The sequence below is a fragment of the Corynebacterium sp. HMSC074C01 genome (assembly GCF_001814605.1).
In the GTDB taxonomy this organism is placed as follows: Bacteria; Actinomycetota; Actinomycetes; order Mycobacteriales; family Mycobacteriaceae; genus Corynebacterium.
Genome location: NZ_KV817254.1, coordinates 68,573 through 117,501, shown reverse-complemented (window position 1 = coordinate 117,501; position 48,929 = coordinate 68,573). Strand labels below are relative to the sequence as shown.

The window sequence follows — 48,929 nt, the reverse complement described above, 5'->3', positions numbered from 1 at the left end:
CTTTTCTTCCTTGGCGGCAGGCTTCTCGGAGGCTGCGGCGGAGCCGTCGCCTACGCGGGCGATGACGGCACCGACGTCGACGGTGTCATCTTCCTCGGCGAGGATTTCAACGAGGGTGCCGGCGACTGGGGACGGGATTTCGGTGTCGACCTTGTCGGTGGAGACCTCGAGGAGTGGTTCGTCGACCTCAACGGTGTCGCCGACGGACTTCAGCCACTGGGTGATGGTGCCTTCGGTGACGGACTCACCGAGTTCCGGCATCTCCACATCGGTGGCGTCACCAGAAGCAGCAGGCTTGTCCTCAGACTTCTCTTCGGCCTTGGGCTCTTCCTTCTTTTCTTCTGCCTTCGGCTCTGCCTTTTCTTCCTTGGCGGCAGGCTTCTCGGAGGCTGCGGCGGAGCCGTCGCCTACGCGGGCGATGACGGCACCGACGTCGACGGTGTCATCTTCCTCGGCGAGGATTTCAACGAGGGTGCCGGCGACTGGGGACGGGATTTCGGTGTCGACCTTGTCGGTGGAGACCTCGAGGAGTGGTTCGTCGACCTCAACGGTGTCGCCGACGGACTTCAGCCACTGGGTGATGGTGCCCTCGGTGACGGACTCACCGAGTTCCGGCATCTCTACGTCGGTGGCGTCACCAGAAGCAGCCGGAGCCTCAGACTCAGCGTCCTCAGCAGGCTTGTCCGGGGTCTCAGCAGCCTTCTCAGAAGAGTCCTCCGACTCCTCGGCAGCTGGTGCGGACTCGCCCTCATCACCGATGATCGCGATGACCTCGCCCACGTCTACGGTGTCATCTTCCTCAGCCTTGATTTCGAGGATGGTGCCGGCGACCGGGGAAGGGATTTCGGTGTCGACCTTGTCGGTGGAGACCTCGAGCAAAGGTTCGTCGACCTCAACGGTGTCACCGACGGACTTCAGCCACTGGGTAATCGTGCCTTCGGTTACAGATTCGCCCAGTTCGGGCATCACAACAGAGTGTGCCATAAGTATTAAGACTCCTCGAAAGTTGGAATTTTTGAAACGCTAGTGATTGATTCTACAGCGTGTTTATAAAAGGCGCGCATGGGTGGGGTTAATTGGGGCATCCTCCGCGTGAAGTGGCTGAAGGTGGCCTCCGGTAGGCTAAAGAGCCATGTTCAACCCCTTCCGCCGCAATAGCTCTAAGTCCCAACTGCGCCCACCCCGCGCACCGGGGGAGACCATTCGCGCTGAAGATGCGCAGGAGCTTCAAGCCTGGGTTCAAGGGCGGGCCTATGTTGAGGCATTTGTGGAGCCGGAGACCGTGGTCAACGAGATGTCGGTCGTTGTGGTTGATGAAAGCGGTGCCTTCATCCGCCGCCGCATCGGCGGGCCTAAGGGGATTGACGCGGTGGCGAAGCTTCTGGGCTGCGATGTCTATGACGTCGAAGAGACTGGTTACCCGCAGCGCATGCGCGAGCGCATCGAGCGAGAGCGCATTCTGCGCAAACGTGAGGAACAGCGCGAGCGCCGCGAACGTTTTGAGCAGCGCCAGCAGCAGAATGAGCGCGACGACAGATAATCAGTTACAACGCCTGGTGCCTAGCCTTGAACGATGGTGGCGCCTGCCTTGGCCAGTTCCTCCAGGGCGGCGGCGCCGCGGGCCTCGTCGACGGGCGCGCAATAGTCTGCCAGAACCCGCACGGTGAAGCCTTCCTTCAGGGCATCGGCAGCCGTCGCGCGCACGCAGTGATCGGTGGCAATGCCAACGATGTCCACGGCGGTGACGTTGTGCTCGCGCAACCAATCCGCCAATGAAACACCATCAGCCGCGCCCTCGAAGCCGGAGTAGGCGGCGGTATATTCGCCCTTCTTGAAATAGGCCTGGGCGGGCCCGATGGCCTCGTGCATCGCGGCGCCGAAAGAATCAGCCACGCAGTGCGTGGGCCAGGTATCAACGAAGTCGGGATTCGCAGAGAAATGTGTGCCCGGGTCGATATGCCAATCCTGTGTCGCTACGACCGTGTCATAGGACGTCTGTAGCGCACCGATGCGCTCAGCAACCTCGTTACCACGTTCAGTGCCGAGGGCTCCGCCGGGGCAAAAATCATGTTGGACATCGACAATGATGAGTGCAGGTGTCATACGCGGCAATTCTATACCCTGGGAAGCGATGAAAACACCGATTCCTTTTTATCTACAGAAGATTCTTGATGGCGTACACGATCACGATTCCGGTGAAGTAGCGGACTACATCCCGGAACTGGCCAGTGCGAACCCAAATCAGTTGGGGGTTGCGCTGTGCTCAGTAACGGGCCACCTTTATAGCGCCGGTGACGCGGAAAGCCGCTTCACCATCCAGTCCATCTCAAAACCATTTGTGTATGCTCTCGCGCTGAGTGAGCTGGGGCTTGACGCGGTGCGTGACGTCGTCGGCCTCGAGCCCTCCGGGCAGGCTTTCAACGAGCTTTCGCTGGCCAAAGACCACCGCCCAGTGAATCCGATGATCAACGCTGGTGCCATTGTGGTCAACCAGCTCATCAACGGCGTGGATTCCACCGTGGAAGATCGCGTGGAAAAGATTCGTTCCTTCATCTCCAAGCTGGCGGGGCGCGAGGTGGACGTCGACAAGCGCCTGTGTGACTCCGAACTGGAGCACGCCGAGCGTAACCTCTCCCTCGCCCACATGCTGCGCTCCTATGGCATCATTCAGGACGATGCCCACGACGCAGTGCTGTCCTATACCTCGCAGTGCGCGCTGTCGGTCGACGTGCGCGACCTCGCCGTCATGACCGCCACCTTGGCCAATGGTGGGCGCCAGCCGGTGACGGGGGAGAAGATTCTGGACGCCGATGTGTGCCGCATGACCTTGGCGGTAATGAGTTCCTGTTGCATGTATGACGGCGCTGGGCGCTGGATGACTGAAGTGGGAATCCCCGCTAAGTCGGGTGTATCCGGCGGTCTCATCGGCACGCTGCCGGGCCAGATCGGTGTGGCGACGTTCTCGCCGCGCCTCGATGAGCAGGGAAATAGCGTGCGCGGCACCGCAATCTTCCGCGAGCTGTCCTCCGATATGGGCCTGCACCTGATGTCCACGGAGAACCGCTTCGGTGTGCACCCCGTGCGCAGCGTTGACGAAGACGATGACACGGCGATCATCCGCCTGCAGGGTCACATCAACTTCACCGCAACAGAAGCCATCCTCCACGAGCTGGAGGAGCGCCAGTTCTCCGGCAAGCGCCTGGCCCTGGACTTCTCCCAGGTCTCTGGGTTGCACAAAGTGGGCCGGCGCATGCTCAAGGAAGGCCTGCGCCGGCTGCGAGAGGGTGGCAACGAGGTGGCGCTTGTCGACGACCACGGGGTCGTCACCGACCGCGCTATGTCCGACGGCACCGTCCTCCCGCTGGCTGACAAGGAGGACTACGTTATCGCCGGCGAAGAGGTGTGAGCGGCCTAAAGCCGCTCACACGAGGGGGCGACTTGAAGACGCTCTGATTTAGGCTTCGGAAATCTCGCGCAGCGCTGCCACCACGGTGCGCACCGGCACACCGGTGGCGCGCTTCGGGGTGTAGCCGCGCGGGGCGGAACCATTCCAGGAGGGGCCGGCGATATCGATGTGGGCCCACTCGATGCCCTCGCCCACGAACTGCTTGAGGTAGGTACCAGCGAACTCCATGCCGCCCTCGCGCTTAGCGTTGATGTTGCGGATATCCGCGGCCTGGGACTTGATCTCCTCGTCGTGCTCTTCCAGCAGCGGCATGGCCCAGGCGTTCTCGCCGACCTCGCGGCCGATTTCGGCGAGGCGATCGCGGAAGACCTCGGAGCCCATGATGCCGGAGGTACGCGAACCCAGTGCCACAATCTGTGCGCCGGTAAGCGTAGCGGTTTCGATGAGGTAATCCGGCTTGTCCTCGCTGGCGCGGGCGATGGCATCCGACAGTACGAGGCGGCCCTCAGCGTCGGTGTTGAGCACCTCGGAGGTCAGCCCGCCGTAGTGGGTAATGACATCGCCCGGGCGGGTGGCACCAGAGCCCGGCATGTTCTCTGCCAACGGCAGGGTAGCGGTGATCTGTACCGGCAGCTTCAACTTGGCAGCAGCGATGATGGTGGCCGCCATAGCAGCCGAGCCACCCATGTCAGAGATCATGTCCCACATGCCATTGCCGGGCTTGAGGGAAATACCGCCGGTATCGAAGGTAATGCCCTTACCCACGAGAGCCACGTGCTTCTTGGCCTTCTTGGGCTTCCAGCTCAGGCGCACCAAGCGCGGTGGGCGGGCCGAGCCCTTGCCCACGGCCAAGATGCCGCCGAAGCCCTGTTTCTTAAGCTGCTTTTCATCGAGGACCTCGACGTCCAATCCAGCTTCCTTCGCCTCACCGGAAAGGAACGCGGCGTAGGACTCCGGGTAAAGCTCGTTCGCCGGGGTGTTCACCAGGTCGCGGGCGATCAAGACAGACTCAGCCACGGTGCGGGCAGCCTCGAATTCTTCGGAAACAGACTTATCAGCCACCACGATGAAGGTGGACGGCTGCTCCTTCTCCGTGAGCTCGGTGGAGCGGATACCGCGGTAGGCATAGCCGCCGAGGATGAGGCCCTCAACAGTGGCCGTAACGCCGAAGTCCGCCAGGGTGGTCACGATGGTGCCCACGCCTGCGGTGGCGCGAGCGGCGCTGCCGGTAGCGCGGCGCAATGCTTCATCATCGAGTTCCTCGACGCCGCCCAAACCCAACGCGATGACCTGCGCAGCACCCGCCTTCTGTGGGGCGGGAACCTTCACGATCTCCCCGGCCTTGCCCGTCGCGCCCACGGCGGCGAGGGCCTCATACGTCGAGCGCAGTGCAGAAGAGCCGAGCAGGGAGATGCCCGGAACCTCGAGTCCCTCTTCGCCGGCAAAGGTTGCGATCAGCAGGGCGTCCGCCTGCTTGGGGGCCTTTTTGGCCAGCTCAACGGTGGGGAAAGAGCCGCGTGCGGGCAGTTCGAACGTGGAAGAAGCCACGGTGTCCTCCTTGAGAAAAATGACAATGGGATACTCCTCACACCCTACCCGTGTCCATGACGTGGAACGCGGAAGGACTATTCATCCATAGGTTGATTGCTTCACAGCTTCTCCCTGAGTGAGTTCGTTGGGGCATTTCTGCACTTCTATAGGTGTCTGGGGAGTACGCTGTGATGCATGTTGAATTACACCGTGACGCGAACTGACAACCCCACCTCCCCAGAGCGCCTGCAGGAGATTCTGGCGAACCCCGGCTTTGGTAAGTACTTCACCGACCACATGGTGACGATTGACTGGACCGAGGACAAGGGTTGGCACGACGCGCAGGTGCGCTCCTACGCGCCGTTCAGCATGGATCCGGCCTCCACTGTCTTCCACTACGGCCAGGCCATCTTCGAGGGCATCAAGGCCTACCGCCAGCCCGACGGCAGCATCGCCACCTTCCGCCCAGAGCAGAACGCGCAGCGTCTGCAGGCTTCTGCTGAGCGCATGGCAATGCCGCAGCTGCCAGAAGAGGAGTTCATCGAATCCCTGCGCCAGCTTGTCGACGTCGACCAGGCCTGGGTCCCCGAAGCCGGCGGCGAGGCAGCTCTGTACTTCCGCCCCTTCATGATCGCTACTGATGTCTCCCTGGGCGTGCACCCGGCGCACTCCTATCGCTATGTTGTTATCGCCTCCCCAGCAGGCGCGTACTTCACCGGCGGCATCAAGCCGGTGTCCGTCTGGCTGTCCACCGACTACGTCCGCGCTGCTCCCGGCGGCACGGGCGCGGCCAAGTTTGCCGGTAACTATGCAGCCTCCCTTCTCGCCCAGGCGCAGGCAGCGGAAAAGGGCTGCGACCAGGTGGTGTGGCTGGACGCCATCGACCGCACTTACATCGAGGAAATGGGAGGCATGAACCTGGCCTTCGTCTATGGCGAAGAGGGCAACCAAACCCTGGTGACCCCAGCGCTGTCGGGTTCTCTGCTGCCGGGCATTACCCGCGCCTCGCTTCTGCAGGTTGCTGAGGACATGGGTCTGAAGGTGGAAGAACGCCGCATCACCTATAAGGAGTGGGAGCAGGACGTTGCCTCCGGCGCGATGGTGGAGGCCTTCGCCTGCGGTACCGCGGCCGTTATTACCCCGGTGGGTCACGTCATGGGCAACGAGACCGACTTCCACATCAACAACGATGAGGCCGGTGCCACGACGATGGCTCTGCGCGAGCGCCTCACCGGCATCCAGCGTGGGTCCGTGGAGGATACCCACGGCTGGCTGCACACGCTGGTTGAAGCGAAATAAGTAAGCTGTCTAGGCGAGCTCGGCGGCCAGCTGCACCAGCGGCAAGGCCGCGAGCGCGCCGAGAGGGAAACCTTCACTCAGGTTTAAATCAAGCAGTGGGCTAAGGCCCAGCTCCTTGAGTGCGAGGGCATAAGCCGGATCGGGGGTCGTACTGCCAGCGCGCAGCCAGCCCTTCACGCCGGGCGCGGTGCGCTCGGCCAAGACGGCAGCGGTGGCGGCCACGGGGCCGTCGATAAGCACCGGCGTACGCCGCGCCGTGGCCTGCGCGATGAAACCCACTAACGCTGCGAGAGCCGGGGAACCGATGGTCTGCACGACCTCCCAGCCCTCTAGGTTGCGGGCGCGGAACATGGAGTCACGCACAACGCTCACGCGGGCCTTCCACTGCGCATCCGTGATACCGCTGGCGAGCGTATTCGTCCCCACGATCGCTACAGGTTCGGTGTGGGTGATCCGGCCCATAACACTGGTGGCAACGGTCTCCGTGCCGATGTCACAAGCGGACGCGATGAGCAGGTCGGCGCCGGAATCGATCTCCCGATCTGCCGTGGTCATGCCTAGGCTTACGAAGGAGTCGCACTCCGCAGGGGACATGGCGGTAGTGCTGCCGCGCGGCTCAGAGTTTTCGGAGCCGCTGCTGGTGCACTCGACGAAGTCGATGCCCGCCCCCGCCCGCTGTGCAGCGCTGAGGAGATTATCGCGCCACTGTTCCTCATCAGCGGGGGAGTGCTGCGTGATACCCACGCCGTCAACAGTGCGTTCAGCGCTGGGGCGGGCGCTTTCAAAGACGACGGCCCGGGGCCGCTCAAGCGCTGTGGCCTGCGAAGAATCCTGCGCTGCCGCCAGCCATGCAGCAATCTCTGCCATGCGGTTTGGTTGTGCTGCGGTTGAAGGGCGCAGCTGGGGAACGGCGGTGAATTCAGGCATGTGTCCTCCGGCCTAGACGGTGGCCCCGCGCTCCACCTGCGGACGCGGCGTGCGCCACTTGCGTGGCTGGGAGGCGCGGGAGTACGCGTAGAACCCTAGACCAAAACCGGCCTCGGTGGTGCCGGGGAACTTCAGGCGCACGGCGTTGTTGCACTTGCGCGCGAGCCAGAAGCCCTCGACAGCGAAGACCACGATGACCGCCATCGCGCCGATCGAGATGATCTGGGACAGACGCGGGTCCCGGGTGCTGACGAACATGAGCACCAGCAGCACGATGGCAAAGGGCATGACCCACTCGTTAATGAAGCGGTGGGAATCTACCCAATCGCGCACGTAGCGGCGGACATCGCCCTTATCGCGGGCGAGGAGGTAGCGCTCGTCGCCCGCGGCCATGCGTTCCTGTGCCACCTTGTTGCGCTCGCGGGACTCTTGGCGCTCCTTGCGCTTGTATTCCTTCCACTCTGCCTTAGACATGGAAGCTTTGAGTTCCTTGCGGTGCTGGTAGCGCTGCGCGTCCGACATTCCTCGGGGATCTCGCTTAACACCGCGGGCGATTTCTTGCGCATCGCGCTTGGGTGTGGGGCGGCCCTTCGGCGGCGTGTAGCCCTTGCGGTGCGGTTTCTCGGCGGCGGGTTGCTCTTCCGGCGCCGGGGTGTGCTCGGCGGGGGAAGAAGTCTTGTCATCTTTTTGCCACGGAAGTTTCACGCTGTTTAGCGTACAAGGTCGCGCGGACATAACGGGAATAGGCCCGCGGGAGATGGCGTTGTGGTGAGGGAACAGGGCGCCAGTGAACCACTAGTGAACTGTGAGGCATCCTTTCTTCCTCTTGTATGAGGGGGTAGGGTGGGCTCCAGAAAAAATTCCGTAAACATAATGAGGAGAAATCATGACCGCTCCCGCGTCTGCAACCGGAGTTATCCTGACCGAGGCCGCTGCGGCTAAGGCAAAGTCCCTGCTTGATCAGGAAGGCCGCGATGATCTGTCACTGCGCATTGCCGTTCAGCCGGGCGGCTGCGCGGGTCTGCGCTACCAGCTCTACTTCGATGACCGCACCCTGGATGGTGACAAGGTAGACACCATTGGTGGAGTCAATCTCGTTGTGGACAAGATGTCCATCCCGTACCTCACCGGTGCCAAGATCGACTTCTCCGACACTATTGAGGCCCAGGGCTTTACCATTGATAACCCCAATGCTGGCGGATCCTGCGCTTGTGGTGACTCCTTCAATTAAAGTCACATAGACGATATACCGAAGCCCTCGCCGTGTGGCGAGGGCTTCGCTTTTTTATTCTTTATCCTTATTAGAGCTTCACGGGGTAGTCGCGCTGCTCAATCTTCGGGTCGATGCGCTCCTCCACGAAGATGCCATGCCAAATCATGAAGGACAGCACCGTCCACAGGCGGCGGGAGTGATCGGAGATTCCGTCACGGTGCTCCTTGAGCATCTCCAGAACTTCCTTCTTGTTGAAGATGTCCTCGGTCTGGGACTCCGTGATCTGATCCTGGGCCCAACCGTAAAGCTCATCGCCGGCCAACCAGTGGCGCATGGGAACCGGGAAGCCCAGTTTCTTGCGGTGCAGTACGTGCGGCGGGACAATCTGCTCCATGGCTTTGCGCAGCGCGTACTTGGTGGTGCCGTGCGAAATCTTGAGGTCATAGGGGATAGTTTCCGCGACCTTGAACACTTCCTTGTCAAGGAAAGGAACGCGCAGCTCTAGGGAGTTGGCCATGTTCATCTTGTCGGCCTTGACCAGAATATCGCCGCGCATCCACGTAAACAGGTCGAGGTGCTGCATGCGGGCTACCGGGTCAAAGTCCTGGGACTGCGCATAAATCGGCGCGGTGACCTCGCGGTGGTCCCACTCCGGCTTAGCCCACGGGAGCACCCGCTGGAGCTGCTCGAAGTTGAAGGAACGAGCGTTGCCGTAATAGCGCTCCTCCATGGTCATGGAGCCGCGGTTGAGCAGGGACTTGCCCTTCATACCTTCGGGGAGGACCTGCGAGAGCTTGCCCAAGCCACGGCGCAGCGGGGAGGGGATCTTCTCGAACGGGGCTAGCGAGAGTGGCTCCTTATAAATGGTGTAGCCGCCAAAGAGCTCGTCCGCACCTTCACCGGAGAGCACTACCTTGACGTGCTTACGGGCTTCCTGGGCCACGAAGTACAGCGGAACGAGGGAGGGATCCGCGACGGGGTTGTCCAGGTACCACATGATCTTCGGTACAGCCTCGGCGTATTCCTCGGGGGAGACGATCTTGACGATGTGCTCTACACCGATGGCTGCGGCGGACTCGGCGGCTACGTCTACCTCGGAGTAGCCTTCGCGTTCGAAGCCAGTGGTGAAGGTGAGGAGGTCCGGGTTATGCCGCTTGGCCAAGGCTGCGATGGCGGTGGAGTCGATGCCGCCCGAGAGAAAGGAGCCGACGGTCACATCGGCACGCATGTGCTTCTCGACGCTATCCTCCAACGCCCGGGCAATCTTATCGAAGAGCTTCTGCTCCTCGCCTTGCTTCACTGGCTGAATGGGGAAGCGGGGCTTGAAGTAGCGCTCAGATACAACTTTTTCGCCAGGGCGAAGCGTAACGGTGCAGCCAGACTCGACGCGGCGAATATTGGCGTGGAGGGACTCCGGCTCAGGCACGTACTGCAAGTCCACGTAGTGCTCGATGGCGCGCCTATCAAGGCTGAGGTCTAGACCCAGCGAATCGGCCATCGAGAGGATGCACTTCATTTCAGAGGCAAAAACGGCGCCGGCGTCGGTGGTGGCGTAGTAGAGGGGCTTGATGCCGAACTGGTCGCGCGCGGCAAACATCGTCCGAGTTTCGGTATCCCAGATGACGAAGCCGAACATGCCGCGCAGGTGCTCGACAACGTCCTTGCCCCAATGGTGGTAGCCGACGACGATGGGCTCGCCATCGCCTTCAGTATTGAAGGTGTAGCCAGCTGCGCTGAGCTCTTTGCGCAGCTCCACGTAGTTATAAATCTCGCCATTGAAGGTGAGGGCATAGCGCTCGGGGTTGTCCTCGGGGCCCCAGCGAAGCGGCTGGTTCGAGTGCTCTAAATCAATAATGGATAGACGGTTAAAGCCGAAGGCTGCATCCTCGTCATGCCAGGTGCCGGCAGCGTCGGGGCCGCGGTGGCGCATGCACTGGAGGGATTGCTCGAGGGCCTCCAGGTGCTGGGTGGCATTGCGATCGGCGCTCAGTAGCGCGCAGAGTCCGCACATAAACTTGCTTCTCCTTATATATCAAGCTTCATCTTTGACACACTTTACGGCCGGATCCGGAGGATCTGCGAACCCCGCGCCGCGCTCCCCGTTAGGGTGCGAACTTTCGGATGATGCACAGCTGTACGCTCTGTGAATTGGGTCATAGCGGGTAGGGGGAGGGTGGGGTAGTCGGTGTGACCTTGTGCAGGTGGGCCGGTAACATCCCGTACGTTCACTATTTATAGAGCGGGGCCAGCGTCTAATCAGTCCAGCGAAAAGGTCTGAAATTCAGGCAGGATCCTCTATCCTGATTGGGTAGGAATGCTCTGTGAGTATTCGAGAAGTTTGTGTGCACAGAAAGGCAGAACACACGTGGGACAGCGTAAGCAACGCAACCTCGGCCGTAAGGCGGGCCTAGCGGGCGTCATCGCTCTGGGCGGTCTAGCTCTGGCAGGTTGTGACGTCGCAGCACCGACGGCCGTTGAGAACCTCCTTGGCATGGGTTGGCCGAAGGGTGTGACCCCTGAGGCGACCTCGATGTACAACTTCTGGATCTGGGTCTGGGTTGCTGCATGGATTATCGGTTTCATTATGTGGGGTCTGTTCCTCACCGCTATCTTCCGCTGGAGTGCGAAGAAGGCTGAGAAGGCTGGCAAGGGCGAGTTCCCGAAGCAGCTGCAGTACAACGTGCCGCTGGAGATGGCTCTGACCATCATTCCGATTCTCATCATCATGGGTCTGTTCTTCTTCACGGTTCAGGCACAGCAGAAGGTGACGGCGTTGGATAAGAACCCTGAAGTTACCGTCGACGTCACGGCTTTCCAGTGGAACTGGAAGTTCGGCTACGCCGAGAACAAGGTTGATGGCGAGAACTACGATGGTGCCGATGCTGAGCGCCAGAAGCTCGCTGAGGAATCTTCCATGGATCCGGAGGGCACTGAGAACCCGAACCCGATCCACGGTAAGTCCATGGGTGACATCTCTTACCTCAACTTCAACAAGATTGAGACCGTCGGTACCACCGAAGAGGTTCCGGTCCTGGTTCTGCCGGTAGACACCCCGATTGAGTTCCGTCTCGCCTCCGGCGATGTTTCCCACTCCTTCTGGGTTCCGGAGTTCCTGTTTAAGCGCGATGCCTACGCACACCCGGAGAACAACTCTCAGGAGCGTCGCTTCCAGGTAGAGAAGATTGAGGAAAAGGGCGCCTTCGTTGGTCGCTGTGCTGAGATGTGCGGTACTTACCACGCCATGATGAACTTTGAGATTCGCGTCGTTGACCGCGCAGACTTCAACGAGTACCTCAAGTTCCGTGAGGAGAACCCGCAGGCAACCAACGCCGAGGCTCTCGAGCACATCGGTGAAGAGCCCTACGCAGTTACCACCGCTCCGTTCAACTCTCTGCGCGACACCCGCGATGCCGACAACTTCGTCGACACCGCTGAGGCGGCATAAGAAAAGGAACTGATAGAAAATGCGTGCAACATCTAAGGTCTTCTATTCCATCGCGACCTACCTCTTCGTGTCGCTCATCGTCTACACCATTGGCGTTAATTACGTCAAGGATGATGGCTACATGTACGGCACCGAGTGGGTTGGCATCGTGGGTATGGTCCTCGCAATGCTTCTCTGCCTCATGTTGGGTGGCTACCTGCACTTCACCGAAAACCGCTCCGACATCGTACCGGAAGATTGGGAAGAGGCGGAGACTGAAGACGCAGCCGGTATCCTCGGCTTCTTCTCTCCGAGCTCCATCTGGCCACTGTGCATGACTGGCTCCATTGCGGTGCTGGGTCTTGGCATCATCTACCTCTACTTCTGGATGATCATCCTGGGCGCAGTCCTGCTCGTCACCTCCGTGACTGGCCTGTCCCTGCAGTATGGCCTTCCGAAGGAAAAGCACTAAAGCTTAACCCTTTCCCCCGCGCTTTCTAGCGTCACGACTTCTCACGCCCCCGCCACGCATCGTGGCGGGGGCGTTGTCGTTGATAAGACTGCGTCGTACAGTGTTGTGGAAAGTTCCCAAAATTGGCGAAAGAATTTCGCTGCGGGTGGAACGCTGGGGGAGTGGGCGACTGTCGAAAGCGTGTAACTGTAGGTCTGTGCCTAGAGTTCCAGCACGTTAACGGCCATTTTTACGGGGGTCAACCGAAAGTTGCAGTCCTGCGCTTTCGCCGGCGGGGGCGGGTGTGATTTATCTCATTAGCGTTGGTCTGCCCGGAATTGAACTGCGGGAAAACGTACCGATTCTTGCCCTGTTGCTGGCTTCGCAACAATCGTTGCCAAGTCTCACTACCTGCAGGGATGGGGCGTCGTAAAGCGTGCTAAAAAGTTCCCGGCTATTTCCTGGAAGACCTATGGTCCGCACCCAGGGTTAAAACTGTGAAGGTCTAGGTCGTAACCTCCAAAAGATCGGGGGGAAATGAGATGACTTATGCGGCTGGACCAGCCATACTGTTATGCGTGACGAGCGTAGTTTCTAACCAAGGTATGGCAGCACCACGTGTTGCCGCGCTGAACCGACCCAACATGGTCAGCGTCGGCACCATCGTGTTCCTGTCTCAGGAATTGATGTTCTTTGCTGGACTGTTCGCGATGTGGTTCACCTCGCGTGCGAACGGCCAGGAGGGTGACTGGGCAGAGCACACGGCGCACATCAACGTGCCCATGGGCTTCCTCATTACGAGTGTCCTGGTTCTTTCCTCCGTGACCTCTCAGTTCGGCGTGTTTGCAGCAGAAAGGGGTGACGTTTACAAGCTCCGACTCTGGTACTCGGTAACCATCGCGTTGGGTGTTGTCTTCTTGGGCATCATGGCGTTCGAGTGGACAGAGTTGATCATGGCTGGTGTCACTGTTCAGTCCAGCGTGTTCGGTTCGGTCTTCTACATCCTGACCGGCTTCCACGCGGCCCACGTGACTGCGGGTCTGATTTCCTTCGGAATCATCTTGGCGCGCATTGCGCGCTCCAAGTTCACGCCTGCACAGGCCACCGCGGCAATGGCAGTGTCTTACTACTGGCACTTCGTTGACGTTGTGTGGATCGGCGTGTTCGTAGTCATCTACCTAGTTCAGTAGGTCGTAGTCGCCGGAGAATATCCGGCCTACAGTCATTCATCTCCATGTACGAGTTATCTAAAGGAAAATGATGGATAACATCCAGCAGCCCGCCGCAGTGGAAGACACCACTGCCGCGGCTAAGAAGACCCGCCGTCGCCGCAAGGCGAAGCGCACGCTTGCTGGCGTCTTTGCACTGAGCATCGGGCTTACCGGCGCAGGTGTCTTGGCTTCCGCCCTGACCCCTGATGCACAGGTGGCCACCGCCGCAAAGGATGACCAGGCACTCGTCCAAGAGGGCAAGGACATCTACGAAGTCGCTTGTATCACCTGCCACGGTGCGAACCTGCAGGGTATCCAGGACCGCGGTCCTTCCCTCGTTGGTATTGGCGCCGGCTCCGTGTACTTCCAGGTTCACTCCGGCCGTATGCCGATGATGTCTAACGACGCTCAGGCGGAGCGCAAGACTCCGCGCTACACCGAGCAGCAGACCCTGGCGCTTGCCGCCTACGTCGCTGCCAACGGTGGCGGTGCCGACATCGTCTACGACGAGGATGGCTCCGTTGCGCAGGAGTCCCTGCGCGGCGCTAACTACAACGGTCAGATCCAGGCAGAGGACGTAGCAAAAGGCTCCGAGCTCTTCCGTATGAACTGCGCCTCCTGCCACAACTTCACCGGTAGGGGAGGCGCCCTTTCCTCTGGTAAGTTCGCTCCGCCGCTAGACCCCGCCAACGAGCAGGAGATCTACCAGGCAATGCTGACCGGTCCGCAGAACATGCCTAAGTTCTCTGACCGTCAGCTGACCGCAGATGAGAAGAAGGACATCATCGCCTACCTCAAGTCTGCGAAGGAAACCCCGTCTCCGGCTGGTTGGTCGCTCGGCGGCCTCGGTCCGGTGGCTGAGGGCCTGGCAATGTGGATTATCGGCATCAGCCTTCTGTGCGTTGCCGCTATGTGGATTGGATCTCGCTCATGAGCAACGTAAAGAAGAATTACTCTCGTAAAGAGCTCGATGCTATGAGCAACGACGAGCTCGCAGCGCTCGGTACCGAGCTGGATGATGTCACCGTTGCCTTCCGCAAGGAGCGCTTCCCAGTCGAGGGAGACCCCGCTGAGAAGCGCGCTGCCGGCAATGTCACCTTCTGGCTTATCATCTCCGTCCTGATGGGTATCGCTTTCCTTGGCGTGTACCTCTTCTGGCCGTGGGAGTACAAGATGCTGGGTGAGGATGGCCTGTGGTGGCATACCCTTTACACCCCGCTGCTTGGCCTGACCTCTGGTCTGTGCATCCTGGGCCTGGGCTTCGCCATTGTCCAGTACGTCAAGAAGATTCTCCCCGAGGAGATTTCCGTTCAGCGTCGCCACGATGGTCCTTCCGAAGAGGTTGACCGTCGCACGCTGACCGCACTCCTCAACGACTCCTGGACCACTTCGACTCTGGGTCGTCGTAAGACCATCATGGGTCTGCTCGGCGGTGCTGGCGTTCTCTTCGGCCTTACCGTCATTGCTCCGCTCGGCGGCGCTATCAACAACCCGTGGAAGAAGCGCCACGACTTGGACTACACCGGTGACGGCACACTGTGGACCTCCGGTTGGACCATGCACGAGAAGGGCGTCAAGCTCTACCTCGCACGCGACACCGGTACCATCGCTGAGAAGCACGAGGGTGAGTCCGGCTCTCACTACACCACGCGCGGTGTTACCCGCCTGGTGCGTGTGCGTCCGGAGGATCTCGCTGCCGGTGGTATGGAGACCGTCTTCCCGTTGGCTGCTGAGGACGTCAACGATGGTGCTGAGTACTCCGAGGATAAGGATGTCTACACCAACCACATGCACTCCATCCATGGCAACCGTAACGCCGTGATGCTCATCCGCCTGCGCAACGATGATGCCAAGAAGGCCATCGAGCGCAAGGGTCAGGAAGACTTCCACTACGGCGATTACTACGCCTACTCCAAGATTTGTACCCACATTGGTTGCCCGACCTCGCTGTACGAGGCTCAGACCAACCGCATTCTTTGCCCGTGCCACCAGTCGCAGTTCGATGCACTGCACTACGGCAAGCCGGTCTTCGGCCCGGCCGCTCGTGCGCTGCCGCAGCTGCCGATTGACGTAGACGAAGAGGGCTACCTCATTGCAAAGGGCAACTTCATCGAGCCCGTCGGACCTGCATTCTGGGAGCGTAAGTCATAATGAGTAACAAACTTGCACAGATGGGTAACAACATGGACGAGCGGTACTCCGCTGCCGGCGTCCTGCGTACCCAGCTCAACAAAGTCTTTCCCACTCACTGGTCCTTCATGCTCGGTGAGATGGCACTGTACAGCTTCATCATCTTGGTGCTGACCGGCATCTACTTGGCGCTGTTCTTCGATCCTTCCATCACGAAGGTCATCTATGACGGCGGCTACACTCCGCTGAACGGCGTCGAGATGTCCCGCGCTTATGCAACGGCGCTGGATATTTCCTTTGAGGTGCGCGGCGGCCTCTTCGTCCGCCAGATGCACCACTGGGCAGCACTCATGTTCATGATGTCCATGATTGCCCACATGCTGCGCATCTTCTTCACCGGTGCGTTCCGCCGCCCGCGTGAGGCTAACTGGATTATCGGTTGCGCTCTGATCCTTCTGGGCATGGTCGAGGGCTTCCTCGGTTACTCCCTCCCGGACGACCTGCTCTCCGGTGTTGGTCTGCGAATCATGTCCGCCATCATCCTGGGTCTGCCGATCATCGGTACCTGGCTGCACTGGGCCATCTTCGGTGGCGACTTCCCGTCCGACCTGATGCTGGACCGCTTCTACATCCTGCACGTGCTGGTTATCCCGGGCATCATCCTGGGCCTCATCGCAGCTCACCTCATCATGGTCTGGTTCCAGAAGCACACCCAGTTCCCTGGACCGGGTCGCGCTGAGAACAACGTTGTCGGTGTTCGCATTATGCCGGTCTTCGCTACGAAGGCCATCGGCATGGGCATGATGGTTGCCGGCGTGCTGGCTCTCATCTCTGGTCTGATGACGATTAACGCCATTTGGAACCTTGGCCCGTACAACCCGTCCCAGGTCTCCGCTGGTTCCCAGCCGGATATTTACATGCTGTGGACTGATGGTGTTGCTCGTGTCATGCCGGCATGGGAGCTCTACATCGGCAATTACACCATTCCGTCTGCCTTCTGGGTTGCACTGCTCTGTGGTCTGATGGTTGTCCTGCTCTTCGCCTACCCCTTCATTGAGAAGAAGCTGACTGGCGACGACGCTCACCACAACCTCCTGCAGCGCCCGCGTGACGTTCCGGTTCGCTCCGCTATCGGTGCGGCTGCCATCGTCTTCTTCCTGCTGGTAACGCTGTCTGGTGGTAACGACCACGTGGCACACTTCTTCCAAATCTCGCTGAATGCGATGACCTGGGTTGGCCGTATCGGTCTGATTGTCCTGCCGCCGATTGCATACTTTATGACCTACCGCATTTGTGTTGGTCTGCAGCGCTCCGACCGTGAGGTGCTGGAGCACGGTATTGAGACCGGCGTCATCAAGCAGCTGCCGAATGGTGCCTTCATCGAGGTTCACCAGCCGCTCGGTCCGGTCGATGATCATGGCCATCCGATTCCGCTCGAGTACGCTGGCGCCCAGGTTCCGAAGCAGCTTAACCAGCTTGGTCTGGCTGATTCCGAGACGCAGGGTATCTTCTCCACCGATGACCCGGCTATCGTGTCCCGCGTCAACGAGATTCGCCACGAGAACCACGCTGAGGAGACGGAGATGTTCCGTCAGCTCAACGAGGCTAACCGTCGCGAGGACGAGGAGAATGGCCGCATTTAGCGCCTTCACTCACTGAAACACGCTCACAGAGCCCGTACCGCCTTCCATGTACTAGGGAGGGGGTACGGGCTTTCAGCGTTTATTTGTATGAGGCGTATTAAGTGAAGTCCCGGTCAGCCTTTGGCTGACCGGTCACGACGGGCTCTTGCGGTCTTCCGCTTGCTTCGCTTCCTAAGCAGTGATCTCCATGGGGTAAGTGGGTAGGGGCCCTTCTGTCCGTGCATGAGCGGCGCGGATAAAGGGCAATCTATATATAGAGCAATGAGTTTCGTCCACTCGATGGACGGGATGCTTTCTCATTTTTTGCCCCTTATGCGGGCCCCTGATGCGTGCTAATAGGGCTAGAGGGTGCTTAAGCCCCTTTCTAATTGAAGATCTGTTCTTTCGGTGAGACCGGTGCGCTAGTTGGAGTTCCCGGCGTTGGTAGGAAGAGATTCAAGGGAAGAGGCGGGGCCTATTACTGAGACAAGCGGTAAGTTCCAGAATTCATGATTCCCTTAGGTTTCGAGCGTCCTTAGTAGTTGAATTCAAGCGGATTGCTCGGTCCCGTGGCCGGAATCGCTGCGATGAGTGTCGTGCGTGATTGAACAGTGCGCTTTTCGAGCTTCTCTCTTTATATGTATGGCTATTGTTGCATCGCCGTTGTTCGCGAGTGCTGAAAGGCGGAATGCGTGCGGTGCTGGGAGAGGGATTTCTTTCAACGGTCCGTGCTGTTTGAGGCTCGGATGGGAGTTGGTAGTGGGTCAAATGGGGCTTTTGTTAAAGCCCATTACGGCGGTGTGACGAAGGTTACATCACTAGTTTTGTGAAGCTTTCCCGTTGACGTATTGTGTCAATGGTCTAGCGATCGTGGCGCGCCCCTGAGGCGCTGATGTCGCTGCTCAGGCCATGCTTCCGACGATAGTTATTGTGCACTGGAGTGAAAAAATTCCACACTATGTCGTTTAGGTTGCCATTTGATAACAGGACGGTAACGGGGTTGGTTTTGCGTTTCTGACTCGACATCGCTTGTGATGGTTTCGTAACCTATTCGAGACATTGAGTTACCGACACGGTGTACACATCACCGGTGCTCAATACGAACTGAAGATTTAAGCGCCGCGTCTGGCCCCTCCTAAAAATTCGGGGGCCGAGTGGAGATGGCTCTACAGGAATGGGTCATCGTCGAACGCTAGGCCCGTCCCTTGGGTCAGAGCTTTTTCCGCGTTGCGAAGGCAAATGCAAGGTTTTCCTTCTTTGGCGGAGAAAGTAGGCGCGCAGGAAGATTTGGAGTTTAAATTCGTGGCTAAGCACCGTCGTCAGGGCAACCTAAACACCCGTCGCATTGCATCCACCGCTGCTATTGCAGCAACCGCAGCAGTTGTCACCCCGGCAGCCGCCAACGCCGCCGAGGTTGTTGTTCCGAACACCGACATCCGCTTCGAGGTTGCCGGCCTGGAGAACGTTCCGAACATCCAGCAGCTGCCGAACGTTGACCGCTACATCCCGGCTTTCAGGGCTAACCAGGGTGGCGGCTACGCCGCTGCTGTTGAGACCCCGGCCGCCGCAGCCCCGGCACCGTCCCAGTCTGTGGGCGAGAAGGTGCTCGCAGCCGCTCGTTCCGCAATCGGTTCCCCGTACGTCTACGGTGCCAATGGTCCGAGCGCCTTCGATTGCTCTGGCCTGACCTCCTGGGCCTACCAGCAGGCTGGTGTGTCCATCCCGCGTACCTCTCAGGCGCAGGCTTCCGCAGGTACCCCGGTGTCCCTCGATGCGCTGCAGCCGGGCGACATCATCGTGTACTACTCCGGTGCATCCCACGTCGGCATCTACGCTGGCAATGGCACCATCATTGACGCTCTGAACTCCGGCACCCCGGTGGGCGAGCGCTCCCTGCACTACATGCCGATTCACTCCGCAGTTCGCTTCTAAGCGCGCTGGGTAGTCTTTTCAACCCCTTCCGCTGCTCTTGCCATGTTGATGGTGAGGGTAGGGAAGGGGCTCGGCTATTCTTGTAACCGCTATGTTTTTGCTCGGCTGTGGGTATAATTCAGTCAGCTATTAACCTTCTCTAAGTTTCGGGGGTATCCATGTCGCGTCGTGGCCTTGTGTGTGCGGTCGCTGCACTTGCCTTGAGCCCAGCTCCAGTTGTCGTCCTTTCACCATCGGCTGTGTCCCAGGAGGTTTCTCCTGAGCAGCAGCAGGAAAGCACCTCGCAAGCGCAGGATCCTGAAGATCTCCCTGGCCTCATTGAGCGTATGGCGGACGTCGCCCAGCGCGTGTCTGCCAAGGGCGAAGAGGTCAAGGGACTTGAGGATGAGCTCGCCGAGTCGGAGAAGGCCATTGAAGAGTTGGACCGCAAGGCCGAGGAAGCGCACCGCAGTTCCGAGGACGCCTCCGCGGCGGTAGCTGCGCAACAGGAACGCATCGATGCGCTCGCGCAAAAGCGTTATCGCAGGAATGCTGCATCGACCTCAGTTTCGGCTGCTCTTAACGCCAATGACGTCGCCAGCGCGGTCGAGCGCATGGGCTACCTGGGCGCTTTGTCCAAGGCTGCGAAACGTGAAGAAGATGCGATGGTAGCTGCCTCTGCCGCCGCAGATGATGCGCACCAGGAAGCTGTCGATGCTGCCGCGGAAGCCCGCCGCAAGCGTGATGAATTGCAGGAACAGCGGGATACTGTTCTCAAGGAAAAGGCCGAGCTGGAGGAACAACAGAAGGAACTAGAAGCCACCGTTGATGGCCTCAGCCCCGAAGCGCGGGAGGCGTGGATCCAGCACTTCGGCGGGTCTTCCGGTCTTGACCTAGCCGCGTTGGCTGATGGCTCTGGCTCCGCCGCCGTCGAGGCCGCTCTTACCCGCATCGGCGCTCCCTATGGGTGGGGTGCTACCGGTCCCGATGCCTTTGACTGTTCGGGTCTCATGGTGTGGAGCTACCAACAGATGGGCAAGAGCATTCCACGTACCTCCCAGGCGCAGCTTGCCGGTGGCACACCAGTGCCGATGGATCAGCTGCAGCCAGGGGACATCGTGGGCTACTATCCCGGCGTGACCCACGTGGGAATGTATATCGGTGATGGCCAAGTAGTTCACGCCTCCACCTATGGTGTGCCCGTGGCCGTGGTGCCGCTTAATTCCATGCCCGTCCAAGGCGCTGTTCGTTACTAGGCTATGGCGCGCACCCTCCTCGTCACCAATGACTTCCCGCCTACTATTGGCGGGATTCAGTCCTATCTTCGAGATTTTCTAGCCACCCTCAACCCGCAGGATGTCGTGGTCTTCGCCTCGACTCAAGATAGTGACGCTGCCGCGGAGTATGACGCGACGCTGCCCTATACCGTGGTCCGCTGGCCACGCAGCATTATGTTGCCGACGCCCGCCACAGCTCGTCGTATGCAGCAGCTCATTCGTGAAAACAACATTGAGACAGTCTGGTTTGGTGCTGCAGCTCCGCTGGCGCTTATGGCGCCGTCCGCGCGTGCGGCTGGGGCAAGCCGCATTGTGGCAACGACGCACGGGCATGAGGTGGGGTGGTCCATGCTTCCCTTGGCGCGGCAAGCCTTGCGCAGAATCGGTCAGAATGCAGATGTCATCACGTATATCTCTGAGTACACGCGCAACAGGCTCGAGCCCGCGCTCGGCACGCGTGCCCAGTGGGTGCACCTGCCCTCGGCGGTCAACCTGGAGGATTTCACCCCGACTACGACGGAGGAGAAACAAGCAGCACGGGAGCACTTCGGGCTAGGCCCAGGCCCGGTCATCGTCTGCATCTCCCGCTTGGTCCCGCGGAAAGGCCAAGACCAGCTGCTGCGCGCAATGCCGGAAGTGCGCGCGCGAATTCCAGATGCCCAGTTGCTCATCATCGGGCGCGGTCGTTATGAGTCGACTGTGCGTGAGCTTGCGCGCCTGTACTGCCCGGACGCCGTGGTGCAGGAAGCACGGGATACGGCGGAATTGCGGATGGCGCTACACGCCGCCGACGTGTTTGCCATGCCGGCGCGCACCCGGGGTGGCGGCCTCGACGTCGAAGGCCTGGGAATTGTCTACCTAGAGGCGCAGGCGGCGGGCCTACCAGTCGTTGCAGGGGATTCCGGCGGTGCGCCGGAGACAGTAACGCCGGAGACGGGCATAGTTGTGCGCGGTTCCTCGGTGCCGGAGCTTGAGCTAGCGTTGTGCACGCTGCTTGGCGACGTCCCCGGCGCCCACCGTATGGGGGAAGCTGGACGGCGCCACGTGGAAGAGCATTGGACGTGGGAGATTATGGGCGCACGATTGCGTGAGGTTCTTGAATGTGATCGTGGGCAGGACGCGGTATATCCTACTAGTCATGCTTGAACACTTTCCCTCCGCTGAAGGCGGCCACGCTGGCCTCACCATCGGGTTCGATATCGGTGGAACCAACCTGCGTGCTGCGGTGATTGATCCCTCCGGAGAGATTGTGGATTCGCTGAGTGTGCCCACCGCCACGGATGCGCAAACACTCGAAGATGACATCGTGCGCTGCGTAGACAATCTGGCCGCATCCCATGACATCGAGGCCGTGGGGCTTGCTCTCGCAGGCTTTTTGGATCCCGAGTGTGAAGTCGTTCGTTTCGCACCGCATTTGCCGTGGCGTGATGCCCCAGTACGCGAGATCCTCAGCAACCGTATGGACATCCCGGTTCGCCTAGAACACGATGCTAACTCGGCTGCTTGGGGGGAATGGCGCTTCGGTGCTGGACGGGGTGCGAAGGACTGGGTCTTTTTTGCCGTGGGAACCGGCATTGGTGCCACGCTTTTTACTAACGGCACAATCTACCGAGGAGCTTTCGGTACCGCACCAGAGTTTGGGCACCTTGTCGTGTCACCGGGTGGGCGCCTGTGCTCCTGCGGCAAGCGTGGTTGCCTCGAGCGTTACGCCTCCGGCACCGCATTGCCGGATACCTGCGAGGAATTGCGCGGCGACTATGATACCGCCCTTCCGCTAAACCCCTCCGGCGAGGAGATCACCGCTGCGGCTCGACAAGGTGATCCACTGGGATTGGCCGTCATGGAGAACTTCGGCCAGTGGCTCGGGCAGGGGTTGTCCATGGTGGCAGATGTGCTCGATCCAGAGCTGATTGTAATCGGCGGCGGGGTGTCCCAGGACGCGGATCTTTACCTAGATCAAGCGCGGGAGTCCATGGCTAGCCAGATTGTCGGGGCCGGTCACAGGCCCCTGGCCCGAGTCGCAACCGCGAAGTTGGGTTCGGCGGCAGGTATGATCGGAGTCGCTGATCTCGCCCGCCAGGAGCACCGAGGTTAACACCGCACATTTTTCTTTCACCGGGCAGCACTGCCTGTTCGGCACATACAGATAGGACTATAAGCGATGCGAAACAAGTGGTACTGGGCCTTCAAGCACATCTTTTTCGGCCCGGCCCTTCGAGTGTGGAACCGCCCATGGTCCGAAGGAATGGATCGCATCCCGGAGTCCGGACCGGCTATCTTGGCCTCCTCCCACCAAGCGGTGATGGATTCCTTCTACTTCCCGCTTCTGTGCCCGCGGCAGATTACCTTCTTGGCAAAGAGCGAGTATTTCACTACCCCCGGCTTCGTCGGCCGCATGCAAAAGTGGTTCTTTAGCTCGGTCGGGCAGGTGCCGATTGACCGCGTCAACAAGGACGCTAGTGACGCGATGCTGGCGAGCGCGGAACGCATTATTGGCCGCGGAGATCTTTTTGGCATCTACCCGGAGGGAACTCGCTCACCTGATGGGCGTATCTACAAGGGGCGCACCGGCATGGCGCGCATCGCGCTGACTACGGGTGAGAAGGTCATTCCCATCGCCATGATCAATACCCGGAAGGCCAATCCAATCGGCTCGTGGATTCCGCGCCCCGTTCGCGTCGGCATGCGCGTGGGAGAACCCATCGACCCCCGAGCATGGGCCGCTGAGCGCAACCTCGACCCGCAGGATCACGCCACCGCTCGTGACTTTACGGATTACGTGATGAAGCAACTCTCGGAGTTGACGGGCGAACCTTATGTCGACGTCTACGCTTCTGATGTCAAGGCTTCCCTGCAAGCCGGACACGGCTACCCGGAAGGGGCCGAGCCCGGTTCGGAGGCGCGGTAGTCAGTGACTTCCTCCCCGAAACAGCGATTAGCTTGGCCCGATGTAGCAAAGGGGATCTCCATCCTGGGCGTCGTGCTGCTGCACATCACGCTCACGGTTCCGGAATCCAAGGACACGTGGCTGGCTGCCTTTAACGTGTGGCTGGACCCCTTGCGCTTGCCTTTGTTCTTTTTGGTGAGCGGCTTCTTCGCACAAAAGGTGTTTCGCTTCAGCTTTGCCGAGCTTTTCACCCGCCGCCTGTGGTACTTCCTAGTGCCTTATGTCGTGTGGATGCTCGTGGAGCTGCAGACTAAGCGCGTGGAATACCACTGGGTATTCGGGGACCCTATTTTCGATGTTGATCAGATGGCCGCAAGCCTCCTAGTGGGGCATTCCATGGCCTGGTTCCTGCATGCGCTGATTCTGTTCAATATCTTCCTCTGGTGCGTACGCAAGCTGCCCGGGTGGGCAGCGATGGCGCTGAGCTTTACCCCGATTCTGTTCATCGCTTGGCAGGCGCAGTACACCTCGATTGCAAAAGCCATCATGTTCCTCCCGGTATTCGTTGGTGCTGCCTATTTTCGGGATGCCATTGCCGCATTCGCCGCCGCCATCGAGGCACCGTTTAAGGGAACATGGGATCACCGTAGCTTCTGGGCATATTCCGGGATGACCGTGGCCTATGCCATCGGATTTTCCATCCGCCGCGCGTGGGATAACTACGCAGGGGAAGTCGATGTCACCTGGCTGCTACCTGGCGCGGAGGCACTGGTGCGGGATGACGTTCACATCCTCGTCCGCATGGTAGAGCAGTTCTTCGAGGTTCCGGTAGGAATCGCGGTGGCGGTAGCAGTGTCTTATATTCCGGTCTTGTCTACTGGTTTGCGTTTTATCGGTTCGCACACGCTGCCCATCTACCTGGGGCACCCCATCGGCCTGACGGTTCTTTATGGCTACCCCATGGCGCTCCACCCGCGGGAGGTCACCCTGGCGGGTCAATGGCCACTGGAAAACACCTGGTTCTGGCTCAGCATGTGCGTGCTTTATTGCGCTGTTGCGTCCTTGGCCCTATGGGCCCTAGGCAAGGTACCTGTCTTAGGCTGGACGCTGACCCCGCCGGCGATCGGTGCCAGTCGGCGGAAGAAGGAACCTTCCTCCGCGGGCGTGAGCTTGAGCAAGCAGCTCAACGCAACGAGGAATACGACAAGCAAGAAGTAGTCATTGCCCGGAATCTGCTGCCACCACGACCACGTCAGTTCCAGTTGCTCGCCGTGGGGGACAAGCCAGTGACCGCGAGCTACCAGAACCAGCCATGTGAGGCCGGCAAAGAACCAGCGGCGGCGAGCAGTCAGATACACCGCCGCCAAGCACAGCCACGTGAAGTGGTGCGACCACGAGACTGGCGAACACAGCAGCGCTGCCGACGAGGCCAGCAGCACGAGCTCAATCTGTGAGGATGTGCGCTCCATGACCCACCACAACGTCACCACGATGATGAGGCACCCAATTATCCAGAGGTCCGTTGCCTGCTCTGGGACGATGCGGCTGAGCAGGCCGCGGAGTGATTGATTGCTCGAGTAGGCCAGCCCACCGATGCGGGAGGAATCCCGGATGGTATCGGTCCAATACACCGCGGAGCTCGCTGGGGAGGCGAGGTAGCCCACCACGCCGCAGGCAACAAAAGCCCCCACCGCCGTGGCAAGAGCGCGCCAGTCTCGGCGAACGAAAAACACGGCGAGGAAGACCGCGGGGGTGAGCTTGATAGCGATAGCTGCGCCTGTCAGAATTCCACGCCATGGGTTGCGGGGCCTCAGTATCAGGCAATCCACAATGACTGCCGCGGTCAACAGGAGGTTTACTTGACCGAAGCTGAGTGTCTCAGTAATCGGCTCGGTCAGCAAGCAGGCGCACAATGCCCACGAGGACCACCAACCGGGCCTGTGAGTGGTGCAGCTTCGAGAGAGGACGGCGTAGAGGCAGACCCAGAGCGCTGCCACCGATGCCGCAGTGAGAAGAATGGACAGTGGCCACAGCGGTAGCCATGACACCATGGCGAAAAGCGTTGCGGCAAAAGGCGGGTACGTGAACGGCAGCGAAAAACCGTTGTCGAGGACATAGCTTTGGGCGTACAGATTCTCTCCGCGTAGCAGCGCGCGTCCCCCCTCACGATAAACATCGAGGTCAATGTGGTAGGAAGGCACAATGCTGCCACTGCTGAACAACGCCGCAGGCTGAATAATCCATGCCACGGAGGCCAGCCCTGCTATGAACAAGGGGAGAAGGGGAGAGTAGAGAGCTTTCTTCACACGGTAGAGTATAGGCCCCAGTGGAGAGACGTATGTGGGCAAGAGACTAGGATTACAGGACGTGCGCTACTTCTACGACACCGAATTCATTGAGGACGGATCGACCATTGAGCTGGTCTCCATCGGTATTGTCGGGGAAGACGGAAGCGAGTACTACGCGGTGTCCACAGACTTCGATCCCGCGAAGGCCAATGCGTGGGTGCGGGAGAACGTCTTGGATAAATTGCCAAGCCCCGCAGACCCAGTTTGGAAATCGCGCGAGACCATCCGCGAAGAGCTCTTGAAATTCTTGGGCCGGCATTCCACGCCTATCGAGCTGTGGGCTTGGGTAGGAGCCTATGACCACGTGGTTCTCGCGCAACTCTGGGGAGACATGGCTAGGCTGCCCAAGGGGATGCCGCGATATACCCGGGAACTGAAGCAGTATTGGGAGTTTGCCGGCCGCCCTAAGCTGCCTCCAGTGCCCAATAGCAACCACGATGCGTTGGTCGACGCCCGCCATAATCTGGCTAAGTTTCGAGTCTGCGAGCAGCATTTGCCGCTGACTAGGGGCAACCGCGTACATTAAACGTGAATTAATACCGCAGCCGAAAAGACCATTAACTAACGCGTGACAGGCCCAAGATGGTTAAATACTGGGTGTGAGTTGGACAGTAGATATTCCCAAAGAAGTGCTTCCTGATCTGCCGCCGCTACCGGAGGGGATCAATGAGAAGTTCCAAGACGCCATTTCCCGCGAGGCAAAGCAGCAGCCGAGCTGGGATCAGCTGCAGGCTGATAACGTCCGCAAGATTCTTGAATCCGTACCGCCTATCGTCGTGGCCCCGGAGGTTGAGGATCTCAAGCGCAAGCTTGCCGACGTCGCCTTGGGCAAAGCCTTCCTCCTCCAGGGCGGCGATTGCGCGGAGACCTTCGAATCCAACACTGAGCCGCACATCCGCGGCAACATCAAGACGCTGCTACAGATGGCCGTGGTGTTGACCTACGGCGCGTCCACCCCGGTGGTGAAGCTGGGGCGTATCGCCGGCCAGTACGCGAAGCCACGCTCCTCTGATCTGGACGCGAATGGCTTGTACAACTACCGCGGTGACATCGTCAACGGCGTGGAAGCTAACGAAGAGTCCCGCCGCCACGATCCCGCCCGCATGATTCGCGCCTACGCGAACTCCTCGGCGGCAATGAACTTGGTCCGCGCGCTGACCCACTCCGGAACCGCAGACCTGTACCGCCTCCATGAGTGGAACCGTGAATTCGTGGCCAACTCCCCGGCGGGTGCACGCTACCAAGCTCTGGCGGATGAGATTGAGAACGGCCTGGCCTTCATGAACGCCTGTGGGGTTTCGGACGAGACCCTGCGTTCGGCGGAGATTTACTGCTCCCACGAGGCCTTGCTGAAGGACTACGAGCGTTCCATGCTGCGCTTGGGTACGGACTCTAACGGCGAAACCAAGCTTTATGACCTGTCCGCGCACCAGCTGTGGATTGGTGAGCGCACCCGTGGTCTCGAGGACTTCCACGTGGCCTTTGCTTCCATCATTGGAAACCCCGTGGGCATCAAGCTTGGCCCTGGCGTGACGCCGGAGCAGGCAGTGGAATACGCGGAGAAGCTTGACCCGAACCGCGAGCCGGGCCGCCTCACCATGATTGCCCGTATGGGCCACGATAAGGTGCGCTCTGTGCTGCCCCCGATCATCAAGGCAGTGGAGGACTCCGGCCACAAGGTGGTGTGGCAGTCTGATCCGATGCACGGCAATACCTTCACGGCATCGAACGGTTACAAGACTCGCCACTTCGACAAGATCGTCGACGAGGTCCAAGGCTTCTTCGAGGTGCACCGCGAGCTGGGCACCCACCCGGGCGGCGTCCACCTGGAGTTCACAGGTGAGGACGTCACCGAGTGCCTCGGCGGTGCGGAGGACATCACGGACGTGGATCTGCCGGGCCGCTACGAGTCCGCCGTGGACCCGCGCCTGAACACCCAGCAGTCGCTGGAGCTGTCCTTCCTGATCGCTGAGATGCTGCGCAACTAGAAGTTGCGCAGGCTAATACGGCCTCCAGAGAATCGGCCACGTGCCGTATTCTCCGGAGCCAAACCACCAGGCCGCCACCGCGACGGCCAAGGTGGCGAGGATGACGAGGACGAGGAAGCCAATGAGAGCAATCGCGCTGCGATTGCTCAAAGGCCGTTCTTCCGGCTCTTCCTCGGCACCGGCTGGGGGAACGGGGGCAGAAGGCTCCGGCACCGCAGGGGAGGGCGCCGGAGGCTCTACAGGCGCGGATGGCGGGAGGAAGGCGTCGTTGCGCGGCTCTACCCGGGTTTCCCGCGTTGGGGGCTGGGGCGCAGGGATAGCTGAGGTCGCTTCAAAGACCCGGGTATTGTCCGTGCCCGAAAAATCCGTTGGCACGGCAGCAGTACGTGCGGCAGCCGAGTTCCGCGGGATGGGGACAGTGAACTTCGGGAGCTGTAGCTCGCGGGAGACATCATCCAAGGCATCGAGGAATTCGCCGGCATCCGCAAACCTTTCGGCTGGCTGGCGTGCAGTGGCGGTGGCCACGAGGGCGTCGAAAAGCATGGGCACCCCCTCGATGCGGGAGGAAGGCGCCACCACATCCTCGTGCACGCGCGCGGTGGCGTGCGCCAGCGGGGTATCGCCGCGGAAGGGGACAGTGCCGGTCAACAATTCAAAGAGCACGATTCCTGCGGAGTACACGTCGGAAGCCGGCGTGATGTCCGCGCCAGTGACTTGCTCGGGGGAGAGGTAGCTGACGGTACCGACGATCTGGCCCGAACTATCGTGCTCCGCCTTAGCGGAGCGAACCAGACCGAAATCGCCGACCTTGACGCGATGGCTATCCGTGATCAGAACATTATCCGGCTTGATATCGCGGTGCACTAGGCCGGCGTGGTGGACTTCGGTGAGCCCGGCCAGCACGGAGTGCATGACGCCGGCTGCGGCATGCGGCGGCATGGGCCCGCGTTCTGCAAGGAGTTCGCGTAAGGTACCTCCGGTGATGAGCTCCATGATGAGATAGATGGGCAATCCATCCGCGGAAAAGTCATGCACGGCGACGAGATTGGGGTGGCTCAGCTGCGCCATCGCGCGGGCTTCGCGCTCGAAGCGGGTAACGAAGACAGGATCATCGTGATAGCGCTCATCCATCACCTTGGCGGCTACTGCGCGGCCCAAACGCATGTCCACGCAGCGATACACGGTGGACATGCCGCCGCGAGCGATCGGCTGATCGATGCGGTAGCGTCCCTCAAGAATGTCGCCCACGTTCAGCCTTGTCATGGATTCCAGTATGGCTGATCGGCGCCCCAAAGTGTGATCCGGCTACAGTTGTGTCCGTGACTAAGTCTGAGAAAAACACCGAGAATCCGCACCCAGAACTGCCGCAGCTCCTCGCCGGGGAGAAGCTGCTGACGCTGAAGGAGGTCGCTGAGAGGCTCGATCTACCGATCACCCGTGTCTTCGATCTGCTCAATGCGCGCAAGTTCATTGTGTGGCGCAATGCCGAGGGAGAGCGCCTCGTTCCGGAAGCATTCTTCAACGCCAAAGGCGTCATTTCCAAGCATGTATCCGGAGTGATCACGGTCCTCTCCGACAACGGGTGGGGTGACAACGAGATTCTGGCGCACCTATTTACCGAAGATGATTCCTTGCCAGGCCGCCCCATTGACGCGCTGCACGGACACCTAGCGCGCGAGGTTATTCGGCGCGCACAGGCTTCGGCGTTTTAGAACCCTCATCGGGTTTCGGGGTCGCGGTGGTTCGTGGAACACCATCGAAAATCCACTGCGTTGCTGACCAAGCTACGACCACCATGGCGATATCCCAGAACCAGTTATACAGCTGGTGGTTACCGTCGCCGGCAAAGGCGACGCCGATGAATATGGCCACACCGGTGGTGAGCTTGATCAAGGGCAATGGCGGGCGGAACGTTCCCATGAGCGTGAGCACGGAGGCATAGTACCAGGGGAGCGTCACAGAGTTGAAGACGAATGCCACCTGGTAAGCAGCGGCCGTGGCAGCGATAGCCCGGCGCACGCCCGTGCGGCCCCACCACCATACGAGGACGAGGCCGAGGAGCATGAGGATCATCGCGGCCGAGCGCAGCGCGGTGAGCACACCGTTATAGGTGGTATCGGGGGAGAAGACCTGGATGAGCGGCACGAGGATGTCAGCGAGCAGGGTAGGGCCGGCTAGAGGGTTGATGACCTTGGAATTGCCACTGATTTGTGACAACCAACCCCACGAGCTTCCCGACGCCCACGTAATCGCCGCCACCGCCAGCGCGACCTCCACCACAGCAAGGAAACCGGACAGGAGGAAGACTCCGAAGCGCTTGATGGGCTTCGTCCCCTTCGGTGCCCAGTGGTGCAGCATGAGCCACACGATAAAAGGTGCAGCGAAAATAGCGGTGGCCTTGAGCGAGACCGCCACGCCAACCAGAAGGAGGCTGGCATGGAACTTGTGGTGCACTGCGGCAAGCAGACCCAGCGAAACTAGCCCCACCATGATGGATTCATTGTGCATGCCACCGATGAGGTGCAAGAGCATAACCGGGTTCGCTACGCCCAGCCAGAGTGCGAGGGCAGGATCGCCCCCGATGCTGCGCGCCAAGCGCGGAATTGACCAGGCAATGGCGGCAAAGCCGAGGACCGATATCGCCTTGTAGACGATGATGCCTGCGGCGACGTTTTCTCCTACCAGCTGGGTTACACCATTGCCCATCCACAGGTGCAATGGGCCATAAGGGGTGGTGGTGTTGCGCCAGTCGTGGGAGACCTCCAAGAGGAAGGGACCAGGATTCACCGCCGCTCCTTCAACATAAGGGTCGTAGCCATCACGCACCATCGCGCCTTGCATGAGATAGGAATACACATCGCGAGAAGCCAGCGGTGCCGCACACAACAAAGGGGCAACCCAGCACAACAGCATCCGACGAATATCGGCCAGCGCGCCGTCTGGTTGTGGGTTCTTCACCTGCGGGGCAATGAAGTAGCGGCCGGCCAAAACCCACGCGGCAACCAAGCCGAAAAGGCCTACCCAATAGAGGACCATGCCGATGTTGCGGCCATGGCCATAAGCTAGAAAGCCGATATTGAGCGCTTCAAGGAAGCCACCGCGGTTGCGGGTAGCGCCACCGGAGAAAGAGGCGAGTGCCAGCACGACAGCGGCGATGATGCCCAAAGGCAGGGGGTGGGGAATGCGCAGGGGCACGCGCGTGGTTGTGGGACGAGCCATGCTACATCCGGCGGGCCGTGGACTTGTGAGCAAGTTCTTCCAGAGTCTCCGTAACCTCGGGGGAGACCTGAGCATTGTGGAGGTGGTCAAGGCCCGAGCGCGTGAGATCGTTGATGCGCTGCTCGACGACATCCGGCGCACCCGAATCCGCAATAATCTGCGCCATGCGGGCAATCTCTGCGGGATCCTCTGTCTGACCGATGAGGCGACGCAACTCCGCAGCCGCGGCGGGATCGGAAGCATCCGCGCGCTGCAGTGCCAAGGCCAAGAGGACTGTGCGCTTGCCCTCGCGCAAATCATCACCGGCGGGCTTGCCAGTCACGGCGGGGTCACCGAAGACCCCCAACAAATCATCGCGCAGCTGGAAGGCAACCCCGATGTCTTGGCCGTAGCCGCGGAAAGCAGCGACGAGCTTTTCGGGGGCGCCCGCTATGGCTGCGCCCAAGTGCAGGGGGCGCTCGATCGTGTAGGCGGCGGTCTTGAAACGGTTGACTGAATCAGCCAACGTGGCGTCCTCAGAACCTTCCGCCTCGAGGCAGATATCCAGCATCTGCCCGCCGATTACTTCGCGGCGCATAGCGCGCCAAGGTGCGCGGGCACGTGCGAGTGCTTCAGGGCTAAGTCCGGAGTCCTGGAGCATGTCTTCCGCCCAGACCAGGGCCATGTCACCCACCAGGATGGCGAGGGACTGACCGAAGAAATCAGCATCGCCGTGGAAGCCGAGTTCGCGATGGCGGGCTGCTACGCCACGGTGAACGGTAGGGCTACCGCGCCGGGTATCGGAGGCATCCACGATGTCATCGTGGATTAGGGCGCAGGCCTGGATGAATTCTAAGGATGTGGCTGCGCGGAGCATAGCCTGTGGGGACTCCGTCCCTTCGAGCCCGCGTGCGCCGATAAAACCTGCCCACGCGTAGAGGGGGCGGATGCGCTTTCCGCCATCCAGTACGAAGGATTCCAAATAGGAAATCGCGTTGGTTACTGGAGCGCCGATGGATGCGATGGCATCACGCTGGCGGTCTAGAAAAAGCGCGAGCTCCTCGCGTACGGCTGCGGGAATTTCGTCCAAGGAAGGTATCTGCGGTGTAGTCACGCTTGCCACTTTACCTGGGCAGGTTCAGGGTTAAGGCGCCAGGTTAAGCGGTGTCGGTTGGTGTGAGCGGCACAGTAGATTGCAGGATTGCGAAGGGGCGGGAATCAGCGGGGTAATGGAGGTCACGGAGGAAATCGCTAAAGCCCATCTTGCGGTAGAGGCCAAAGGCGGAGTTGGCTTCATTGGGAACCTCCGGTGTGGAAAGCAAAATATAGCGAGCGGGAAGATTCCAGGCCAAGGCTTCTAGTAATGCGCGGCCCAGGCCGTGGCCTTGTTTCGAGGGGAGCACGTGGATCTCTGCCAGTTCGAAGTAATTGTGGAGAATCTCTTCTTGCTCTGGGGTGGGGCCGCCGCTGGCGGCGAGTGCGCGGCGGAGCTGCTTATCCCACCAGGTATCGGGGGTGCCTAGGAAGCCGTAGGCAAAGCCGGCGATGCCATATTCATCGGTGGCCACAATGCAGGAAAACCCTGGGCGCATGAGATCTGCGCGCCACCGCGAGATGGACCCCTCGCGCACCGAGGGGTTGTAGTCCATCGCCGCAATGTAGATATCCACCAAGTGCGGGAGGGCAATGGCGAACTCTTGGGGGCTTAAGCGGCGCAGCGTGTAACTCACATGTCTAATAACAACAGATTCTTACGGTATGTGAAAGCACTCAGGAAAACTTCCATCAAACGCCGTGGCGTGAGTGTTCGAGAATATTCGGAATAATGCTTTAAAGCTATTGTTAAATTCGAACACCTGCTCTAAAATTGGGGGTGGATGTAGGAAGGTGGTTTTAAGGTGAATCGCAACAACGAACAACAGCAGAAAATCAACAGCATCAACAGCACAGTCTTTATCGACAAACTGAGGAAGAAGCCCGAGGGGGAGAGGACATGGCACAGGTAATCTCAGCAACAGCGGCAGCAGCCCGCAGCCGGAACCGTGAGGCTATGCAGCGGGACCGTTTCGTAAACCAAGCGCTAGACCTCTTAGCGGATGCGCGGAGTAGCGCGGCGGAGGGACGCCTTGCGGATGCATTGGAATTGGCTTACCGCGCCTCGCTACGTGCAGCCGGGGCACGCGTGGCGGCGTCCACCGTGTCGCGACGCCGGCGCTTGCCTACTTCCGCCTGGGAGCAGGTGGCTCTCATTGGCCCGGCTGATGCGCAGTGGGCAGAGGGGTTTAGGGAGTACTCCCGTGTGCGCTCACGTGTGGCCTCTGGCCTAGAGCCGGTCCCTGAGCCGGACGCGGTTTATCAGTACTTAGCACTCGCCGCGCGTTATGTGGATGCGACTGAGTCCGAGCTGGGCTTCGGGGCAGTGGCGGCCTAAGGCTGGGGCCGGGGTCATGGGCCGTGAGGGGGTAGTGCGGCCAAATTATGGACTGTCTTTGTGGGAACTATCTCGCTATCCTTGACGTTATAGAGGTAGTAACCCACATTCCCAGTATTTCTACCTAAACCCCAACCCATTACGGAGGACGCTGTGGCCCTTTCTGAGCACGAACAGCAAGCGCTGCGTGAAATTGAACAGTCGTTGCTGGCCAATGATCCTGATTTTGGCGCGTCTGTGTCCGGTGAAACTTCTTTCGGCGGAAACTCGGGTGCCATCACCCTCCGCGGAGTGGCCTTGATTGTTGTTGGCCTCTGCATGATGGTGGGCGGTATCGCGTTGGCTCAGCAATCTCTGTGGTTTGTCAGCCTCTCCGTCCTTGGCTTCCTCGTTATGTTCGGCTCCGGTGTCTGGATGCTGCGTGGAAAGTCTGAAGATTCTCTGGTTGCAGTCGGCGCGCAGGCCCCTGCCCGCGGGCGCGGCAAGCAATCCAAGAATGGCGGCAGCGGTGTTGGAAACCGTCTGGAAGATAATTTCCGCCGTCGCTTTGAGGAACGCTAGGCGCCAATAAAACGCTCATGGGCGTTGTATAGATAGCTGCACTCTCGCCCACAGCCCTCCGCGTTAATTCGCGGAGGGCTGTTGTGATCTTTGAACTTCTAAAAATCGGTGGGGGAGGGTCAGCTGGCAAGGGTGTCGGCAGTTGTGAGGAGCGTCTGTTTTGCCTGCCGCGCTTGTCCGGTGTTGAGCTGGCCAGCGGCCTAGCAGGTGTCGATGGCGGGTAGAGCTGAAGGTTCCAGGGTTGGGCTCTGCGCCTAGGCATCAGATCTATTGATTGTTGCGGCGTCGGAAGGAATTCACATCTTCCCCCACTTTCCCCCACTTTGCCCCGGGTGGACTATTGAGCTGGTGGAAATTCTGCGTGCTTTTGTCGGGCTGGGTGATTGAAAGTCGCAGTAATTCGGGGATATAGGGGAAAGGTAGTGCTTAAGGGATGGAAGTTGCAGGTGTGAATAGCGGAATTGAGTGCGTACTTAGGGGGTGTGTCAAGGGCGTGCTGGGAAAACTTCCCACCGAAAAAATGCCTATCTAGCTGCATGTATGTCGTGACACGCGGGGATGAAGGGTGCTAAAGGTGTGGGTGGTGGGGGAAAGTGGGGTAGAGTGGGGCGCAGCGGAGGAGAGTTGTTCTCTTGTCGCGAGAGGAATCCGGAGTTTTCGAGTGACAGGAAGGTGGACCCGGGGATGTTTCTCGGCACCTACACTCCCAAGCTCGATGACAAAGGGCGGCTTACGCTTCCAGCGAAGTTTCGCGAAGAACTGGCCGGTGGCCTCATGGTCACTAAGGGGCAGGATCATTCGCTTGCGGTATACCCGCGGGAGGAATTCGCGGCACGAGCTAGGAAGGCAGCGGCTGTGTCACGCACCAACCCGGACGCGCGTGCGTTCATCCGTAACTTGGCAGCGAGTGCGGACGAGCAGCGTCCCGATGGGCACGGGCGTATCACGCTGTCTGCAGGCCACCGTGAGTACGCAAACCTGACGAAGGAATGCGTGGTTGTGGGGTCGGTCGACTTCCTCGAAATCTGGGATGCAGCCGCGTGGGCTGAATACCAGGCGCAAACTGAAGACGCTTACTCGGCGGCAGACGCCGATGACGTACTTGCCGGGTTGCTCTAAAGCTTCCCCGGCGCACCAAGAGTGCGTGTACGGACTCTGCCCGAGGAGGATGAGCTGGTGTACTTCCCCGACATCAGAACCCTTCCTCGGACAGGGCCCTATACGCACTCGCTTTTTATCGAGATCATCAGACCGCAGCATTAAGCGCCTGAACGGAAAGGGGGACAGCAACTGTGGAGCACGACGGCACCATCAACTACGACGTGAGCGACAACCACGGCCATGTCCCCGTCATGCGTGCGCGCATGGCCCAGTTGCTTGCCCCAGCTGTCGAGGCAGCGGGGGAGAACGCCGTCATCGTCGACGGTACCTTGGGCGCGGGTGGCCACAGCGAATACTTTCTCACCGCTTTCCCCTTCGTGCGCATCATTGGCGTGGACCGTGATTCCGCCTCGTTGAGCAGTGCTTCTCGACGTCTCAGTCCCTTCGCCGACCGTTTCGTGGGCGTCAACGCGCGTTTCGATGAGGTAGGCAGTGCCATTGCGGATGGGGAAGACGAGATCTTTTCCATCGCGCGGGAGCACGGCATAGCCGGGGCGCTGTTTGATCTCGGAGTCTCCTCCATGCAGCTGGATCAGGTCGATCGCGGTTTTGCGTACAAGACTGACGCCCCGCTGGATATGCGCATGGACCCGCGCCAGGGAATGACCGCCGCCGACATTCTCAATACTTATAGTCACGGAGACCTCGCCCGCATTTTGAAAACCTATGGCGATGAGCGTTTCGCCGGAAAAATCGCATCCGCAGTTCTGCGGGAAAGGGACAAGGAGCCTTTTAGCAACTCCGCGCGCTTGGTCGACTTGTTATACGCCACCATCCCCGCGGCAACGCGCCGCACTGGTGGACACCCGGCGAAGCGAACCTTTCAGGCGCTGCGCGTCGAGGTCAACCGTGAACTGGAGGCTATTGAGCAGGTCATCCCCGTGATTACGGATGCCTTGTCCATTGGCGGACGTGCGGTGTTTATGAGCTACCAGTCGCTCGAAGATCGCATTGTTAAGCATGCTTTCACCAAGCTCAGCACCTCGACCACCCCAGCGGGCCTGCCCATGGATCTGCCGGGGACCGCGGCGCACTATTCCGTGGTGACGCGTGGTGCGGAAAAGGCGAGCCAGGAAGAGATTGCGGAGAACCCACGGGCGGCATCCGTCCGTGTACGCGCGCTCGAACGCCTTGAAGGGGCGCCGTCTTTTCATGAACCGGGAGGTAGGCCATGACGCTGAGAGACCGTACCGCACAGGCAACCCACCACCGCGACCACGAGAGGACCCACACCATGGGCGCAAGCCGCGATTTCACCACCGGAGCCGATGCCACGGGCCAGGGAACCGCGCTGCTGGAACGGGGGCGCCGTACCACCCCGCTGCCGAGTCGCACCCCGCACCGCGGCACCGTTCCTACTCGCCGCGTTGGCTCCGGCCTGCGGGGAAGCCGCCTTGGCTCGAAGCAGGTTGTGAGCAATCGTGGCCGTCGTGTAGCGCAGCCCACGCGGGTCAACGGCCTCTTCGCGCGCCTGTCCTTCATCGCCATTGCTCTGCTTATTACGGGTGTGGCCGCAGCCATGTGGCTGTCGGGCTTGTCCACCTCCCAGACCTTCAAGATTCAGGAGCTCACCGCCCAGGAATCCACGCTGGATAACCAGCTGGAAACCCTGAACCGAGACTTGGAGAATGTTCGCTCGGCCTCGGATGTGGCTCGCCGCGCCCACGAGGCCAAGATGGGCATCCCTGTCCAGCCAGGCGTTGTAGAGGTTGGCGCAGACGGCAATATCGAGCACAAGCGCGAGGCAACACCGGATATGGAATCGGTCATCGATGTCAATGGAGAACCGGTCCGCCCGGGGCAGGCTTCCAGTGACCCGAACGCGACGGCCTACATGTCCGACAATCTGAATGCCCGCCCGACGCTCAGCGAGCGCAACCGCGAACGTGGAGGTGCCGCTTCCAATGACGCGCATTCGGAGAATAGCCCCGAAGGCGGCCAGCCAGGGGAGGAGAACGTTGAGCTGCCGGATATTCCGGCCCAGGCTCCCTACGCGGCGCGGGGATAGAATCCCCCTCCCGCTTCGCGCGTGCCTGCGTGGGCAGGCGGCGATAATAGGGCACAATTCGGGATGAGACTGTCTTAACCCGCGCCAAGCGTGGGGCAAGACATTCAGCTGTTTACTTACCTACCCTCGCTGCAGACAGAAAGGTGACGTGTGACCCCACCACACTCCGGTGGCCGGCGCCCGAGGCGCGCTCCCGCCGCCCGTGCCGCTCAGCCACGCGGTGCCTCTCACCAACCACGGCAGCGCTACGACGCCGACCGCGTCGTTCCCGCGACCAGCTCCCGGAACCCACGTACCGGCAAGCCTTTCCTGAGCCAGCAAAAGACGATGCGCCAGCGTGTTCACGTCATTGCGGCGGTGTTGCTCGTCATCATGCTGGCCTGGATGGGGCGCCTCGCCTGGGTGCAGATTGTGTGGGGTCCCGACCTGGCGGCAAAGGCAGCAGCGCAGCGAACCCGTGTGTACGTCGACACCGCCGGGCGCGGTGAAATCCTTGCGCGCGATGGCCAGCGCTTGGCCTACACCATGCGTGCCCGCTCATTAACCGTCTCACCGACTCGCCTGCGCGATGAGCTTCGTGAGCAGGAAAAGCAGAAAGCAACCGGCGAGGCCGAGTATGAGTCCTTAGCCCCCGAAGCGAAGAGTTCCTATCTAGACAACAAAGTGACCGAGCGGCTCACCGAAATGTCGAAGGGGATCCCGAGCAAGCTGAAGGATGCCGGAATCGATGCTGGCGACGTGGACCCGGAGCAGATTATGGACAAGCTTCGCGCCGACACTCAGTACGAGGTCCTCGTTCGCAATGTTGACCCAGATGTCGCGGTAGCCATTTCCGAGGAATACCACGGCCTTGCCGCCGATGAGCAGCAAATCCGCCAGTATCCGAATGGTTCGATCGCGGAGAACGTCATCGGCAAAGTTTCTATGGACGGCCAAGGCCAGTTCGGCTTCGAAGCCTCCGGTGATACCACCCTCACGGGTATTGACGGCAGCTCCACCGAGGACGTTTCGGCCAATGGCCAGGTGATTCCCGGTAGCCTCCGCGATCAGGTACCCACCACTGACGGCAAGAACGTGACATTGACGCTAGATCTTGACCTACAGACCTACGTGCAGCAGAAGCTGGAGAAGGCAAAGGCCAACTCGAAGGCGAAAAGCGCTGAGGCGGTCGTGTTGGATGCCGCTACCGGCCAGGTCTTAGCCATGGCGAATACTGGGACGGTTGATCCGAACAAGGACATCGAAAAGCAGCTCCAAAAGGACAAGACCTTCGACAATCTGTCAGTCTCGCACCCCTTCGAGCCCGGCTCGGTTGCGAAGATAATTACTGCTGCCGCGACCATCGAAGAGGGCCTCACCGACCCGGATGAGGTTTTGCAGGTGCCCGGATCCATCGACATGGCCGGCGTGACTGTTAATGACGCCTGGCCCCACGGCGTTGAGCCATACACCACGACCGGCGTCTTCGGTAAGTCATCGAACGTGGGAACGCTGATGCTGGCGGATCGACTTGGCCAAGATAAATACGCCGATTACCTGAAGAAGTTTGGACTCGGGCAGACCTCCGGCATCGAGTTGCCCAACGAGTCCCCTGGACTGGTCCCCGATCGTTCGCAGTGGTCCGGCGGTACCTTCGCTAACCTGCCCATCGGCCAGGGCCAGTCATGGACTGCCCTGCAGCTGGCGTCTGTTTACCAGGCCCTCGCCAACGATGGCGAGCGCATCGAGCCGCGCATCATTGACTCGATTACCGCGCCGGACGGGACGAAGGAAGAGCTGGAGGAGCCCGAGACCACCCGCGTGGTCAGCGCCGAAACCGCACGCACCGTCGTCGACATGTTCCGAGCGGTCTTCCAGGATGATCCGCAGGGCCTGAACAACGGTACCGCCGGCAACGCCAACATCGAGGGCTATCAGCTCTCCGGAAAGACCGGTACCGCGCAGAAAGTCGATGAGGACACTGGGGCTTATTCCAATTCCAAATACTGGATCACGTTTGCGGGCATTGCGCCTGCCGACGACCCCCGCTTCGTCGTCGCCGTCATGCTCGATGAGCCGGAATCCGGTGTCAACGACGACGGCTCCGGCGGCCAATCCGCAGCCCCTGTTTTCAGCGATATCGCATCCTGGCTCCTCGACCGCGACAATATCCCGCCCTCCCCGCCAGCACCGCAACTGACCTTGCGCGCCGAGTAGTCAGCTCTTATACCGAAAAGCACATATCGAAAACCTAGAGACAGAGAAACAGAGAAGAGGAATCACCGTGACCAGCAGCACCACCCTGAAGCGCCTAGCAGAGATTTCTGGCGGCACGGTGGTCGGGGATGCCTCGACCACCGTGGGGTCCTGTGGACTGAATTCAGCAACATTGCCGTCCGGTGGCCTCTTCGCGGCGCTTCCTGGAACTCGCGTGCATGGAGCGCGATTCGCCGCTGATACAGAGGCCGCAGCCATCCTTACTGATGCAGAAGGACAGCGCATCCTCACCGACGCAGGGGAGACGCGGCCGCTTCTTGTGGTGGAGGATATCCGCGCCATCCTTGGGAACGTGTCCGCCGAGATCTATGGCCACCCCACGCAAAAGCTCACCATCCTCGGCGTGACGGGCACCTCCGGTAAAACCACGACGAGCTACCTCCTCGAGGCGGGTCTCTTGCACGCAGGCTATTCGGTTGGCCTCATCGGCACGACGGGTACCCGCATCAACCGTGAGCCGGTCCCTACCTCGCTGACCACCCCAGAAGCACCGACCTTGCAGGAACTCTTTGCGCGCATGGTGTCCGAGGGAGTTACGCACGTAGTGATGGAGGTGTCCTCTCACGCGCTATCTTTAGGACGAGTCCAGGGTACGCGCTTCGACGTGGGCGGCTTCACCAATCTGAGCCAAGACCACTTGGACTTCCACCCGACGATGGAAGACTACTTTGAGGCCAAGGCCCTGCTTTTCGACGGTCCCCAAGCCGCCGATCGCTCCGTCATCTGCGTCGATGACGAATGGGGGCGTCGTATGGCACAGCGCGCCGCAGCACGCTCGGTGATCCGGGTATCAACGACCCCGCAAGGAAGCGACGCCGATATCACTGGCCGTCAGCTCAGCACTGAGGTCACCGGTGCACAACAGGTGGAACTAACGCTTGCCTCCGGTGAGCATGCCGGAACGTTTGAATTCCGCCTGCCTATGCCGGGTACCTTCAACATCGCCAATGCGGCTCTCGCTACGGGGATGGCCGCCGCTATTGGAATCGAGCCGCAGGTCTTCCTCGAGGGCGTAGAAAAGGTCGCGGTACCGGGCCGCATGGAGCGTGTTGACCGCGGCCAAGACTTTGTGGCTGTGGTGGATTACGCGCACAAGCCGGCTGCAATCGCGGCTGTTTTAGAGACCCTGCGCACGCAGTTGGAAGGCAGCGGAGGCCGCATCGGCATCGTCGTCGGCGCGGGAGGAGACCGCGATTCCTCCAAGCGTCCGCTCATGGGAGCGGCCGCCGCGAAGGGCGCAGACCTTGTCGTCGTCACCGACGACAACCCCCGCACCGAAGACCCGGCATCCATCCGTGCGGCCGTGCTCGCGGGCGCCCAGGAGGCAAACCCGGCGGCTGATATCCGTGAGGTAGGCTCCCGCGCCAAGGCCATTGATGAAGTCGTGGCGTGGGCGCAGCCGGGGGATGCCGTCATCGTCGTTGGCAAGGGCCACGAGGTAGGCCAGCTCATTGGCGATACCGTCCATCACTTCGATGACCGCGAAGAGATGGCGCGTGCCCTTGATGCCATGGCCACTGCGACTAACCTGAGTACCGAAGAATCCAAGGAGCAAGCATGATTGCGTTAAGCCTCGCTGAGATCGCTGAGATCACGGGCGGCCGCCTTGATAGCGTCGACGAACCAGACACCCAGGTGACCGGCTTCGTCGAATTCGATTCTCGCAAGGTCACCCCGGGCGGACTCTTTGTCGCCCTGCCCGGAGCACGCGTCGATGGGCACGACTATGCCAACACCGCGATCGACAAAGGAGCCGTTGCCGTGCTGGCGGCGCGCCCGGTGGGTGTTCCTGCCATCGTCGTCGAGCCGCACGGGCGCATCGAAGGTGACGGTGCCAACGCAGACATCTACGCCAATGATGCAGATGGTTCCGCAGCGGCCGTCGTGGGAGCATTGTCCGCGATTGCTCGTGCAGTTACACAGCGCCTCGCGGCAGAGCAGGCTCTCACCATCGTGGGGGTCACTGGTTCGGCCGGTAAGACGTCCACCAAGGACCTCATCGCCACCATCTTCCGTGAGGTGGGGGAGACCGTTGCCCCGCCCGGCTCTTTCAACAACGAAATCGGCCTTCCCTATACGGCTCTGCGCTGCGATGAGCACACGCGCTACCTCGTGGCGGAGATGTCGGCTCGCGGTATCGGCCACATCCGACACCTCACCGAGATCACCGCGCCGCGCGTTGGCGTGGTCCTGAATGTCGGCTCCGCGCACCTCGGTGAGTTTGGTTCGCGCGAGAATATCGCGCAGGCCAAGGGCGAGCTGGTGGAGGCGTTGCCGAAAGCGGAAGCGGGCGGCGTAGCCGTCCTCAACGCAGATGATCCTTTCGTCGCTGCCATGGCTCCTCGCACGGAGGCCAAGGTGGTGTACTACTCCACGGAGAACCGCCGCGGAGGCGCACCGGCGGCGCAGTACTATGCCACCGATATCGTGCTCGATGACGTCGCTCGCCCTTCCTTTACCCTGCACAGCCCGGATGCTGAACCCGTTGCTGTGAAGCTCCAAGTCTTTGGGTCCCACCAGGTATCTAATGCACTGGCCGCGGCCGCCGCAGCCATCGAGCTGGGGGTATCGGCAGACACGGTGGCGGCTGCGCTGTCCGGTCACCGCCTCGCCTCCGAGCACCGCATGGACGTGCGCACCCGCCGCGATGGCGTCACCGTCATCGATGACTCCTATAACGCCAACCCCGATTCGATGCGTGCGGCCATCGCCGCTTTGGCTTATACCGCAGCAGCGCGTCCCGACGCCCGTTCCATCGCGGTGTTGGGGGAGATGGGAGAACTCGGCAGCGATGCAGAGCAATCGCACCGCCAGCTCGGTGAGTTTTTGGCCAAATACCACGTCGCGCAACTCATCGCGGTAGGAGAGAATCCCAACTGCCGGGCGATGGCCGAGGCCGCTGCGCAGCAAGGTATAAATACAGTGGTGTGCGCCGATGCTGCGGCCGCCGCACAGGCGGTGGACGGCATACTGCGCGTGGCCCCGGCAGGGGTCGATGATTGGGCTAGCCGTAGCGTTAAGGACGTGGTCTTGATTAAGGCCTCCAATGCCCAACGTCTCTGGTTGGTCGCGGAACAGCTGAACCACAGCTAGCCGCTAGAAAGGACTTCAAGCTCGTGACTCAGATCATCATCGCTGGTGCGGTTAGCTTCCTCGTGGCGATCTTTACCACCCCGGTTCTTATCCGTTATTTCTCCGATACCGGCCGCGGACAAGAGATCCGCGAGGATGGCCCCAAGTCTCACCTGCGCAAGCGCGGTACGCCGACGATGGGTGGTCTTGCCATCCTCGCGGGCATCTTGGTGGCCTATGTTGTGGCCGGCCTCTATGGCCTGCTGACAGGGCATGAGGCCTTTACCGCCTCCGGCTTGCTGGTCCTCGGACTGACCTTGGGCTTGGGCGCGGTGGGCTTCGCGGATGACTTCATCAAACTCTTCCGCCACCGCAACCTCGGACTCAATAAGACCGCCAAGCTAATCAGCCAGCTCGTGCTGGCGCTGCTCTTCGGCTTCTTGGTCCTGCGTTTCCCCAACGATGCGGGGCTGACCCCAGGCTCCACCAAGCTATCCTTCATCCGAGATTTGAAGACTTTCGACCTAGCTGTCGGCGGCACGGTGATCGGAACCATCGTGTTCTTGATCTTCATGTACATCCTCATTGCGGCGTGGTCGAACGCGGTGAACCTCACCGACGGCCTCGACGGCCTCGCGGCGGGTGTTACCGCGATTGTCATGGGCTCTTATTCGCTGATGACCTTCTGGCAGTTCCGCTACTCCTGCGCCACTAATTTTGCTGCTGGGTGTTACCAGGTGCGCGATCCGCTCGACCTCGCAGTGCTTGCGGCCGCAGGTCTGGGTGGATGCCTGGGCTTCCTCTGGTGGAATGCCGCGCCCGCCAAAATCTTCATGGGAGACACCGGTTCCTTGGCACTTGGTGGTTTGGTCGCGGGTATTTCCGTTACCAGCCGTACCGAGCTGCTCATGATCATCATCGGTGCCCTGTTCGTCATCGAAACGGTCTCCGTCGTCATCCAAATCGTGGTCTTTCATTCCACCGGAAAGCGCTTCTTCCGTATGGCGCCGATCCACCACCACTTTGAGAACGGTGGTTGGGCGGAAACGGCTGTCGTTGTGCGCTTCTGGCTCCTGGCTGCCATGGCGGCGATGGCCGGTGTGGCTATCTTCTACGGTGATTGGCTCACCGCCTCCGGCATAGGAGTAGGGGCATGACGCGCCCAGACTTCCTCTCCGGTCACGTCCTCATCGCCGGCGCAGGCGTCTCCGGCCGCGGGTGCGCGGCAGTCCTGTCCAACTTGGACGTGGATTTAACGGTGGCCGATGGCAACGAGGACTCCCGCAGCCGCATCGCCGCAGAGTTGGACGTTGCCACCGTGGACACCTCCGCGGTGGACCTAGCCGAGTACTCGCTCGTCGTCACCTCACCAGGATGGCGTCCGGACTCGCCGTTGCTCGTTGCGGCCGCATCCCAAGGGCTTGAGGTCATCGGCGATGTTGAGTTGGCTTACCGTCTCGATCGAGCAGAGGTCTTCGGCGCCCCGCGCCGCTGGCTCGCGATCACCGGCACCAACGGCAAGACCACGACCACCGGCATGCTCGCCGCCATCATGGCTGCCGACGAGCAACGCTCCGGCCAGCGCGCACAAGCGGTAGGCAATATCGGCGTCTCGTCCTTTGATGCCCTGGCCGCCCAGCCCCGCGTGGACATCCTCGTAGCGGAGCTTTCATCCTTCCAATTGCACTGGTCCTCCCACCTGCGCCCAGAAGTCGGGGCACTGCTTAACCTCGCCGACGACCACCTGGATTGGCATGGATCCTTCGAAGCATATGCCGCAGACAAGGCCAAGATTCTGGGCGGACAGCACGCCGTATACGGCAAGGAAGATGAGCACGTTCGAGTGCTCGCTGCTTCTCTTCCCGGCGCAACTGCTTTCAGCCATGCTGAGCCTGCCGCAGGTGAAGTAGGCGTGAGCACCGGCAGCCTCCTCGTCAACGAGGTTGCGGGGATGAAATCCGCCGTGGTGGACGATGTCACCACCATCCAACCCGCCGGTCTGGCCGGAGTGCTGGATGCCGCTGCCGCGTCGGCAGTGGCGGCTCTCGCTGGTGCTCAACCGGAATCCATCGCGGAGGGACTCAGCGCCTATGTGGTGGCAGGACACCGCGGGGAGATCGTTCACCGCCACGCTGGCGTGACCTACATCGACAATTCCAAGGCAACGAACCCACATGCCGCGGAGGTCGCTATGCGCGGGTTGGACTCCGTGGTGTGGGTGGCCGGCGGCCAGCTGAAAGGCGCTGATGTCTCGGAACTGTTGCGCACCCATGCCGCGCGACTGAAGGCAGCGGCTCTGGTGGGCGTCGACAAGCATGTGCTTGCCCAAGCCCTCGTGAAGGCAGCGCCACACGTGCCCGTTTTCATCGTGGATAGCCACGATCCGGAAGCAGCAATGGAACAGGCAGTGTCCGCCGCCGTGCAACACGCCGACGCCGGCGATACCGTGCTTTTAGCACCCGCTGCGGCATCGTTGGACATGTACACCGGTATGGGCCAGCGCGGCGATATCTTTGCCGCCGCTGCCCGCCGCCTCGCCCGCTAGCGCTAGGAGCACCCGTGACCGCCACCAGCACCCAGAAGCCACAACGCACGCTGGGATACCACCTGCGTGATCTCCGCGAGCGCCTCCGCGCCTACCCCGGGCTCGACTATTTAGTGCTGCGCATCGCCATTTTTTCGCTCATCGGCATCGGCGTCCTCATGGCCTTCTCCTCGTCGATGGCGACGTCTCTGTCAGAGACCGATAGCCCGTGGTCAGCTGCTCTGCGCCAGTGCGTGCTCGTTATCGCCGGCCTCATCGTGTTTTGGATTGGTCTGCGCATGTCGCCCCGCACGCTCCGGGCACTCGTGCCGTGGTTCTTGGGGCTATCCATCCTGCTTCTTATCCTCGTCCTCGTACCTGGCATTGGTACCGGTCGTGCGGAGGTCGGTTCGCAGTCGTGGATCATGCTGCCTGGTGGTGTGGCATTCCAGCCCTCCGAGTTCGCCCGCGTGGCTGTGGGCATGTACGGCGCCTCAGCGCTGGCGGATAAGACGCACCGTTCGATGCGCCTGACGGACCCTTTCATGATGTACTCCATCATCGCCGGCATCATGTTCGTACTGATTGTGGCCCAAGGCGATCTCGGCATGGGTGTCTCTTTCGCCCTCATCGTCGTGTTCACTCTGGTTTTCGCTGGTGTGGACTGGCGTGTTCCGACCGTCGTCGGTGTCTTCGGTGCCATCGGCATGGTCACCGTCTTCTTGGCCGGCGGCTTCCGTTCGCACCGCTTCCACACTTATTTCGATGCGCTGCGCGGCAATATCGAGGACACACAAGGTACCGGTTTCCAGGCTTACCAGGGCTTCCTTTCGCTTGCCGACGGCGGCTTCTGGGGCGTTGGCCTCGGCCAGTCACGCGCCAAATGGTTCTACCTCCCAGAGGCGAAGAATGACTTCGTCTTCGCCATCATTGGTGAGGAATTGGGCCTATGGGGCGGTGCCCTTGTCATCGGGCTATTCGCCGTGCTGGGCTACTTCGGGCTGCGGGCGGCAACGCGCGCCCAGGACCAATTCCAGTCTTTGCTGGCCGCCACGTTAGCGGTGGGGGTTGTCGTGCAGGCATTCATTAACATCGGCTACGTGATCGGCGTGCTGCCGGTGACGGGTATCCAGCTGCCGATGATTTCCGCAGGTGGTACGGCCGCGGTGATCACGATTGGGTCGATGGGCCTGCTGTGCAACGTGGCGCGCCACGAGCCGCTGCAGGTTTCCGCCATGCAGAACTTTGGGCGCCCGCTCTTCGACCGTATCTTCTTCATCCCCGAGCCCACACCGCCTAACGAGCGTCGCGGCGGGGCACACAGAGCCCCGCGTGAAGGCAAAGAGGCGACACGTTCTCAGCGCGCGCACCGCGACCGCTCCCAGCGCCATGTTGAGCGCAGCCGCGAGGAAAGATTTGGGCGTGCAGTAACAGGGCGCTCGTCGCGCGCGCAAGCGCCGCAGGGGGAACAACGGCGGGAGTATCGCCGGGAGTATCGGCGCGGCGAGCGTCGGTAGTAAAGCACGGCGCTGGTAGCGTGTAGTGCATGAATGACACGCCGATTTCCGTCGTCATCGCAGGTGGCGGCACTGCCGGACACATCGAACCAGCGCTCGCGGTGGGGGAGGAGCTGCGCCAGCGCCACGGCGCGCGGGTGACCGCGCTAGGAACCTCACGAGGTTTGGAAAGCGATATCGTGCCGGCGCGTGGCGTCGATTTGCGCATGATTACACCGGTCCCAGTCCCACGCAAGATCAACGCTGATGCCGCTAAGCTGCCGTGGCGGATCCTCAAGTCTGTTCGGGAAACCCGCGCGGTTCTGAAAGACGTCGGGGCCAATGTGATCTTTGGCACCGGAGGATACGTTGCTGCGCCGGCTTACCTGGCAGCGAAGTCTCTGAGCATCCCGTTCTTCGTGCTCGAGACGAATGCTCTGGCTGGCATGGCTAACAAGCTGGGGGTGCGCCTCGGCGGCACGGGTATTAACGCGCAGGAAGGCTCCGGTATGCCCGGTGAGGTCCTGGGAATCCCCGTGCGTCCGGGCATGGGGGAGGATCCAGACGGCGCAAAGGCGGCTGCTGCGCGCCAGAACTGGAACCTCGACGCGCATCGCCCGACGATCGTGGTAACCGGCGGTTCACAGGGAGCGGTGAGCATCAACACTGCCGTGGCCGGCGCACTCGATGACCTGTGTCGAGATTTCCAAGTGCTGCACGCTTATGGCAAAAAGAATGCGGCGCCGGCTGCGCGCGAGCACTACACCGCGGTGCCCTATATCGATGACATGGCTGGCGCTCTGGCCGTTGCTGACCTCATGGTCTGCCGTTCTGGAGCGATGACGGTGGCAGAGGTCTCCGCCGCTGGTCTGCCCGCGCTTTATGTGCCGCTGCCGCACGGCAATGGTGAACAGGCTCTGAACTCGCGCGCGCTGGTGGAATCCGGTGCCGCGGTTCAGGTTCCGGACGCCGAGCTGACCTCGGAGCGCCTCGTTGCCGAGGTTCGCGCTATCCTTGACCACCCCGAAGCTTTGACGGCCATGCGTGCTGCCGCTGATGCCAGCACGGCCGGTGAGGTTGCAGCCATCATCGCTGACCGCATCGCGCAGCGTGTCGCCGCCGAGAACCGCGGCTAGACGCACAGTACAGGTTTATGAAAGAAGGATTTTTCACCATGACTGATACCCCTGCCCCCACGGACCTGTCCCGCGTCCACTTCGTCGGTATCGGAGGCTCCGGTATGTCCGGCCTCGCGCGCATTCTGGTTAGTCGGGGCGCGGTCGTCACCGGCTCGGACGTTAAGAAATCGACGGCTGTCGACGTCCTCCGCACGATGGGTGCGCAGATCGCCATTGGCCATGCCGCTGAGAACCTTGACCTGGCTGGTGATAAGCCGACGGTGGTCGTGACCTCCTTCGCCGCCATCCCGCAGGACAATCCCGAGCTCACTGCTGCGCGCGAGGCCGGAATCCCGGTTATTCGCCGTTCGGACCTGTTGGCTGAGCTGATGGAAGGCCACCGCCAGGTCCTGCTCGCCGGTACTCATGGAAAGACCTCGACTACCTCGATGGCGGTGTCCGCGCTGCAGCAGGCGGGGCTCGACCCCTCTTTCGCCATCGGTGGCCAGCTCAACCGTGCCGGAACCAACGCGCACGGCGGCACGGGTGACGCTTTCGTTGCAGAAGCCGATGAATCCGATGCCTCACTTTTGCGCTACAGCCCCTACGTGGCGGTGATTACTAACATCGAGCCGGATCACCTGGATTATTTCGGCACCGCGGAAAGCTACTACCAGGTCTTTGATGATTTTGCGGACCGTGTTGTTGAGGGTGGCTACTTGGTAGTCTGCCTCGAAGACGCGCAGGCAGCCACCACCGGCGAGCGCGCGGCACAGCGCGGTATCCAGGTGCTGGGCTACGGCGCACGCAGTGCGGTAAGCGAAGATTCTGCTGTGCCCCTCGCAGCGGACATCCTAGAAGAAACTGTCTCCGCCGCCGGCGCGCACGTCCGCGTTCGCCTGGCCCTGCCGGGGCAGGCGCCACAGGAGCTGTCCTATGACCTGCACGTCCCCGGACATCACATGGTTCTTAACTCGGCGGCGGCGCTGCTGGCCGGCGCGCTGGCTGGCGGAGACCCAGCGGAATTGGCCGCGGGCCTGACCGACTTTACGGGTGTGCGCCGCCGCTTCGAGTACCGCGGCAGCGAGCGCGGAATCCGAGTCTTCGACGATTATGCGCACCACCCTACGGAGGTATCCGCAGTACTTAATGCAGCCCGTGCGAAGGCGGATGCGGAGGGGGAGGGGGCGCGCGTTATCGCCTGCTTCCAGCCGCATCTGTACTCCCGGACAATGAAGTTCGACGCGGAGTTTGCTCAGGCCTTGGCGCTTGCCGACGCCGCCGTCGTCCTCGACATCTACGGTGCCCGCGAGCAACCGGTTGAAGGAATTACCTCCCGCATTATCACGGATAAGATGCCGGAGGATATGCCGGTCATCTTCGAACCCGATTTCTCCGAAGCCGCTGGCGACGTCATTTCCCTGGCACAGTCTGGTGATATCGTCCTCACGATTGGTGCGGGCACGGTTACCTACGTAGC

General features: G+C 60.8%; 42 protein-coding genes and 1 pseudogene. 32 read left to right on the top strand and 11 right to left on the bottom strand.

Annotated features, from left to right (window positions below; all coding sequences use genetic code 11):
• Positions 1-984 (bottom strand): biotin/lipoyl-containing protein (locus HMPREF2978_RS01410; RefSeq protein WP_305764105.1); only part of this gene is annotated, 984 nt, incomplete at its 3' end.
• 148 nt (positions 985-1,132) lie between these two features.
• On the opposite strand from HMPREF2978_RS01410, the gene HMPREF2978_RS01405 reads away from it, so the two are divergent.
• Positions 1,133-1,540, top strand: coding sequence for an oxidoreductase (locus HMPREF2978_RS01405; protein ID WP_070743676.1), 408 nt, complete (start codon positions 1,133-1,135; stop codon positions 1,538-1,540).
• 20 nt (positions 1,541-1,560) lie between these two features.
• Here the strand turns inward: HMPREF2978_RS01405 and HMPREF2978_RS01400 are convergent, their stop codons facing one another.
• Positions 1,561-2,103, bottom strand: a complete 543-nt coding sequence (locus tag HMPREF2978_RS01400) for an isochorismatase family protein (protein ID WP_070743673.1) — start codon at positions 2,101-2,103, stop codon at positions 1,561-1,563.
• 28 nt (positions 2,104-2,131) lie between these two features.
• Here HMPREF2978_RS01400 and HMPREF2978_RS01395 point away from each other — a divergent pair, with 28 nt between their 5' ends.
• Positions 2,132-3,406: a glutaminase gene (locus HMPREF2978_RS01395; RefSeq protein WP_070743669.1), complete on the top strand. Its 1,275-nt coding sequence runs from the start codon at positions 2,132-2,134 to the stop codon at positions 3,404-3,406.
• Positions 3,407-3,454: 48 nt separating this feature from the next.
• On the opposite strand, the gene HMPREF2978_RS01390 is transcribed toward HMPREF2978_RS01395, so the two are convergent.
• Positions 3,455-4,954, bottom strand: a complete 1,500-nt coding sequence (locus HMPREF2978_RS01390) for a leucyl aminopeptidase (RefSeq protein ID WP_070743665.1) — start codon at positions 4,952-4,954, stop codon at positions 3,455-3,457.
• Between the two features lie 177 nt (positions 4,955-5,131).
• On the opposite strand from HMPREF2978_RS01390, the gene HMPREF2978_RS01385 reads away from it, so the two are divergent.
• Positions 5,132-6,235: a branched-chain amino acid aminotransferase gene (locus tag HMPREF2978_RS01385; RefSeq protein WP_070743662.1), complete on the top strand. Its 1,104-nt coding sequence runs from the start codon at positions 5,132-5,134 to the stop codon at positions 6,233-6,235.
• Between the two features lie 9 nt (positions 6,236-6,244).
• On the opposite strand, the gene HMPREF2978_RS01380 is transcribed toward HMPREF2978_RS01385, so the two are convergent.
• Both HMPREF2978_RS01380 and HMPREF2978_RS01375 read right to left on the bottom strand, forming a co-directional pair.
• Positions 6,245-7,162, bottom strand: a complete 918-nt coding sequence (locus tag HMPREF2978_RS01380; protein WP_070526629.1) for a nicotinate-nucleotide--dimethylbenzimidazole phosphoribosyltransferase — start codon at positions 7,160-7,162, stop codon at positions 6,245-6,247.
• 12 nt (positions 7,163-7,174) lie between these two features.
• A complete protein-coding gene (locus tag HMPREF2978_RS01375; protein ID WP_010190581.1) occupies positions 7,175-7,867 on the bottom strand; it encodes a DUF3043 domain-containing protein in 693 nt (230 codons plus the stop codon).
• A gap of 181 nt (positions 7,868-8,048) precedes the next feature.
• On the opposite strand from HMPREF2978_RS01375, the gene HMPREF2978_RS01370 reads away from it, so the two are divergent.
• Positions 8,049-8,393 carry a HesB/IscA family protein gene (locus HMPREF2978_RS01370; protein WP_070526632.1) on the top strand — a complete coding sequence of 115 codons (345 nt, stop codon included), beginning with the start codon at positions 8,049-8,051 and terminating at the stop codon, positions 8,391-8,393.
• Between the two features lie 70 nt (positions 8,394-8,463).
• On the opposite strand, the gene asnB is transcribed toward HMPREF2978_RS01370, so the two are convergent.
• Complete coding sequence (gene asnB / locus HMPREF2978_RS01365) at positions 8,464-10,386, bottom strand: asparagine synthase (glutamine-hydrolyzing) (RefSeq protein ID WP_070743659.1); 1,923 nt, start codon at positions 10,384-10,386, stop codon at positions 8,464-8,466.
• A 354-nt stretch (positions 10,387-10,740) separates the two neighbouring features.
• Between asnB and HMPREF2978_RS01360 the strand changes: the two genes are divergently transcribed.
• The 12 genes from HMPREF2978_RS01360 to HMPREF2978_RS01305 all read left to right on the top strand — a co-directional run bounded on the left by HMPREF2978_RS01360 (position 10,741) and on the right by HMPREF2978_RS01305 (position 24,506).
• Complete coding sequence (locus tag HMPREF2978_RS01360) at positions 10,741-11,820, top strand: aa3-type cytochrome oxidase subunit II (RefSeq protein WP_070526638.1); 1,080 nt, start codon at positions 10,741-10,743, stop codon at positions 11,818-11,820.
• 19 nt (positions 11,821-11,839) lie between these two features.
• A complete protein-coding gene (locus HMPREF2978_RS01355; protein WP_070526641.1) occupies positions 11,840-12,271 on the top strand; it encodes an aa3-type cytochrome oxidase subunit IV in 432 nt (143 codons plus the stop codon).
• A 584-nt stretch (positions 12,272-12,855) separates the two neighbouring features.
• Positions 12,856-13,440, top strand: a complete 585-nt coding sequence (locus tag HMPREF2978_RS01350; protein ID WP_198531141.1) for an aa3-type cytochrome oxidase subunit III — start codon at positions 12,856-12,858, stop codon at positions 13,438-13,440.
• 67 nt (positions 13,441-13,507) lie between these two features.
• Positions 13,508-14,395 carry a cytochrome bc1 complex diheme cytochrome c subunit gene (locus HMPREF2978_RS01345; protein ID WP_029159009.1) on the top strand — a complete coding sequence of 296 codons (888 nt, stop codon included), beginning with the start codon at positions 13,508-13,510 and terminating at the stop codon, positions 14,393-14,395.
• Positions 14,392-15,612 carry a cytochrome bc1 complex Rieske iron-sulfur subunit gene (locus HMPREF2978_RS01340; RefSeq protein WP_070526647.1) on the top strand — a complete coding sequence of 407 codons (1,221 nt, stop codon included), beginning with the start codon at positions 14,392-14,394 and terminating at the stop codon, positions 15,610-15,612. The genes HMPREF2978_RS01345 and HMPREF2978_RS01340 overlap by 4 nt, the downstream gene beginning before the upstream one ends.
• Positions 15,612-17,234, top strand: a complete 1,623-nt coding sequence (locus tag HMPREF2978_RS01335; protein WP_070526650.1) for a cytochrome bc1 complex cytochrome b subunit — start codon at positions 15,612-15,614, stop codon at positions 17,232-17,234. The genes HMPREF2978_RS01340 and HMPREF2978_RS01335 overlap by 1 nt, the downstream gene beginning before the upstream one ends.
• A 1,281-nt stretch (positions 17,235-18,515) precedes the next feature.
• Complete coding sequence (locus HMPREF2978_RS01330) at positions 18,516-19,145, top strand: C40 family peptidase (protein ID WP_070743691.1); 630 nt, start codon at positions 18,516-18,518, stop codon at positions 19,143-19,145.
• Positions 19,146-19,303: 158 nt separating this feature from the next.
• Positions 19,304-20,380, top strand: coding sequence for a C40 family peptidase (locus HMPREF2978_RS01325; RefSeq protein WP_070743656.1), 1,077 nt, complete (start codon positions 19,304-19,306; stop codon positions 20,378-20,380).
• Between the two features lie 3 nt (positions 20,381-20,383).
• Positions 20,384-21,547 (top strand): glycosyltransferase family 4 protein, encoded by a 1,164-nt coding sequence (locus HMPREF2978_RS01320; protein ID WP_070743653.1) that lies wholly within the window; start codon positions 20,384-20,386, stop codon positions 21,545-21,547.
• Positions 21,540-22,496, top strand: coding sequence for an ROK family protein (locus HMPREF2978_RS01315; RefSeq protein WP_070643669.1), 957 nt, complete (start codon positions 21,540-21,542; stop codon positions 22,494-22,496). The genes HMPREF2978_RS01320 and HMPREF2978_RS01315 overlap by 8 nt, the downstream gene beginning before the upstream one ends.
• 66 nt (positions 22,497-22,562) lie before the next feature.
• The gene (locus HMPREF2978_RS01310; protein ID WP_070743650.1) at positions 22,563-23,309 is read left to right on the top strand and encodes a lysophospholipid acyltransferase family protein; all 747 of its coding nucleotides are present in this window, start codon (positions 22,563-22,565) and stop codon (positions 23,307-23,309) included.
• A gap of 3 nt (positions 23,310-23,312) precedes the next feature.
• Positions 23,313-24,506, top strand: coding sequence for an acyltransferase family protein (locus HMPREF2978_RS01305; protein ID WP_070526668.1), 1,194 nt, complete (start codon positions 23,313-23,315; stop codon positions 24,504-24,506).
• Positions 24,507-24,700: 194 nt separating this feature from the next.
• Here the strand turns inward: HMPREF2978_RS01305 and HMPREF2978_RS13385 are convergent.
• Positions 24,701-25,489: pseudogene (locus HMPREF2978_RS13385) on the bottom strand (glycosyltransferase family 87 protein); the annotation flags it as partial.
• Positions 25,490-25,655: 166 nt separating this feature from the next.
• Between HMPREF2978_RS13385 and HMPREF2978_RS01300 the strand changes: the two are divergent.
• Complete coding sequence (locus tag HMPREF2978_RS01300) at positions 25,656-26,162, top strand: polyadenylate-specific 3'-exoribonuclease AS (RefSeq protein ID WP_070526671.1); 507 nt, start codon at positions 25,656-25,658, stop codon at positions 26,160-26,162.
• 73 nt (positions 26,163-26,235) lie between these two features.
• The gene (locus tag HMPREF2978_RS01295) at positions 26,236-27,624 is read left to right on the top strand and encodes a class II 3-deoxy-7-phosphoheptulonate synthase (protein WP_070526675.1); all 1,389 of its coding nucleotides are present in this window, start codon (positions 26,236-26,238) and stop codon (positions 27,622-27,624) included.
• 12 nt (positions 27,625-27,636) lie between these two features.
• Here the strand turns inward: HMPREF2978_RS01295 and HMPREF2978_RS01290 are convergent, their stop codons facing one another.
• Positions 27,637-28,887, bottom strand: a complete 1,251-nt coding sequence (locus HMPREF2978_RS01290; RefSeq protein WP_070743647.1) for a protein kinase domain-containing protein — start codon at positions 28,885-28,887, stop codon at positions 27,637-27,639.
• Positions 28,888-28,937: 50 nt separating this feature from the next.
• Here HMPREF2978_RS01290 and HMPREF2978_RS01285 point away from each other — a divergent pair, with 50 nt between their 5' ends.
• Positions 28,938-29,336, top strand: coding sequence for an Rv2175c family DNA-binding protein (locus HMPREF2978_RS01285; RefSeq protein WP_070445241.1), 399 nt, complete (start codon positions 28,938-28,940; stop codon positions 29,334-29,336).
• On the opposite strand, the gene HMPREF2978_RS01280 is transcribed toward HMPREF2978_RS01285, so the two are convergent.
• From HMPREF2978_RS01280 to HMPREF2978_RS01270, 3 genes are read right to left on the bottom strand one after another with little or no spacing between them, the layout of a single operon-like run.
• Positions 29,305-30,843: an alpha-(1->6)-mannopyranosyltransferase A gene (locus HMPREF2978_RS01280; RefSeq protein ID WP_070526681.1), complete on the bottom strand. Its 1,539-nt coding sequence runs from the start codon at positions 30,841-30,843 to the stop codon at positions 29,305-29,307. The two genes, HMPREF2978_RS01285 and HMPREF2978_RS01280, sit on opposite strands and share 32 nt — an antisense overlap.
• A gap of 1 nt (position 30,844) precedes the next feature.
• Positions 30,845-31,936, bottom strand: coding sequence for a polyprenyl synthetase family protein (locus HMPREF2978_RS01275; protein WP_070743644.1), 1,092 nt, complete (start codon positions 31,934-31,936; stop codon positions 30,845-30,847).
• A gap of 43 nt (positions 31,937-31,979) precedes the next feature.
• A complete protein-coding gene (locus tag HMPREF2978_RS01270) occupies positions 31,980-32,552 on the bottom strand; it encodes a GNAT family N-acetyltransferase (RefSeq protein ID WP_070743641.1) in 573 nt (190 codons plus the stop codon).
• Positions 32,553-32,815: 263 nt separating this feature from the next.
• Between HMPREF2978_RS01270 and HMPREF2978_RS01265 the strand changes: the two genes are divergently transcribed.
• From HMPREF2978_RS01265 to murC, 13 genes are all read left to right on the top strand, one after another.
• The gene (locus HMPREF2978_RS01265; RefSeq protein WP_070743638.1) at positions 32,816-33,253 is read left to right on the top strand and encodes an SAV_6107 family HEPN domain-containing protein; all 438 of its coding nucleotides are present in this window, start codon (positions 32,816-32,818) and stop codon (positions 33,251-33,253) included.
• Between the two features lie 153 nt (positions 33,254-33,406).
• On the top strand, positions 33,407-33,814 hold the full coding sequence (locus HMPREF2978_RS01260) for a DUF3040 domain-containing protein (RefSeq protein ID WP_070526694.1): 408 nt from the start codon (positions 33,407-33,409) through the stop codon (positions 33,812-33,814).
• Between the two features lie 684 nt (positions 33,815-34,498).
• Complete coding sequence (gene mraZ, locus HMPREF2978_RS01255) at positions 34,499-34,933, top strand: division/cell wall cluster transcriptional repressor MraZ (protein ID WP_010190539.1); 435 nt, start codon at positions 34,499-34,501, stop codon at positions 34,931-34,933.
• Between the two features lie 173 nt (positions 34,934-35,106).
• Positions 35,107-36,150 (top strand): 16S rRNA (cytosine(1402)-N(4))-methyltransferase RsmH, encoded by a 1,044-nt coding sequence (gene rsmH / locus HMPREF2978_RS01250; RefSeq protein ID WP_070526697.1) that lies wholly within the window; start codon positions 35,107-35,109, stop codon positions 36,148-36,150.
• Entirely contained in the window at positions 36,147-36,983 is an 837-nt protein-coding gene (locus tag HMPREF2978_RS01245; RefSeq protein WP_070526700.1) for a cell division protein FtsL, read from the top strand. Before rsmH ends, HMPREF2978_RS01245 begins: the two co-directional genes overlap by 4 nt.
• A 327-nt stretch (positions 36,984-37,310) precedes the next feature.
• Positions 37,311-39,179 (top strand): peptidoglycan D,D-transpeptidase FtsI family protein, encoded by a 1,869-nt coding sequence (locus HMPREF2978_RS01240; protein ID WP_070743635.1) that lies wholly within the window; start codon positions 37,311-37,313, stop codon positions 39,177-39,179.
• A 67-nt stretch (positions 39,180-39,246) separates the two neighbouring features.
• The gene (locus HMPREF2978_RS01235; RefSeq protein WP_070743632.1) at positions 39,247-40,800 is read left to right on the top strand and encodes a UDP-N-acetylmuramoyl-L-alanyl-D-glutamate--2,6-diaminopimelate ligase; all 1,554 of its coding nucleotides are present in this window, start codon (positions 39,247-39,249) and stop codon (positions 40,798-40,800) included.
• Entirely contained in the window at positions 40,797-42,332 is a 1,536-nt protein-coding gene (murF, locus tag HMPREF2978_RS01230; RefSeq protein WP_070526709.1) for a UDP-N-acetylmuramoyl-tripeptide--D-alanyl-D-alanine ligase, read from the top strand. Before HMPREF2978_RS01235 ends, murF begins: the two co-directional genes overlap by 4 nt.
• A 23-nt stretch (positions 42,333-42,355) precedes the next feature.
• Positions 42,356-43,468, top strand: coding sequence for a phospho-N-acetylmuramoyl-pentapeptide-transferase (gene mraY / locus HMPREF2978_RS01225; protein WP_010190532.1), 1,113 nt, complete (start codon positions 42,356-42,358; stop codon positions 43,466-43,468).
• Positions 43,465-44,856 carry a UDP-N-acetylmuramoyl-L-alanine--D-glutamate ligase gene (gene murD, locus HMPREF2978_RS01220; RefSeq protein WP_070743629.1) on the top strand — a complete coding sequence of 464 codons (1,392 nt, stop codon included), beginning with the start codon at positions 43,465-43,467 and terminating at the stop codon, positions 44,854-44,856. Before mraY ends, murD begins: the two co-directional genes overlap by 4 nt.
• A 14-nt stretch (positions 44,857-44,870) precedes the next feature.
• Positions 44,871-46,352, top strand: a complete 1,482-nt coding sequence (locus tag HMPREF2978_RS01215; protein WP_070526715.1) for an FtsW/RodA/SpoVE family cell cycle protein — start codon at positions 44,871-44,873, stop codon at positions 46,350-46,352.
• 29 nt (positions 46,353-46,381) lie between these two features.
• The gene (murG, locus tag HMPREF2978_RS01210; protein ID WP_070743626.1) at positions 46,382-47,467 is read left to right on the top strand and encodes an undecaprenyldiphospho-muramoylpentapeptide beta-N-acetylglucosaminyltransferase; all 1,086 of its coding nucleotides are present in this window, start codon (positions 46,382-46,384) and stop codon (positions 47,465-47,467) included.
• Positions 47,468-47,505: 38 nt separating this feature from the next.
• Positions 47,506-48,929 (top strand): UDP-N-acetylmuramate--L-alanine ligase (gene murC / locus HMPREF2978_RS01205; protein ID WP_070743688.1); only part of this gene is annotated, 1,424 nt, incomplete at its 3' end.

Excerpts from the sequence above, each read along its gene's own strand:
- HMPREF2978_RS01405 (WP_070743676.1), top strand. The coding sequence starts at position 1,133 with ATGTTCAACCCCTTCCGCCGCAATAGCTCTAAGTCCCAACTGCGCCCA.
- HMPREF2978_RS01400 (WP_070743673.1), bottom strand. The coding sequence starts at position 2,103 with ATGACACCTGCACTCATCATTGTCGATGTCCAACATGATTTTTGCCCC.
- HMPREF2978_RS01395 (WP_070743669.1), top strand. The coding sequence starts at position 2,132 with ATGAAAACACCGATTCCTTTTTATCTACAGAAGATTCTTGATGGCGTA.
- HMPREF2978_RS01385 (WP_070743662.1), top strand. The coding sequence starts at position 5,132 with ATGTTGAATTACACCGTGACGCGAACTGACAACCCCACCTCCCCAGAG.
- HMPREF2978_RS01380 (WP_070526629.1), bottom strand. The coding sequence starts at position 7,162 with ATGCCTGAATTCACCGCCGTTCCCCAGCTGCGCCCTTCAACCGCAGCA.
- HMPREF2978_RS01370 (WP_070526632.1), top strand. The coding sequence starts at position 8,049 with ATGACCGCTCCCGCGTCTGCAACCGGAGTTATCCTGACCGAGGCCGCT.
- asnB (WP_070743659.1), bottom strand. The coding sequence starts at position 10,386 with ATGTGCGGACTCTGCGCGCTACTGAGCGCCGATCGCAATGCCACCCAG.
- HMPREF2978_RS01355 (WP_070526641.1), top strand. The coding sequence starts at position 11,840 with ATGCGTGCAACATCTAAGGTCTTCTATTCCATCGCGACCTACCTCTTC.
- HMPREF2978_RS01350 (WP_198531141.1), top strand. The coding sequence starts at position 12,856 with ATGGCAGCACCACGTGTTGCCGCGCTGAACCGACCCAACATGGTCAGC.
- HMPREF2978_RS01345 (WP_029159009.1), top strand. The coding sequence starts at position 13,508 with ATGATGGATAACATCCAGCAGCCCGCCGCAGTGGAAGACACCACTGCC.
- HMPREF2978_RS01340 (WP_070526647.1), top strand. The coding sequence starts at position 14,392 with ATGAGCAACGTAAAGAAGAATTACTCTCGTAAAGAGCTCGATGCTATG.
- HMPREF2978_RS01335 (WP_070526650.1), top strand. The coding sequence starts at position 15,612 with ATGAGTAACAAACTTGCACAGATGGGTAACAACATGGACGAGCGGTAC.
- HMPREF2978_RS01325 (WP_070743656.1), top strand. The coding sequence starts at position 19,304 with ATGTCGCGTCGTGGCCTTGTGTGTGCGGTCGCTGCACTTGCCTTGAGC.
- HMPREF2978_RS01320 (WP_070743653.1), top strand. The coding sequence starts at position 20,384 with ATGGCGCGCACCCTCCTCGTCACCAATGACTTCCCGCCTACTATTGGC.
- HMPREF2978_RS01315 (WP_070643669.1), top strand. The coding sequence starts at position 21,540 with ATGCTTGAACACTTTCCCTCCGCTGAAGGCGGCCACGCTGGCCTCACC.
- HMPREF2978_RS01310 (WP_070743650.1), top strand. The coding sequence starts at position 22,563 with ATGCGAAACAAGTGGTACTGGGCCTTCAAGCACATCTTTTTCGGCCCG.
- HMPREF2978_RS01290 (WP_070743647.1), bottom strand. The coding sequence starts at position 28,887 with ATGACAAGGCTGAACGTGGGCGACATTCTTGAGGGACGCTACCGCATC.
- HMPREF2978_RS01280 (WP_070526681.1), bottom strand. The coding sequence starts at position 30,843 with ATGGCTCGTCCCACAACCACGCGCGTGCCCCTGCGCATTCCCCACCCC.
- HMPREF2978_RS01265 (WP_070743638.1), top strand. The coding sequence starts at position 32,816 with ATGGCACAGGTAATCTCAGCAACAGCGGCAGCAGCCCGCAGCCGGAAC.
- mraZ (WP_010190539.1), top strand. The coding sequence starts at position 34,499 with ATGTTTCTCGGCACCTACACTCCCAAGCTCGATGACAAAGGGCGGCTT.
- HMPREF2978_RS01245 (WP_070526700.1), top strand. The coding sequence starts at position 36,147 with ATGACGCTGAGAGACCGTACCGCACAGGCAACCCACCACCGCGACCAC.
- HMPREF2978_RS01240 (WP_070743635.1), top strand. The coding sequence starts at position 37,311 with ATGCGCCAGCGTGTTCACGTCATTGCGGCGGTGTTGCTCGTCATCATG.
- murF (WP_070526709.1), top strand. The coding sequence starts at position 40,797 with ATGATTGCGTTAAGCCTCGCTGAGATCGCTGAGATCACGGGCGGCCGC.
- murD (WP_070743629.1), top strand. The coding sequence starts at position 43,465 with ATGACGCGCCCAGACTTCCTCTCCGGTCACGTCCTCATCGCCGGCGCA.
- murG (WP_070743626.1), top strand. The coding sequence starts at position 46,382 with ATGAATGACACGCCGATTTCCGTCGTCATCGCAGGTGGCGGCACTGCC.